The 57,671-nt window shown below is 71.1% G+C and carries 41 protein-coding genes, 2 tRNA genes and 1 pseudogene (1 of these 44 cut by a window edge); 5 read left to right on the forward strand and 39 right to left on the reverse strand.

Going from position 1 to position 57,671, the window contains the following annotated elements; translation table 11 throughout:
* From IEY86_RS01765 to IEY86_RS01790, 6 genes and pseudogenes are all read right to left on the reverse strand, one after another.
* Positions 1-252 (reverse strand): annotated as a pseudogene (locus IEY86_RS01765) (ComEC/Rec2 family competence protein); its annotated part reaches 2,034 nt to the left of the window's first position; the annotation flags it as partial.
* The gene (locus tag IEY86_RS01770) at positions 249-1,112 is read right to left on the reverse strand and encodes a ComEA family DNA-binding protein (RefSeq protein ID WP_229698075.1); all 864 of its coding nucleotides are present in this window, start codon (positions 1,110-1,112) and stop codon (positions 249-251) included. The pseudogene IEY86_RS01765 and the gene IEY86_RS01770, both read right to left, overlap by 4 nt.
* A gap of 105 nt (positions 1,113-1,217) precedes the next feature.
* Positions 1,218-2,063 (reverse strand): DegV family protein, encoded by an 846-nt coding sequence (locus tag IEY86_RS01775; RefSeq protein WP_189129628.1) that lies wholly within the window; start codon positions 2,061-2,063, stop codon positions 1,218-1,220.
* Between the two features lie 74 nt (positions 2,064-2,137).
* Positions 2,138-2,743 (reverse strand): hypothetical protein, encoded by a 606-nt coding sequence (locus tag IEY86_RS01780; protein ID WP_189129629.1) that lies wholly within the window; start codon positions 2,741-2,743, stop codon positions 2,138-2,140.
* 139 nt (positions 2,744-2,882) lie between these two features.
* On the reverse strand, positions 2,883-5,720 hold the full coding sequence (gene leuS, locus IEY86_RS01785) for a leucine--tRNA ligase (RefSeq protein WP_189129630.1): 2,838 nt from the start codon (positions 5,718-5,720) through the stop codon (positions 2,883-2,885).
* 672 nt (positions 5,721-6,392) lie between these two features.
* Positions 6,393-6,465, reverse strand: a tRNA-Ala gene (locus IEY86_RS01790).
* A gap of 165 nt (positions 6,466-6,630) precedes the next feature.
* On the opposite strand from IEY86_RS01790, the gene IEY86_RS01795 reads away from it, so the two are divergent.
* On the forward strand, positions 6,631-7,998 hold the full coding sequence (locus tag IEY86_RS01795) for a glycosyltransferase 87 family protein (protein ID WP_229698076.1): 1,368 nt from the start codon (positions 6,631-6,633) through the stop codon (positions 7,996-7,998).
* 335 nt (positions 7,999-8,333) lie between these two features.
* On the opposite strand, the gene IEY86_RS01800 is transcribed toward IEY86_RS01795, so the two are convergent.
* From IEY86_RS01800 to IEY86_RS01835, 8 genes are all read right to left on the reverse strand, one after another.
* Positions 8,334-9,770 carry an MFS transporter gene (locus IEY86_RS01800; RefSeq protein ID WP_189129632.1) on the reverse strand — a complete coding sequence of 479 codons (1,437 nt, stop codon included), beginning with the start codon at positions 9,768-9,770 and terminating at the stop codon, positions 8,334-8,336.
* 614 nt (positions 9,771-10,384) lie between these two features.
* Positions 10,385-10,457: transfer RNA gene (locus IEY86_RS01805), tRNA-Ala, on the reverse strand.
* Positions 10,458-10,616: 159 nt separating this feature from the next.
* Positions 10,617-11,270 carry a histidine phosphatase family protein gene (locus IEY86_RS01810; RefSeq protein ID WP_189129746.1) on the reverse strand — a complete coding sequence of 218 codons (654 nt, stop codon included), beginning with the start codon at positions 11,268-11,270 and terminating at the stop codon, positions 10,617-10,619.
* Positions 11,267-11,743: a ribosome silencing factor gene (gene rsfS / locus IEY86_RS01815; RefSeq protein WP_189129633.1), complete on the reverse strand. Its 477-nt coding sequence runs from the start codon at positions 11,741-11,743 to the stop codon at positions 11,267-11,269. Before rsfS ends, IEY86_RS01810 begins: the two co-directional genes overlap by 4 nt.
* A 257-nt stretch (positions 11,744-12,000) precedes the next feature.
* Entirely contained in the window at positions 12,001-13,911 is a 1,911-nt protein-coding gene (locus IEY86_RS01820; RefSeq protein WP_189129634.1) for an LCP family protein, read from the reverse strand.
* 27 nt (positions 13,912-13,938) lie between these two features.
* Positions 13,939-14,529, reverse strand: a complete 591-nt coding sequence (nadD, locus tag IEY86_RS01825) for a nicotinate-nucleotide adenylyltransferase (RefSeq protein ID WP_189129635.1) — start codon at positions 14,527-14,529, stop codon at positions 13,939-13,941.
* A gap of 19 nt (positions 14,530-14,548) precedes the next feature.
* Complete coding sequence (locus IEY86_RS01830; RefSeq protein WP_189129636.1) at positions 14,549-14,695, reverse strand: hypothetical protein; 147 nt, start codon at positions 14,693-14,695, stop codon at positions 14,549-14,551.
* A 109-nt stretch (positions 14,696-14,804) separates the two neighbouring features.
* Positions 14,805-14,957, reverse strand: coding sequence for a hypothetical protein (locus IEY86_RS01835; protein WP_189129637.1), 153 nt, complete (start codon positions 14,955-14,957; stop codon positions 14,805-14,807).
* A 149-nt stretch (positions 14,958-15,106) separates the two neighbouring features.
* On the opposite strand from IEY86_RS01835, the gene IEY86_RS01840 reads away from it, so the two are divergent.
* The gene (locus tag IEY86_RS01840) at positions 15,107-16,204 is read left to right on the forward strand and encodes a M48 family metallopeptidase (protein WP_189129638.1); all 1,098 of its coding nucleotides are present in this window, start codon (positions 15,107-15,109) and stop codon (positions 16,202-16,204) included.
* A 140-nt stretch (positions 16,205-16,344) separates the two neighbouring features.
* Here the strand turns inward: IEY86_RS01840 and IEY86_RS01845 are convergent, their stop codons facing one another.
* The 6 genes from IEY86_RS01845 to IEY86_RS01870 all read right to left on the reverse strand — a co-directional run bounded on the left by IEY86_RS01845 (position 16,345) and on the right by IEY86_RS01870 (position 22,868).
* Entirely contained in the window at positions 16,345-17,424 is a 1,080-nt protein-coding gene (locus IEY86_RS01845; RefSeq protein ID WP_189129639.1) for an SCO2583 family membrane protein, read from the reverse strand.
* Between the two features lie 116 nt (positions 17,425-17,540).
* Positions 17,541-18,074, reverse strand: coding sequence for an SCO2584 family spore wall biosynthesis protein (locus tag IEY86_RS01850; protein WP_189129640.1), 534 nt, complete (start codon positions 18,072-18,074; stop codon positions 17,541-17,543).
* 108 nt (positions 18,075-18,182) lie between these two features.
* Positions 18,183-19,454: a glutamate-5-semialdehyde dehydrogenase gene (locus IEY86_RS01855; protein ID WP_373286938.1), complete on the reverse strand. Its 1,272-nt coding sequence runs from the start codon at positions 19,452-19,454 to the stop codon at positions 18,183-18,185.
* A 121-nt stretch (positions 19,455-19,575) separates the two neighbouring features.
* Positions 19,576-20,166, reverse strand: a complete 591-nt coding sequence (locus IEY86_RS01860) for a DUF8830 family protein (RefSeq protein ID WP_189129641.1) — start codon at positions 20,164-20,166, stop codon at positions 19,576-19,578.
* Positions 20,167-20,230: 64 nt separating this feature from the next.
* Complete coding sequence (gene proB, locus IEY86_RS01865) at positions 20,231-21,358, reverse strand: glutamate 5-kinase (RefSeq protein ID WP_189129642.1); 1,128 nt, start codon at positions 21,356-21,358, stop codon at positions 20,231-20,233.
* A gap of 274 nt (positions 21,359-21,632) precedes the next feature.
* Positions 21,633-22,868: a glycosyltransferase family 2 protein gene (locus IEY86_RS01870; RefSeq protein WP_189129643.1), complete on the reverse strand. Its 1,236-nt coding sequence runs from the start codon at positions 22,866-22,868 to the stop codon at positions 21,633-21,635.
* A gap of 317 nt (positions 22,869-23,185) precedes the next feature.
* Between IEY86_RS01870 and IEY86_RS01875 the strand changes: the two genes are divergently transcribed.
* From IEY86_RS01875 to IEY86_RS01885, 3 genes are all read left to right on the forward strand, one after another.
* Complete coding sequence (locus tag IEY86_RS01875; protein WP_189129644.1) at positions 23,186-25,330, forward strand: CDP-glycerol glycerophosphotransferase family protein; 2,145 nt, start codon at positions 23,186-23,188, stop codon at positions 25,328-25,330.
* 446 nt (positions 25,331-25,776) lie between these two features.
* Positions 25,777-27,300: a bifunctional cytidylyltransferase/SDR family oxidoreductase gene (locus IEY86_RS01880; protein ID WP_229698077.1), complete on the forward strand. Its 1,524-nt coding sequence runs from the start codon at positions 25,777-25,779 to the stop codon at positions 27,298-27,300.
* Positions 27,297-29,429 carry a CDP-glycerol glycerophosphotransferase family protein gene (locus IEY86_RS01885; RefSeq protein ID WP_229698078.1) on the forward strand — a complete coding sequence of 711 codons (2,133 nt, stop codon included), beginning with the start codon at positions 27,297-27,299 and terminating at the stop codon, positions 29,427-29,429. The genes IEY86_RS01880 and IEY86_RS01885 overlap by 4 nt, the downstream gene beginning before the upstream one ends.
* A 131-nt stretch (positions 29,430-29,560) precedes the next feature.
* Here the strand turns inward: IEY86_RS01885 and IEY86_RS01890 are convergent, their stop codons facing one another.
* The 19 genes from IEY86_RS01890 to clpX all read right to left on the reverse strand — a co-directional run bounded on the left by IEY86_RS01890 (position 29,561) and on the right by clpX (position 57,532).
* Complete coding sequence (locus IEY86_RS01890) at positions 29,561-31,111, reverse strand: alkaline phosphatase D family protein (protein WP_189129645.1); 1,551 nt, start codon at positions 31,109-31,111, stop codon at positions 29,561-29,563.
* 160 nt (positions 31,112-31,271) lie between these two features.
* Positions 31,272-32,363, reverse strand: coding sequence for an acyltransferase family protein (locus IEY86_RS01895; RefSeq protein WP_189129646.1), 1,092 nt, complete (start codon positions 32,361-32,363; stop codon positions 31,272-31,274).
* 385 nt (positions 32,364-32,748) lie between these two features.
* Positions 32,749-34,191 (reverse strand): GTPase ObgE, encoded by a 1,443-nt coding sequence (gene obgE, locus IEY86_RS01900; RefSeq protein WP_189129647.1) that lies wholly within the window; start codon positions 34,189-34,191, stop codon positions 32,749-32,751.
* Positions 34,192-34,313: 122 nt separating this feature from the next.
* A complete protein-coding gene (gene rpmA, locus IEY86_RS01905; RefSeq protein ID WP_189129648.1) occupies positions 34,314-34,574 on the reverse strand; it encodes a 50S ribosomal protein L27 in 261 nt (86 codons plus the stop codon).
* Positions 34,575-34,587: 13 nt separating this feature from the next.
* Complete coding sequence (gene rplU / locus IEY86_RS01910; protein ID WP_189129649.1) at positions 34,588-34,905, reverse strand: 50S ribosomal protein L21; 318 nt, start codon at positions 34,903-34,905, stop codon at positions 34,588-34,590.
* Between the two features lie 191 nt (positions 34,906-35,096).
* Positions 35,097-39,041, reverse strand: a complete 3,945-nt coding sequence (locus tag IEY86_RS01915) for an Rne/Rng family ribonuclease (protein ID WP_189129650.1) — start codon at positions 39,039-39,041, stop codon at positions 35,097-35,099.
* 216 nt (positions 39,042-39,257) lie between these two features.
* Positions 39,258-40,094: a TIGR03936 family radical SAM-associated protein gene (locus IEY86_RS01920; RefSeq protein ID WP_189129651.1), complete on the reverse strand. Its 837-nt coding sequence runs from the start codon at positions 40,092-40,094 to the stop codon at positions 39,258-39,260.
* Positions 40,095-40,308: 214 nt separating this feature from the next.
* Positions 40,309-42,237, reverse strand: coding sequence for a TIGR03960 family B12-binding radical SAM protein (locus tag IEY86_RS01925; protein WP_189129652.1), 1,929 nt, complete (start codon positions 42,235-42,237; stop codon positions 40,309-40,311).
* 76 nt (positions 42,238-42,313) lie between these two features.
* Complete coding sequence (locus IEY86_RS01930) at positions 42,314-43,924, reverse strand: CYTH and CHAD domain-containing protein (RefSeq protein ID WP_189129653.1); 1,611 nt, start codon at positions 43,922-43,924, stop codon at positions 42,314-42,316.
* Between the two features lie 196 nt (positions 43,925-44,120).
* On the reverse strand, positions 44,121-45,266 hold the full coding sequence (gene rodA, locus IEY86_RS01935; RefSeq protein WP_189129750.1) for a rod shape-determining protein RodA: 1,146 nt from the start codon (positions 45,264-45,266) through the stop codon (positions 44,121-44,123).
* Between the two features lie 47 nt (positions 45,267-45,313).
* On the reverse strand, positions 45,314-47,533 hold the full coding sequence (gene mrdA / locus IEY86_RS01940; protein ID WP_189129654.1) for a penicillin-binding protein 2: 2,220 nt from the start codon (positions 47,531-47,533) through the stop codon (positions 45,314-45,316).
* On the reverse strand, positions 47,530-48,264 hold the full coding sequence (gene mreD, locus IEY86_RS01945; RefSeq protein WP_189129655.1) for a rod shape-determining protein MreD: 735 nt from the start codon (positions 48,262-48,264) through the stop codon (positions 47,530-47,532). The genes mrdA and mreD overlap by 4 nt, the downstream gene beginning before the upstream one ends.
* Before the next feature lie 3 nt (positions 48,265-48,267).
* The gene (gene mreC, locus IEY86_RS01950; protein WP_189129656.1) at positions 48,268-49,422 is read right to left on the reverse strand and encodes a rod shape-determining protein MreC; all 1,155 of its coding nucleotides are present in this window, start codon (positions 49,420-49,422) and stop codon (positions 48,268-48,270) included.
* 138 nt (positions 49,423-49,560) lie between these two features.
* On the reverse strand, positions 49,561-50,586 hold the full coding sequence (locus IEY86_RS01955) for a rod shape-determining protein (RefSeq protein ID WP_189129751.1): 1,026 nt from the start codon (positions 50,584-50,586) through the stop codon (positions 49,561-49,563).
* A 278-nt stretch (positions 50,587-50,864) separates the two neighbouring features.
* The gene (gene ndk, locus IEY86_RS01960) at positions 50,865-51,278 is read right to left on the reverse strand and encodes a nucleoside-diphosphate kinase (protein ID WP_189129657.1); all 414 of its coding nucleotides are present in this window, start codon (positions 51,276-51,278) and stop codon (positions 50,865-50,867) included.
* A gap of 87 nt (positions 51,279-51,365) precedes the next feature.
* Positions 51,366-51,713 (reverse strand): DUF4233 domain-containing protein, encoded by a 348-nt coding sequence (locus IEY86_RS01965; RefSeq protein WP_189129658.1) that lies wholly within the window; start codon positions 51,711-51,713, stop codon positions 51,366-51,368.
* Between the two features lie 6 nt (positions 51,714-51,719).
* Positions 51,720-53,042, reverse strand: a complete 1,323-nt coding sequence (folC, locus tag IEY86_RS01970; protein ID WP_189129752.1) for a bifunctional tetrahydrofolate synthase/dihydrofolate synthase — start codon at positions 53,040-53,042, stop codon at positions 51,720-51,722.
* 238 nt (positions 53,043-53,280) lie between these two features.
* The gene (locus tag IEY86_RS01975) at positions 53,281-55,914 is read right to left on the reverse strand and encodes a valine--tRNA ligase (protein WP_189129659.1); all 2,634 of its coding nucleotides are present in this window, start codon (positions 55,912-55,914) and stop codon (positions 53,281-53,283) included.
* A gap of 331 nt (positions 55,915-56,245) precedes the next feature.
* On the reverse strand, positions 56,246-57,532 hold the full coding sequence (gene clpX, locus IEY86_RS01980; protein WP_189129660.1) for an ATP-dependent Clp protease ATP-binding subunit ClpX: 1,287 nt from the start codon (positions 57,530-57,532) through the stop codon (positions 56,246-56,248).
* Between the last annotated feature and the right edge of the window lie 139 nt (positions 57,533-57,671).

Below are 57,671 nucleotides of genomic sequence, written 5' to 3' on the forward strand. Positions count from 1 at the left end.
CGCCGGAGCCCGGAGCGCGAGAGAGGCAGCGAGCCACGCGGCGGCCGCCGGGAGAGCCAGTCGAAGGTCGGTCGGACGACTCTCGGGGTCGGGAGCCGCGAGCCCGCGGGCAGGGGTGCCGGGGGTAGAGGTGCTGGAGGCCACGGCACCACCGCCACCCCCGGAATCGGCGGCCTCGGCGTAGGCTGCGTCGGGGCCAGTGGGGTCGCTGCCCGCAGAACCGGCACCACTCACCTCCCTGTCGTGGGTCATGGCTGCACGAGGGATCGGAGGTCGCTGAAGCGGCGGTTGCCGATGCCGGTTACTTCGCGGAGTTGGTCCACCGAGGTGAAGCCGCCGTGCTGGGTGCGGTAGTCGATGATGTGCTGGGCGAGGACGGGGCCCACTCCCGGCAGGGTTTCCAGTTGGTCCGCCGTCGCGGAGCTCAGGCTCACCGGTCCGGCGGTGGAGGCCGGGCCGGGGCTCGGCGGTGCGGCTGCCGGGGCGCCCACCACCACCTGTTCGCCGTCCACCAGGACGCGGGCCAGGTTGAGGCTGCTGGTGTCGGCTCCCGGCAGTGCTCCCCCGGCCGCACGCAGGGCGTCGCCCACTCGGGATCCGGAAGCCAGCTTCAGGACTCCCGGATCGTGGACCTTGCCCGCCACATCGACCACGACGGGCTTGTTCACCGGGGTCGCCCCCGGAGCCGGAGCCGGTCGCGGAACTCCCGCTGAAGGCCCGGACACCGCCGCCGGAACGGAGACACTCCGCGGGCGCCCGCTCCAGAGATGCTGCACGGCGAACACCACCGCCACGATCGCGACCACGGCCAGAACACCCACGGCCTTCATGTCCAGACCGAAGCGCAGCCGCGCCGCCGACGGCAGCCGTTCCAGGAGGGCCAGGCGCCATCGGGCCCGGCGGCCCAGGCCCAGGCCCGGGGCCGGGGCCGGGACTGGCGCTGGGGCTGGGAGTGGGAGTGGGGCCCGTGGCCGCCCGGGCGGAGGCGGTTCGGGCTTCCTGGCGTCCCGCGCCGCCTCCTCGATGCCGTCGTCGAAGAGTGCGCCGGCGCGCTGCCGGACGATGTCCGTGGATTCCCTGTGCCCGGGCCGGGTCGGAGTCGACATACTCATGCCCCGGACGCTAGGCGAATTCCCCTTCCGCCCTTTTCTCCGGACCGAATCCTGTGGACAGAGCGGCCGTTGTGGAAAACTCCGCCACCCGCAAGAGTGGCCGGATCACCTGGGAGAGACGACCACACCCAGAAGTCCGGGCCCCGCATGGGCCCCGATCACCGCGCCCACCTCACTCACCTGAAGGTCCACGATCCCGGGAATTCGCCCCCGCAGGTGCCCGGCCAGCGTCTCGGCCCTTTCCGCCGCGGCGAGATGATGGACCGCCACATCGACGGAGCCCGTCCCCGCCCGTTCCGCCGAGATCTCCTCGAGGCGGGCGATGGCCCTCGCCGCCGTGCGCACCTTCTCCAGGGGCTGGATCCGTCCGTCCGCGAGGTGCAGCAGGGGCTTGACCGCCAGCGCCGAGCCCAAAAGCGCCTGCGCGGCACCGATCCGCCCGCCCTTGCGCAGGTAGTCGAGCGTGTCGACGTAGAAGAAGGCGGATGTCTCCCCCGCCCGCTTCTCGGCGGCGGCCACGACCTCGTCGGCGCTGCCGCCCGACTCGGCGGTCTCCGCCGCCGCCAGGACGGCGTATCCGAGCGCCATGGCCACCATCCGTGTGTCCACCACACGCACCGGGACCGGCGCGTCCTCCGCGGCCAGGCAGGCGGAGTCGTAGGTGCCGGAGAGCTCGGCCGACAGATGGAGCGAGACGACCTCGCCGGCACCGGCCTCGGCGGCCGCCCGGTAGACGGACGCGAACTCCCCCGGATTGGGCCGGGAGGTACTCACCGGCCGACGGCGCTGCAGGGCGTAGGCGACGGAGCGCGCCGAGACCTCGTTGCCCTCCTCCAGCGCCTCGTCGCCGAGCACCACGGTCAGGGGAACCACCGTGACCCCGTGCCGGTCCAGGGCCTCCTGAGGCAGGTACGCCGTGGAATCGGTGACGATAGCGACATGGCTGGACATGACCGCGAGGTTACCGGCAGTTCGCCCACGTGGGACAGGCCCGGGCGGCGCTGGAGGACGCGTCCGGTCAGGCTCTAGCCCGCCGGGGGGAACGCCTTGGGCTCGCGCGAGGCGCCGACGGTCGGGGCCGTCCAGTGACGCAGCGCCCCCGCCTCCGTCTCGCACTGGCGGCTCAGCTCGGCCAGGTCGTCGTCGGCGAAGCGGCGCGCCCGGTCCTGAGCCGCCCAGCGCAGCGCGTCGGCGGAGTGCGTGATGCGCTCGGCGCGCTCACGCAGCTCGGGCAGGCGGGCCTGGGCCCTGGGTCTGTCCGGCTCGCGCTCGAGGAGCTTCAGCTCGCCGTCTATCGCGCGGGCGTGCTCCGCGAGGCGGGTGCACAGGGCGAGCGCCTCGGTGAGGGAGGCGTCCTCGGCCGAGGACGCCTCGAGCATGCGGCGGGTGCTGTCCACGCTGGTGTGCAGCGACAGGCGCAGCGCGGCGAGCTCGCCCGCCACACCGGGCTGGGTCAGCTTCTTCGCGGTGAGCGTGGCTCTGAGCGTGGTGTCCTCGACCATGCGGCGGGCCTGCGGGACATGCCGCTCCAGGCCGCGCTGCACGGCCCGCTTGGTCTTGACCACGGCGAGGGCTCCGAGTCCGGCCGTGGCGACGAAGAACAGCGCGACGATGACGAGGAGAATTTCCACGGGCGCGCCTCCAGCGGCGGATGTGACAGCGGATGTGACAACGACTGTAAGAGCGGGGTCCTCCCTCAACAACGCCTCGGGCGGGCCCAGGGTTCCTCGAAGAGCCCCGGCCCGCCCGAAAGCGTTACGACCAGGCGTGTTACGCCGGGACGATGTTCACCAGCTTCGGGGCCCGGACGACGACCTTGCGGATGTCCGCTCCGCCCAGCGCGCTCTGCACGGCGGCGTCGGCCAGCGCCAGCGCCTCCAGCTCGCTGTCGGAGATCGACGGGGGCACCTCCAGCCGTGCCTTGACCTTGCCCTTGATCTGGACGACGCAGGTGACCGCCTCGTCCTGGACCAGCGCGGGGTCCGCCACCGGGAACGGCTCATGGACCAGCGAGGTCTCGTGGCCCAGCTTGCGCCACAGCTCCTCGGCGATGTGCGGGGCCAGCGGGGCGACCAGCAGGACCAGCGGCTCGGCCACCGAACGCGGCACGGAACCGGCCTTCGTCAGGTGGTTGTTCAGCTCCGTCGCCTTGGCGATGGCGGTGTTGAAGCGCAGCCCCTCCATGTCGGCGCGAACACCGTCGATCGTCTTGTGCAGGGCGCGCAGTGTGGCCTCGTCCGGCTCGTCGTCGGTGACGACGACCTCGCCGGTGGACTCGTCGACGACGTTGCGCCACAGCCGCTGCAGGAAGCGGTACGAGCCGATGACGGCGCGGGTGTCCCACGGGCGGGAGACGTCCAGCGGGCCCATCGCCATCTCGTACAGGCGCAGCGTGTCCGCGCCGTACTCGGCGCAGATCTCGTCGGGTGTGACGGCGTTCTTCAGGGACTTGCCCATCTTGCCCAGCTCGCGCTTGACCTGCTCGCCCTGGTGGAAGAACTTCCCGTCGCGCTCCTCGACCTCGGCCGCCGGAACGGGGAAGCCGCGGGAGTCGCGGTAGACGTACGCCTGGATCATGCCCTGGTTGAACAGGCGGTGGAACGGCTCCTTGGAGGAGACGTGCCCCAGATCGAACAGCACCTTGTGCCAAAAGCGCGCGTACAGCAGGTGCAGCACGGCGTGCTCGGCGCCGCCCACGTACAGGTCCACACCGCCGGAGCCGCCGGGGGCCTTGGGGCCCATCCAGTACTCCTCGACCGCGGGGTCCACCACCTGCTCGGTGTTCTCCGGATCCAGGTAGCGCAGCTCGTACCAGCACGAACCGGCCCAGTTGGGCATGGTGTTCGTCTCGCGGCGGTACTTCTTCGGGCCGTCGCCCAGGTCCAGGGTGGCCTCGACCCACTCCTCGTTGCGGGACAGCGGGGTCTCGGGGCTGGTGTCCGCGTCGTCCGGGTCGAAGGTGCGCGGTGAGTAGTCCTCGATCTCGGGCAGCTCGACGGGCAGCATCGAGTCGGGCAGCGCGTGGGGCACGCCCTCCTCGTCGTAGACGATCGGGAACGGCTCGCCCCAGTACCGCTGGCGGCTGAACAGCCAGTCGCGCAGGCGGTAGTTGACCGTGCCCTCGCCGATACCGCGGGCCTCCAGCCACTCGGTGATCCGCTGCTTGGCCTCGCCGACCGCCAGGCCGTTCAGGCTGATCTCGTCATTGGCGGAGTTGATGGCCGGGCCCTGGCCGGTGAACGCCTCGCCCTCCCAGCCCTCCGGCGGCTCGACGGTGCGGACGATGGGCAGCTCGAAGGCCTCCGCGAACTCCCAGTCGCGCTCGTCCTGGCCCGGCACCGCCATGATCGCGCCGGTGCCGTAGCCCATCAGCACGTAGTCGGCGATGAAGACGGGGATCCGCTTGCCGGTGACGGGGTTGACGGCGTGGGCGCCGGTGAAGACACCGGTCTTGTCCTTGCCCTCGGTCTGCCGCTCGACGTCGGACTTGGACTGCGCCTGCTTGCGGTACGCGGCCACGGCCTCGGCCGGGGTGGCCGCGCCGCCCGTCCACACGCCGGGGACGCCCTCGGGCCAGGCGTCGGCGACGACGGTGTCGACCAGGCCGTGCTCGGGCGCCAGCACCATGTAGGTGGCGCCGAACAGGGTGTCCGGCCGGGTGGTGAAGACCGTGATCCTCTCGTCGTGGCCGTCGACGGCGAAGTCGACGCGGGCGCCCTCGGAGCGGCCGATCCAGTTGCGCTGCTGCAGCTTGATGGCCTCGGGCCAGTCCAGCAGGTCCAGATCCCCCAGCAGGCGGTCCGCGTAGGCGGTGATCCGCATCATCCACTGGCGCAGATTGGCACGGAAGACGGGGAAGTTGCCGCGCTCGGAGCGGCCGTCGGCGGTGACCTCCTCGTTGGCCAGCACGGTACCCAGGCCCGGGCACCAGTTGACCGGGGCCTGCTTGGCGTAGGCCAGGCGGAAGTCGTCCAGGACGGAGGAGCGCTCGGCCGCCGACAGCCGCGACCAGGGGCGGCCGTCCGGGGTCTCGCGGGTGCCCGCCGCGAACTGCTCGACCAGTTCGGCGATGGGACGGGCGCGGCCCGCGGACTCGTCGTACCAGGAGTTGAAGATCTGCAGGAAGATCCACTGGGTCCACTTGTAGTACCCGGGATCGATGGTGGAGACGGAGCGGCGGCTGTCGTGGCCCAGGCCCAGGCGGCGCAGCTGCTGGCGCATATTGGCGATGTTCGCCTCGGTGGTCACCCGCGGATGGGTGCCGGTCTGGACGGCGTACTGCTCGGCGGGCAGGCCGAACGCGTCGTAGCCCAGCGTGTGCAGCACGTTGTGGCCGGTCATCCGCAGGTAGCGGCTGTAGACGTCGGTGGCGATGTAGCCCAGGGGGTGCCCGACGTGCAGACCCGCACCCGAGGGGTACGGGAACATGTCCATGACGTACGCCTTGGGCCGGTCCGCGGACCCGTCCGGGTCGCCCAGCGGCCCGGTGGGGTTCGGGGCGTGGAATGTGCCCCTCTTCTCCCACTCGTCCTGCCAGCGGGACTCGATCTCGGCTGCCAGATCGGCCGTGTAGCGGTGCGGCTCAACGGCCGGGGTGGTGTCGCTCATCGTCCTCGGGGCTCCATCGACGTCATGGCGGCCGAATACCGCGTCTGCTGGTGGACCAATAAAAAATCCCCTCGCACAGGAGGGGACGCCGCGCCGACTCCGGCCCGGGGGCCGGTCCTGATCAGCGCGGCCGACTAAGCAGACGGCTCACGGCTCGCATAGGGGCCAGGGTACCGCAGCGGCTCAGCGCCCCGCACTCAGCGTCCCCACGACGGCACCCTCCGAGGGCAGCCCTCGCGGACACGGGCTCGCCCCGCCCGGCGGATGGCGGCGCGGGTGGCGAAGCCCCCGCAACGAACGGCCAGTAATAGACGACGGAGCCTTCGACTGCGCCTTCCACAGACACGAGCTGGCCCGGCCAGGCGGATGGGGATGGGGGTGGCGAAGGCCAAGCCGCGCAGAAACAACGACGGAGCCTTGGTCTGCGGCCTTCCACGGACACGGGCTCGCCCCGCCCGGCAGACGGGGGGCGCGGGTGGCGAAGCCCCCGCAACGAACGGCCAGTAATAGACGACGGAGCCTTGGTCTGCGGCCTTCCACGGACACGGGCTCGCCCGGCCAGGCGGATGGGGGTGCGGGTGGCGAAGCCCCCGCAGCGCGCGGCGAAGCCGCGCAGAAACGACGAGGGAGCCCTGTCTGCGCTTTCCGCAGACAGGGCTCCCCGCTTCCGAGTGGAGCTAAGGGGATTTGAACCCCTGACCCCTTGCATGCCATGCAAGTGCTCTACCAGCTGAGCTATAGCCCCGAGTGTTTTCCGCCAGTTCGCCCGGCGGCCCGGCCTACATTACACGGAGCGCGCAGGGTTTGACCAAACGGTTTGGGCGGCACCCGCTTTAGGACAACTGGCCGGTACTGTCGTCCGTCAACGACCGATTTGACCGCCACATCCCTCTTTATGGAGCCGCGCACCGTGACTGCGACGCAGCTGCTCGCGACCCCCCGCCCGCTCACTGTGCGGTCGTTCATAGTGCGCAGGCCGACGCTCATCGCTGCGGCTCTCTGCCTGCTGTCCCTCACGGCGTTCTGCCTTGCCCAGCACGCGGCTCATGTGTCCATGATCGACCTCATGGTGTACCGGGCCGAGGGCTGGACGGTCCGCGGCGGTCAGGACCTGTACGCGATGCGCGCCACGCACGCGGGGCTGCCGACCACCTACCCGCCTTTCGCCTCCTTGTTGTTCGTGCCCCTGACCTGGGTGGGCGTGGACGCGATGCGCACCGCGGCGATAGTGGGCAATCTCGGCCTCCTCCTGGCGCTCGCCCATCTGTCCCTGCGGCTGACCGGGCGGCCACGGCGGCTGCCCCGCACGGCCGCGGCCCTCGCCGTGACGGCGGTGGCGGTGTGGTGCGAGCCGGTGTGGACGACGCTGCGCTACGGCCAGATCAACCTCCTGGTCACGGTGCTGGTGCTGTGGGACCTCACCCGCCGCGCCGACCACCGCTGGGCGGGCGTGGGCATCGGTATCGCCGCGGGGATCAAGCTCACCCCCGCCCTCTTCGCGGTCTTCCTCGCCGTGGTGGGCGTGGCCCAGGCGTGGAGCAGGCTGCGCCGGCAGCGCGGTCGGCTGTGGAACCCCTGGCTGCGCCGGGCAGCTGTCGCCCTCGGCGCGTTCACCGGGACGGTCGCGCTCGCGGCGGGCGCGCTCCCCCGGGACTCGGTGCGCTTCTGGAGCGGCACGGTCTTCTCCACCAGCCGGGTGGGTCACACCGAGGACACCGCCAACCAGTCCCTGCGCGGCATCCTCGCCCGGCTGCTGCACACCGGGAACCCCGGTCTGTGGTGGGTGGTGGCCGCCGCCGTGGCCGTCGCCCTGGGGCTGGCCGTCGCCGCCGCGGCGGCCATCGCCGGATCGAGCCTGCCGGGCGCCCCGGCGTGGGCCGCGGTGGCCTGCGCCACGACAGCCCTCCTGGTGAGCCCGGTCTCCTGGTCGCACCACTGGGTGTGGTGCGTACCGATGGTGCTTCTGCTCGGCTCGGAGGCTGCCGGTAGGCGCAGCCCGCTGTGGTGGACCGCCACCGTAGCCACCGCTCTGCTCTTCACCAGTTATCTCTTCTGGCTGGTGCCGCACGGTCCGGGGCGCCATGAGCTCTCCCAGGACGCGGGCGAGATGATGCTGTCCTCGCTGTACCCTCTGGCCGGCACGGCGGTCCTCTGCGTCGCGGGATTCCTCGCCGCACGGGCTCTGCACACTGGGTCGCCCCAACTACCGGACCAGGTCTGGATCCCGGGCCCCGCCGGGCCGCTGTCCGACCGGCGCGTGCATGTGTATCGCCACTGAGCACCGCGGGTGATAGGCCGCCACCCGCGTGCCCGCACTCCGGATCATGTCTCGGGCACGGCGCCCGCCTCCCCTGAGGCGAGGTCCTCGCCGTCGTCCCCCTGCTGCGCCGCCGAGTCGGACTCGGGATCGGCATCCATCAACCTACGTAACGCGAGCACCTGCTCCACGATGTCGGACAACGCCCAACCCCCGTGACTCCCCCACACGCCGCCGTCCGTAGTGCGGCGACTGCTCTTAGTGACTACGACGCTCAAGAAGAGCCGGAGGTTCCGCATATCCCGTCGCTCCCGATACGCCATACGCAGTGATGAACGCACGGCGGATGGGCGCTGTCAGGGCGCCGCTCGCCCACGCAGCAGCCTCAGCCCGAAGAGCGCGCCGACCGCGCTGGTAGCGGCCAGGGCCACGGCGGTGACCGCCATGGAGTCACTGGAGCGGCTGAGGAACACGGTGCCGAAGGCGGCCACGCCCAGGACCACACCCAGTTGGGTGACGGTCGTGAGCAGGCCGGTGGCGTCGGCCGCGTCCTGGGGCCGCACCTTGGCCAGGGCGAGGGCCAGCACCGGCCCGACCGTGCCACCGAGGCCGACGCCCGCCCCGCCGAGCAGAACGGGCAGGACCGCGCCCCCGCCACCGTCGTCTCGGACGACCAGGGCCACACCGCCGAAGGAAGCCGCGGCCGCCACGAAGCCCAGGGTGCCCAGCCATGGATGGAGGCGTTCGGGGAGCCGCCGCCAGTACAGCGCCACCAGTCCGAATCCGACGGCGGTGGGGAGGAAGGTGAGGCCGGTGGCGAGCGCGCTGCGGCCGATCACCGACTCCAGATGGAGCGCCACCGCGAACAGCAGTCCGGCGTTGACGGTCATCGCCAGGAAGATGCCGAACGACGCCGCCCCCATCGTGGGCGCCCTCAGCACCCTGCCCGGGACCAGCGGCGCTCCTCCCCGCCGGGCCTCGCGACGCTCGACGGCGGCGAACACCGCGAAGGCCACGGGACTCAGGGCCAGGCACACCCATACCCACAGCGGCCATCCCTGCTCACGTCCGAGAACGAGCGGCACCACGAGGAGGGTGACCGCCGCCCCCAGCGCCAGCAGTCCGGGCAGGTCGAGGCGGTGGGACACCTCGGCACCCGAACCCCGGTCACGCGGCAGCATCCGCGCCCCCACGACGAGCAGGGCGGCCCCGAGAGGCACATTGACCAGGAACACCGGCCGCCACCCCGTGCCGAACAGGTCCGCCGTGACCAGCGCGCCTCCCGCCACTTGGCCGACCGCGGCTCCGGAGGCCATCACCGCCGAGTAGACGCTGAGGGCGCGCAGCCTTGCCTGGCCCGTGAAGGTGCGCTGGATCAGGCTCAGCACCTGCGGGATCATCCCCGCGGCGCCCACGCCCTGGACCATGCGGAAGCCGATGAGCTGATACGCGCTCCGGCCGAGACCGCAGGCGAGGGATGCGGCGGTGAAGACGGCGAGCCCGGCGAGGAAGACCCTGCGGTGGCCGAGGAGCGCGCCGAGCCGGGCACCGGTGATCAACAGGACCGCGTACGTGATGGTGTAACCGGCGACGATGAGTTGGAGCTGGGCCCCCGAGGGGTGCAGGTCCGCCCGCAGGTCGGGGACGGCGACGTTGAAGATGAAGGCGTCGAGCAGGGCCATGAACTGCCCGGCCAGCACGACGAACAGCAGCCACCCGGAGCGCGGCGGGACAACGCCCTCCGTCCCCGCCCCCGCGTCGGCGGGCGTACTCACCGCAGCGCTGTCGACCATGACGCCTTCCGGGGTACCAGCGCCATCTGGACCCCGACTGGAGCGAGCACCTGGACGCGCGGACACGGGCGCAGACGCAGGCTACACGGAGACCAGCCCACGCCCCACCCCACGGACACGAGCTCACCTCAGGCGCGGGTCCACACAGGCGACGAGCACACGCCCCACCCCACGAACACGGACTGGCCCAACCTGGCGGGCGGGGGTGCGGGTGGCGGAGCCCCCGCACCGCGCGGCGAAGCCGCGCAGAAACGACGAGGAAGCCCTGTCTGCGCCTTCCGCAGACAGGGTTCGCCTGGGCAAAGGGGGTGCGGGTGGCGGAGCCCCCGCACCGCGCGGCGAAGCCGCGCAGAAACGACGAGGAAGCCCTGTCTGCGCCTTCCGCAGACAGGGTTCGCCTGGGCAAAGGGGGTGCGGGTGGCGGAGCCCCCGCACCGCGCGGCGAAGCCGCGCAGAAACGACGAGGAAGCCCTGTCTGCGCCTTCCGCAGACAGGGTTCGCCTGGGCAAAGGGGGTGCGGGTGGCGGAGCCCCCGCACCGCGCGGCGAAGCCGCGCAGAAACGACGAGGAAGCCCTGTCTGCGCCTTCCGCAGACAGGGCTTCCCGCTTCCGAGTGGAGCTAAGGGGATTTGAACCCCTGACCCCTTGCATGCCATGCAAGTGCTCTACCAGCTGAGCTATAGCCCCGCCGTTCCGGCGCCTGCGCCGTGAACGGAAGAAAGCTTAGCGGGTCACCGGCTGAAGCACGAAATCCGTGCTCAGGACGGATTCCGGCCCTCCCGGCCGCACGCGTCGACCCCCGGTCGCTGCCTCGCCGCCGGTCGCTGCCTCGCCGCCGGTCGCCCGTCAGTCGTCGTCCCCGAGGACCGGCTCGGGCAGCGTGCCCGCGTTGTGCTCCATCAGACGCCAGCCGCGGGCGCCCTCCCCGAGCACGGACCAACAGCAGTTGGACAGACCGCCCAACGACTCCCACGTGTGCGGCGCCAGCCCCAGCAGGCGTCCGATCGTTACCCGGATGGCGCCGCCGTGGCTGGCCACGACCAGCGTGCCGCCGTCCGGCAGTGCATCGGCGGCGGCGAGTACCACGGGTGCAGCCCGGTCCGCGACCTCGGTCTCCAGCTCACCGCCGCCGCGCCGCACCGGCTCGCCGCGCTTCCAGGCGGCGTACTGCTCGCCGTACTTCTCCTGGATCTCGTCGCCGGTCAGCCCCTGCCAGACACCGGCGTAGGTCTCCCGCAGTGCCTCGTGGTGCCTGACCTCCAGGCCGGTGATCGAGACGAGCTCGTCGGCGGTGGCCGCAGCGCGCTTGAGGTCCGAGGAGACGATCGCGTCCGGGCGCAGTGCGGCGAGCAGACGGGCGGATCGGCGTGCCTGGGCGATGCCCGTCTCGGTGAGCGGGATGTCGGTGCTGCCCTGGAAGCGCCGTTCCAGGTTCCACGCCGTCTGCCCGTGCCGCCACAGGACGATCTTGCGTCCGCGGACCCTGGCCTGCCCGTTCAGCGCCGGTCTCCGTCCTGACCGTGGAAGCCGCCGATGCGGTCGGCGTCACTGAGGTCGTCATCGGCGGCTTGGGCCTCGGCGTGCTCGGCGGCCTTGCCGCGCGTCTTCACGGCGTCCTCGGGCAGGTCCAGCTCCGGGCAGTCCTTCCACAGCCGCTCCAGGGCGTAGAAGACACGCTCCTCGGAGTGCTGCACATGCACCACGACGTCGATGTAGTCGAGCAGCACCCAGCGGCCGTCCCGCTCGCCCTCGCGGCGCACCGGCTTGGCCTGGCACTCCTTGAGCAACCGCTCCTCGACCTCGTCGACGATCGATTTCACCATCCGGTCGTTGGGCGCGGAGGCCAGAACGAAGGCGTCGGTGATGGCGAGGACGTCGCTGACGTCGTAGGCGATGATGTCGTGGGCGAGCTTGTCGGCTGCCGCCTGGGCGGCGGCGTTGACGAGTTCGACTGCGTGGTCGGTTGCGGTCACAGTTGAGCTTTCGGGTTCGGGAACGGGCTACACGCTCCAGGATGTCATGTCCTGCCGATGCCCCCGTCCCACTTTTCCCGCCCGTGCCCTTTCCCCGTCCGGGCCGTTTCCCCCGTCCGGGCCGGAACTGGTTCCCCCCGCCCGGGCCGGAACAGGTTCCCCTCCGGGCCGGAACAGGCTCCCCCCTCCGGGCCGGAACAGGTTCCGCTGTCCGGGCCGGAACGGGTTCCCCCGCCCGGCCCGTCTCCGGCCCCGCCTCAGCCCTTGTAGTCCTGGCCGAGGACCACGGCGACGTCGGCGTTCTGCGAGCCGGACGCCTTCTTCACCGCCGTCTTCGGCAGCCCCAGGGTCTGGGCGACCTCCTTGGCCGTGTCCGCCTGGAGGTCGTTGGCGTAGGTCACCGCGGACTTCGCGACCGGCGTGGAGGCCTTGCCCGCCGAGGTGTAGGTGTAGCCGGCGTTGATCAGCGTCACCTGCGCATTGCCCGAGGCCGTGGAGGTGCCGGTGGCGTCCTTGACGCTCACCCGCGGAGTCGCCTTGGGGTCGGCGTTCTTCACCGTGCCGCCGAGCACATCCTTGACCAGGCCGTTGTTCGTCGCGTCGGTCAGCGTCCCGTCCGCCGCGACGGGCAGCGGCACCGTCTTGTACTGCCCCGTCTTGGCGTCCTCGGCCAGGGGCGCCAGCGACGCTCCGAGCTCGTTCTCGGGCAGTGAGGGGTCGGCGACGGAGCCCAGGTTCTTGACCGTCTCGGTGGCGGCGGACGCTTCGCTCGGCATCTGCTTCAGTACCGACTGCATCACCTGGCCGAACCGGGCTAGCTGCTTGTCCGCGGCCTCGCCGGGCGCGTGGTAGGTGGCGTAGGCGACGGCGCCGACACCGTTGAGCCGCTGCTGGGGACCCTTCTTGACCAGTGTCTTCGCCTTGTTCTTGCCCGTTCCCTTCACCTCGGAGTCGGTGTCGACGGTGATACCGCCGACCGACTCGACGAGGAGTTCGAGGAATGGGGTGTCGAGGCGCCAGGTGCCCTTGATCTCGGCGCCGAGCAGCGTGGACAGCGCGTCACGCGTGGGACCCATTCCGGCCTGGTCCACGGACTTGCCGAGCGTGGTGGAGCCCGCGTCGTCGGTGCTGACGGCGAGGGAGTTCGGCACGAGCACGGCGGTGCCCTTGCCGGTGGTCCTGTTGTCGACCAGCAGGGCCGTGGAGCTGCGGTCGGCGTCGAGTTCCTTGAGGTGCACGACTATGAGGTCGCGTTTTTGCCCTGCTCCGGCGGCGGCGGCGTTCTTGGCGCCCCCGAACGGCAGCTCGCCGCGCCACCACAGGTAGCCGACGCCGCCCGCGAGGGCGACGACCAGGACGAGGCCGAGGGAGACGACCCGGTTGCGCAGTACGCGCTTGCGCTCGTCGCGGCGCTCGCTGCGGGTCTCGGCGAACTTGAGCCAGTCGATGACCTCCTCGTCCTCCTCGTCGTCGACGAAGGAGAACTGCTCGGTCCGGTAGTCCGTCCTGGCCGAACCCTGGCCCGGGGACGCGTCGTCGTCACCGTCGGGATCCGGGGTGCGCAGCTCGGCGAGCTCGGCGTAGGGGTCCTGGACGGACTGCCTCGGCGGCGCGGCGGGGGCCGCGGCGGGGGCTTCCTGCTGTGCGTAGCCGTCCTGGGGATACGCCGGGTACGGGCCGGTCTCATAGCCGGTGTCGTAGCCGCCGTCATAACTCTCGCCGTAGCTGGTGGTCTGCTGCTGCGGGATGTACGGCTCGGCGTAGCCGGTGCTCTGCTGCTGCGCCGAGTAGGGGTCGTAGCCGTGGCCCTGCTGGTACTGGCCGCCGCCGTAGGGGTCGGTGTACTGGTCGCCGGCGCCCGGCTGCTGGTATTGCCCGTACTGGCCGGTGCCGTCGTACTGGCTGCCCTGGGTGTACTGGTCGCCCTGCGGGTACTGGCTGCTCTCGGGGTACTGGCTGCCTTGCGGGTACTGACTGCCCTGGGGGTACTGATTGCCGTACTGGTCGTACTGGTCGTGCTGAGCGTGGTTCTGGCCCTGACCGTACTGGGCGGTGTAGTCGGCCTGGTCCGCGTAGTCTCCCTGCTCGCCGCCGTACGGGGCGTCGGGGCGCGGCTCACGTCGGGGTTCTCCCGCGGCGTCGCGCCACGGGGAGTTTGCGTCGGTCACAGCGCCCCTTCGGTCGTCCGCAGCACGCTATCCGGTCTCCCGGTAGAGCGCCCTCTTGCTGATGTACTGCACAACCCCGTCGGGCACCAGGTACCAGACCGGTTCTCCCTTCGCCACGCGCTCGCGGCATCCGGTCGAGGAGATCGCCAGAGCGGGCACCTCCACGAGTGAGACACCGCCTTCCGGAAAACCCGGGTCCGACAGAGTGTGCCCCGGACGGGTGACCCCGATGAAATGCGCGAGGTCGAAGAGGTCCTTGTGGTTGCGCCAGGAGATGATCTGCGACAGCGCGTCGGCGCCGGTGATGAAGAAGAGGTCGGCGTCGCCGTGCTCGGCCCGCAGATCACGCAGCGTGTCTATGGTGTACGTCGGCCCGCCGCGGTCGATGTCGATGCGGCTGACCGAGAACTGCGGGTTGGACGCCGTGGCGATCACGGTCATGAGGTAGCGGTCCTCGGCCGGCGAGACCACGCGGTCGCTCTTCTGCCACGGCTGGCCGGTCGGCACGAAGACCACCTCGTCGAGGTGGAACAGGCTCGCGACCTCACTGGCCGCCACGAGGTGGCCGTGGTGGATGGGGTCGAACGTTCCGCCCATCACCCCGAGTCGCTTGGTCATGACGCCCAGGCTCCCGCGGTCAGCGGTCGCGGTTGAAGCGCGTGGTGATCCAGAGCAGCAGGAGCAGGGCCCCCAGGGCACCACCGCCCGTCAGGTACGGGCTGAGGCTGGCGTGGCCGTGCTCGCTCGCCTCGGCGAGCCGGGTGAGCGCGTGGTGTGCAGTCATCGTGGCGGGCCCTCGGTCTGTCAGTGGATCCGGACGTGGGTGTGGCCCATGGTACGGGCGGGACGGCAAGGAACCTCACGCAGGCTCCGCGCGTCCTTGTATCCAGTGCTCAGTCCTTGTCCTTGTAGCCGCGCAGCAGGAACCAGGCCAGGAACACCACACCGACGATCACGATCACGATGACCCATTTGAGCAGGACGCCGGGGCCGCCCCGGGAGGTGGCGGCGAGAAGTTCCGGCAGGTGGGAGGGGACGGCGGGCATGGCGGAAGCACTCCTCGACGTGGGGGCCGATCGTCATGATCGAGCGGACGAACCAGCCTAACTCCGGCCGTTCCCCGGCCGACGGCGGGCTGTCGCACAGCAGGTCGCAACGAGACGTCAGTACCGGCAAACCAGGGGGTTGACACCCGATGACCGAGTCCAATGAACACCCGCCGAGCCGCAGCAGGATCAGGTTCCCGGGAATCTCCTCCAGGGCCTACGAGCACCCGGCCGACCGGTCCGCGCTGGTCGCCCTTCGCAAGCTCACCGGCTTCGACACCGTGTTCAAGGCGCTCAGCGGCCTGCTGCCCGAGCGGTCCATGCGGCTGCTGTTCCTGTCGGACTCGGTGAGGGTCAGCGACCAGCAGTTCGCACATCTGAACGACATGCTGAGGGACGCCTGCTACATCCTGGACCTGGAGAAGGTCCCGCCGATGTACGTCACGCAGGACCCCCAGCCCAACGCCATGTGCATCGGCCTGGACGAGCCGATCATCGTGGTCACCACCGGTCTGGTCGAGCTGCTCGACGAGGAGGAGATGCGGGCGGTCGTCGGACACGAGGTCGGGCACGCGCTGTCCGGGCACGCGGTCTACCGCACGATCCTGCTCTTCCTGACCACCCTGGCGGTCCGGGTGGCCTGGATCCCGCTCGGCAGCCTCGCGATCATGGCGCTCGTCACGGCGCTGCGGGAGTGGTTCCGCAAGTCGGAGCTGTCCTGCGACCGGGCGGGGCTGCTGGTCGGCCAGGACCTGAAGGCGTCCATGCGCGGCCTGATGAAGATCGCGGGCGGCAACCACCTGCACGAGATGAACGTCGACGCGTTCCTCAAGCAGGCCGAGGAGTACGACTCGGGCGGTGACCTGCGGGACTCCGTGCTGAAGATCCTCAATGTGCTGCCGCGCAGCCACCCGTTCACCACGGTGCGCGCCGCCGAGCTGAAGAAGTGGGCCGAGAGCCGCGACTACCAGCGGATCATGGACGGCCACTACCCGCGCCGCTCGGAGGACAAGGACGCCTCCGTGTCGGAGGCGTTCCGCGACTCGGCCAACTCCTACGCGGACGGGGTCAAGGCCAGCAAGGACCCGCTGATGGGCCTGATACGGGACATCGGCTCGGGTGCGGGCGACATGGGCAGCAAACTGCGGGACAAGTTCACCGGCGCCCGGGGGGCCAACGGCACCGACCAGGCCGGTGGCGGCCCGCAGGACGGCGACGGGGGCACCGGGGGCGGCAGCACCGACTGAGGCGTCGGACGGCGGGCGGCCCGGCCGAGGCCGGACGGTTCCAGGCCGGACGGTTCCAGGCCGGACGGTTCCAGGCCGGACGGTTTCGCCCCCGGGCTGGACTTGAGGAGCCGACGAGCGGCACGTCATGGGCGCCCGGGTCAGCCCTGGGCGCCCGCCGCCAGCTGCCCGCAGGTCGCCCCGACGGGCTTGTCGTGGTCGAACGGGTCGGTCCCGCCGCTCTTGCCCGGGTCGCCGCCGCTCTTGAGGGTGCCCGGCAGCACCGGCTGGAAGTACATCGACGCGTCCACCGAGCACAGCTGCGGCCCGGCCTCGGAGGAGGACTCCAGCAGGACGGGCTGGGACTCCCGCAGCGCCGTGCGGTCGAAGCCCAGCCTGAGCTCGCGGCGGACGGTGTACAGCGCGGCCGCCTTGTCGGCCTTCCCGTCGCCCCTGGCCGACCCGACCGCGTAGACGAAGGTGTGGTCGGTGGTCACCTGGAGCGAGTCGGCGTCCGTCTCGCGCACCTGGATGGAGCCATCCACCCGGACCCCCTGGTCCGCGAGCTTCACTTTGGCCGGATCGAAGCGCACCATCCAGCCCGTGGCGGCGTGCCGCCCGTCGTCGGCGGGGCGGGTCAGGCTGCGGTCGAACTGCGCCTGCTGCTCCGGTGCCAGCATCCGGCGCACCGGCCGGGTCTGCCGGCTCATGAGCACGTCGGGGTTGATCGAGGAGGCGACGAGGTACTCCTTGGCCGCCATGGCCGCCTGGAGGACCTGGCTCACGGAGAAGTGGTCCGTGCGCCGTACGGCGGGCAGGGCGATCCCGTCGGCACCGACCCGGTACTGGGAGGCCGGCCCCTTCTTGAACAGGTCCCTGGGCGCCCCCGTGGGCGGCTCGCCGCCACGGGCGGGGGCCAGCGGGATCATGGCCATCGTCGCCTGCGTGGGGACGGCCGTGTCCGGCTGGCGGTAGGGGTGCCGTATGCCCATGTAGACGGCCGTGCCGAAGGCCAGCGCGATGAGCAGGATCAGGGCGAAGGCCTGCCGGGAGACGGAGCCGTGCAGCCTGCCGCGGGTGCGGACCGCCCGTGCGTCGCTGCGCATACGCTCCGTGGCGGAGAACTCCTGAATCCGCGCAGCCCGCACAAACGATTCGTCGAAGACGACGGATCGGTACTCGTCGTCACCTCCGGGGATACCGTCCGGCGCCCCCTCGGGAGGGTCTCCACGCCCGGTCATACCTCCAGGGTAAGTCCGCGGGCGCGCCCATGAATGCCCGGCGGCCGGACATCTTCTGACGTCATGTCATCGGGGTGAGAACCACATGGGTGCGGCGGTGCCCGGCAGGCTCCTCCTCACGGCCTCGGGGAGACCGGTTCGGCGCCAACAGGCAGTCCGGCAGGGGCCGATGGGCTGTCCATCCGGCTGTTCCCCGGCGGTGGAGCGGGCTGCTGCCTTCCCCCGGATGCCCCCCGGTAGACCGCGGCGACGGTCAGCAGGACCACGCCGACCCCCATGACGACGGCCAGTACCCACGCCACCGTGCGGTGCCAGCGCGTGTGGGCCCGACGGTAACCGTACGGCGACTCCTCGTAGCGGTCGTCGTCCTCGTCCCAGTCGGGGCCGTACTCGTCGTCCCGGTAGGCGCCCGGATAGCCCTCGTCCCCGTCCTCGGCGCCGGTCTCGTCCTCCGGCCCTCCGACCCTCGTACGGGTCTCGGCCTCCGTCCTGGCCTGGGCCGCCGCCACCATGCGCTCATGCGCCGTGGGCTCATGTATTCGGGCCGACCGGATGAAGGCCTCATCGAACACCACGGCTGCGAACTCGTCGTCCGCGCCTCCGTGGTCACTCCCGTCCGAGAACGGCGTACCCCCCACATCATCCGGCACCCTGCCAGCGTATTACCGACTGCACGAGCATGGACATAGAAGCGGTCAGATCGGGTGGCGGGCCTTGCGCCGCAACGGCTCCCGGTGCCCGCCCCACGCCCCCGGCCTCTAGCGGATGTGCCCGTCGCCGGTGACCACGTACTTCGTGGAGGTCAGCTCCGGCAGGCCCATGGGGCCGCGGGCGTGCAGTTTCTGCGTGGAGATGCCGATCTCGGCGCCGAATCCGAACTCGCTGCCGTCGGTGAAGCGCGTCGAGGCATTGACGAGCACGGTGGTGGAATCCACCAACTGGGTGAACCGGCGGGCCGCGGGCTGCGAACGGGTGATGATCGCCTCGGAGTGGCCGGAGGACCAGCGGCGGATGTGCCGCACGGCGGCGTCCAGGTCCGGGACGACCGCGGCGGCGATGTCGTAGGAGAGGTACTCGGTCTCCCAGTCCTCGTCCGTGGCGGGCACGATCGTGGCGTCGCAGACACCGGAGAAGCGCTGGACGGCCTCGTCGCCGTGCACGGTCACTCCCGCCTCGGCCAGGGCCTTCAGCGCCCGCGGCAGGAACTCCTCGGCGGTATCGGCGTGCACCAGCAGGGTCTCCGCCGCGTTGCACACGCTGGGCCGGGACGCCTTGGCGTTGATCAGGATCCGCACGGCCATGTCGAGGTCGGCGTCGGCGTCGACGTAGACATGGCAGTTGCCCACACCGGTCTCGATCACCGGCACGGTCGACTCCTCGACGACCGTGCGGATCAGCGAGGCTCCGCCGCGGGGGATGAGAACGTCCACCAGGCCTCGGGCGCGCATCAGCTCACCCACCGACTCCCGGCTCTCGCCGGGGACGAGCTGGACGACGTCCGCGGGCAGCCCGGCCTCGGCCACGGCGTCGCGCAGGACGCCGACCAGCGCGGTGTTGGAGGCGTAGGCGGAGGAGGAGCCGCGCAGGAGCACCGCGTTGCCCGACTTCAGGCACAGGGCGGCGGCGTCCACCGTCACATTCGGCCTGGCCTCGTAGATGATCCCGACGACTCCGAAGGGCACCCGGATCTGGCGCAGCTCGAGCCCGTTCGGCAGCGTCGAGCCGCGGACCAGCTCGCCCACCGGGTCGGGCAGCGCCACGACGTCCCGCACGTCCGAGGCGATGGCCTCGATCCGCTCGGTGGTGAGGGTCAGGCGGTCGACGATCGACTCGCTGGTGCCGCTCGCACGGGCCTTGGCCACGTCCTGGGCGTTCGCCTCGACGATCTCCGGGGCGCGGGCGACCAGCGCGTCGGCGACAGCGAGCAGCGCGCCGTCCCGCGCGGTGCGCGGCAGCGGCGCGAGCACGGCGGCCGCCTCCCTCGCTCGACGGGCGGTGTCGATGACAGGTGAAGTGGATTCGCTGCTCATAACGGGCAGCCTACTGAGCCGGACGGACAAGTCACTCGAGAGTTTCACCAGCCGAGATGCCGCAAGGAGGGCCCGAGAACCCCGGTGAGCGCCCGCGGCCGCCCCGCGGGAGGCTCGGCGCTCAGAAGGGGTGCACTCCGACCGGCGTGGCCGGCAGCGGCCCGTACCCCTCGGCGATGCGCTGGTGGTAGGTCTGCCGGTCGATCACCTCGAGTCCGACGATCTCCCACGGCGGCAGCTTGGCCGTCGAGCGGTGCTCGCCCCACAGCCGCAGCGCCATGGCCGCCGCGTCGTGCAGATCGCGGGCCTCCTCCCAGTAGCGGATCTCCGCGTGGTCGTCGGCGTAGCGGCTGGTGAGGAGGAACGGATGGTCGTGGGCGAGCTGTTCCAGTCCGCGCCTGACCTCGGACAGCGGCGCCTCCGCGCCGGAGACGCTGAGGGTGACGTGCCACAGCCGGGGCTGCTCGGCCTCGCGGGGGGCGTCCACCCCGTCCTCCTCGCCGGTGTCGAGGTCCGGCTCGAGGTCGGGCACGGCACGCGGCCCCGGCTGGGCGCAGGCCCCCCGGTCGTGTGACGGATGGGGCAGCCGGGAGGCAGGGGCGGCCACGGACGCGGCTTCGCCACCCGCTCTGCCGTCCGTGTGCCTCTCGACACTGGCGAGCGTTCGTTCCGCCGCTCCCCGGGGCGGCGGCCCTGGGCGCCCTCGTCTCACCGGCGGCCTCCTCATACGGTGTGGTGCGCTGACGCGGCTGCCAGGCCGTTTCCCCCGGCCGGGCTCAGGTGTGCAGGACCACCAGGTCGTCCCGGTGCACGACTTCCCGCTCGTACGCCGGGCCCAGCTCGCGAGCCAGCTCCCGCGTGGACCGGCCCAGGAGCCTGGGCAGCTCCTTCGCATCAAAGTTGACCAGCCCGCGGGCCACGGCGTGGCCGTTTTCATCAAGAAGGTCCACAGGATCACCCGCGGAGAACTCACCTTCGAGTCCGGTCACCCCGGCCGGGAGGAGGGACTTCCTCCGCTCCACGACGGCCCGGACGGCGCCCTCGTCCAGCAGCAGCGCCCCCCGCGGGGTGCTGGCGTGGGCCAGCCAGAGCAGGCGGTCGGCCGAACGCCGTCCGGTGCGGTGGAACAGGGTTCCGGTCACCCGGCCGGACAGGGCGTCCGCGGCGTAGGTGGCGGAGGTGAGGACGACGGGGATGCCGGCCGCCGCGGCGATCCTGGCGGCCTCGACCTTGGTCACCATGCCTCCGGTGCCCACCCCGCCCTTGCCGGTGCTGCCGACGGAGACGCCCCGCAGGTCCTCGGGGCCCGCGACCTCGTCGATCCTGGAGGTGCCCGGACTGCTGGGATTGCCGTCGTACAGGCCGTCCACGTCGGACAGGAGCACCAGCAGGTCGGCGCGGACGAGGTGGGCGACGAGCGCGGCCAGCCGGTCGTTGTCGCCGAACCGGATCTCGTCGGTGGCCACGGTGTCGTTCTCGTTGACGATGGGCAGCGCCCCCATCGCCAGGAGCTTGTCCAGGGTCCGGTAGGCATTGCGGTAGTGGGATCGGCGGCTGACGTCGTCGGAGGTCAGCAGCACCTGGCCGACGCGTACGCCGTAGCGGGCGAAGGAGGAGGTGTAGCGGGCCAGCAGGAGCCCCTGCCCCACGCTCGCCGCCGCCTGCTGCCGGGCCAGGTCCTTGGGCCGCCGGTCCAGCCCCAGCGGGGCGAGCCCGGCGGCGATGGCGCCGGAGGAGACCAGCACTATCTCCTTGGCCTGCCCGTCGCGGGCCTTGGCCAGGACGTCGACCAGCGCGTCGACCCGGTCGGCGTCGAGCCCGCCCGCCGCCGTGGTCAGCGAGGAGGACCCCACCTTGACCACGACCCTGCGGGCCTCCACAACGTCCTGCCTCGCCGCTGCCACCGTGCCGTCCCATCGTCGCTCCGCCGCGCGGCCGGCCGGTGTCCCGGCCGCCCGAAGGGTGGAATGCCCCTTGCGTGCAATCTACGGGAGCGCCCTAGAGCCGCGCTCCGGCGCCCGGGGTGTGGGACGAGGGAGGCCGGCTCCCGTCCGACGGGCGCGGACGGCGGGCCCGCCGCCGGCCGGAGATTGCCCGCCGACCGGCCGGATTGTGCCCGCCCGACCGGCCGGAAATCCGGGGCTCCCCGGGCGGGGCACGGGGCTGCGCGGCTCATGTTCAGGACCGGGAGGGACCGGCGGTCACCGCCCTCATCGTCCGGGCCACGGCGCGGCTCAGCCTCGGCCCCAGGAGCCTTCGGGCCCCTCTGCGGACGCGCTGCAGGGCGGTCGGTGAATCCCGGAAGACCAGCCGCTCCTTCGGGAGCCGCCCGGTCGCGTCGTAGACGGAGTCGGGGATGCCCGCGGAAGGGTCCCGGAAGTGCGGGTACGCCAGGTAGGCCCGGCGCGCCCGGTGGTCGAGGACGATCTCCGGCTCCTGCTTGGACCGGATGAATTCGAGGACGTCCTTGAGCAGGTCCAGCCGCCCGGCCGCCACCAGGTGCAGGCGCAGACGCTCCTCGACGCTCAGTCTTCGGGCCACCCCGTCGTTCCAGTGGGCGTCGAACAGCGGCTCGGCGAGTTCCATGCGGTGCCGCTGCGCCTTCTCGGGCTGCTTGAGCAGGCCCACCTTGAACTGCGGCGACAGCGTGATGGTGAAGGGCCTGACCATGAGGTCGTCGCGCTTGTCCCCGGGCGGAACGAACCTGGCTATGAGGTCCATCAGCGCGGCGGCCGAGTCGAAGCGCAGGGTGTAGCTGCCGCTCTTGGTGACCTGCCGGCCGTCGTCGCGGCCGACGAGGTGGTAGCAGTCGTAGTCGGCCACGACGGACAGGCCGTCGGCCCTCAGATACGCCTCCAGCGTGAAGACGGCGTCCTCACCGGTCTTGAGCTCCTCGGGGAAGCGCAGGCCGTGCTCCACCAGCAGGCTTCGCCGGAACAGCTTCTGGGCGCTGAGCGTGAACTTCACCTTGGACGAGAAGACGTCGGTGCGGTCGAGGTTCCTGCCCCACATGGACTTGGGCGCGCTGCGGTTGATCCCGACGACCTTGCCGAGCACGACGTCGGTGCCGTTGCGCTCGCCCATGTCGACCAGGCGATCGAGGGCCTCGTCGCCGAAGTAGTCGTCGGCGTCGAGGAAGAACACCCAGCGGCCGGTGGCCAGTTCGAGGCCGGTGTTGCGTGGGGCGCTGGGGCCGCCGGAGTTGGCCTGGTGGACCACCCGGGTGGGGATCTTCGAGTGGGCTGCGAAGCGGTCCAGTTCCTCGCCGCTTCCGTCGGTGGACCCGTCGTCCACCGCGATGAGCTCCATGCGGTCGGCGCCGATGGTCTGCGCTTCCACGGACTCCAGGCACCGTGTCAGGTAGGGCATGGCGTTATAGACCCCGACGATCACACTCACATCGGGACTGGTCATATGTTAAGTCTCCAAGTGTCATCAACTTTCCACACCTGACACGACCAAGGGGAGCGGCGGATGGTTGCCTTTGTTTTCATGGTTCTTACCTGTAATTCCGTTCTCTTACATCGCCCTTACATTCGAGCAAGGGCACATTCGGCCGCATTTCCCATCCGCTCGGGAGCGTGAAACAGGTCGCCGATCCATTGCCGCGGCACCCCTCGGCTCGTTCTCCCGATACCTGCCTCCGTCACTCGGGGAGATGTCGCGCATACGCGGGGAGCCCCGGACGGGGACGGGCACGACCCGTCGCCGAGCCGCTTGGAGTCCCGCCTGTGCCCCCTGTCGGCCCCGTTCTGCGCCGAGTGCCGCAACTGACCGCCCTGGCCCTCCTGCCCACCGCCTACGCCGCCGAACTCGTCGGCGCCCTGCTGCCGGATGTGCGCCTCCTGGTGGGCGCGACAGCCGCCGTCGTGGTCGCCGAGCTCCATCTGCTGCGTCGTCGGCGCACCCTGGCCTCGGTCCTGAGCCGGATGCGCGCCGACACCACCGTGCGGCAGCTGCTCAGGGACCTGCTGCTGATCACGGGTCTGCTCGCGCTGGGCACCCACGACACCACCGCCGTACGCCTGCCGCTGCTCTGCGGCCTGCTCGGCTTCTACTCGCTGCACTTCGTCTGCCAGGCGATGAGCATCCTGGTGCGCCGCGACCGGACGCTGCCCGTGGTGACGCGCAATATCGACACCTCCGCGCTGCGGCTGCGGCCGGCTCCCCCCGCCGTCCTGCTGCGCCGCGCGGACCACCGGCTGTCGCTGTTCGGGCTGCCGGCCACCACGGGCCTGGCGCTGACCGCCGTGACGGACCACCCGGCACTGGGCGCCGCCGGCATCGCCCTGTCCGCGGGGCTGGCCCTGACGGGCGCGCTGGTCCTGGCCGGGCACCTCCTGCCGGGCCGCCGGGCGCCGCGCGAGGAGGAGGTGCTCCAGTGGCTCGACGACTGGGTGGAGCGCTACCGCCCGACGGTGGGCATGTACTTCTCCGGCGGGACCAGCTCCGCGTACCAGGCCAATATGTGGCTCTCCACGCTGGCCCGGCTCGACGGCCGGCCGCTGCTCGTGCTGCGCGAGCGCTTCATGGTGCAGAAGATCGAGGCCACCGACGTCCCGATCGTGTGCATCCCCAAGGTCGCCCATCTCATGCGGCTGGAGCGCTCGTCGCTGAAGGTGCTGATCCATCCGGCCAACTCGGGCAAGACCTCCCAGGTCCTGCGCATCCCGTCGATCAAGCACGCCTTCACCAACCACGGCGAGAGCGACAAGCTGTCCAGCTGCAACCCCTACGCCAAGGCGTACGACGAGGTGTGGGTCGCCGGTCCCGCGGCCCGCGAGCGCTACGCCGTCGCCGACATCGGGGTGGAGGACAAGGACGTGGTGGAGGTCGGCCGGCCCCAGCTCGCCCCCATCCGCGCGGGCGGGCCGGATCCCGGGGCGGAGTTCACCACCGTGCTGTACGCGCCCACCTGGGAGGGGTGGACGGACGACCCCGGCAACACCTCGGTCGTCCTGGCCGGGGAGAACATCGTCCGCGAGCTCCTGAACGACCCCCGGGTCCGCCTGCTCTACAAGCCGCACCCGATGACGGGGACCGTCGACCCCCGGGCTCGCGCCGCCAATCTGCGGATCATGGCCATGATCGAGGCGGCCGACGCGGCACGGGCCGCCGACCCCCGGCACCACGGCGCCGTGGCCTCCGCCGCGGCGGCCGAGCGCCTGGCCCTGTGCACCACGGAGCTGGACCGCCTCGCCAGGTCCTCGCCGCGCGGCAGCGCGGACGAGGTGGAGCGCATGTCCCTGCAGGGGCGTCCCGAGCCCGGCTGGCGGGAGCGGATGGAGGCGGCGGCGCAGGAGTGGGAGGCCGCGCACTGGGACTCGGTGCCCCTGTGGTGCCACCAGGTCGTCAAGGGGCCCCGGCCGTCGCTGTACTCGTGCTTCAACCAGGCGCACCTGCTCATCAGCGACGTCTCCAGCGTGGTGTCGGACTACCTCAGCAGTGAGAAGCCCTACGCGGTGACGAACACCACGTCGATGGGCGAGGAGGAGTTCCGCGCGGCCTTCCCCACCGTGCGGGCCGCCACGATCCTCACCCCCGACGCGTCGGGGGTGCGTGAACTGCTGGCGCGGGTACGGAGTGAGGCCCCCGACACCCTCGCCGAGGCAAGGCGTGAGCTGAAGCACCATCTGCTCGGCCCCTCCGAGCCCAGTTCGCTGGTCCGCTTCAACCAGGCCGCCCTGGCCCTGGCCGCACGCGCCGACGAGCGCAGGGCGCGCCAGGAGGCCGCCGCCTCGGCCGTTCCCCAGCAGCGCGGCGGGCCCCTCGGCGTCCGCCCGTCCACCGTCCGGGAAGCGCACTCGTCGGACACCCTCGAAGTCGGCCCCGGCGGCGCCCCCGAGGGGGCGGGCCAGGGCCGCGCCCAGGGCTGAACCGACGCCGCACGAGCGCGCGCTCCGGACGGCCTCCGGGGCGCGCTTCGGCGTCCCCGGCCGCCCGGACCAGGGCGCCCGTGCCCGAAGCGGTAAAGAATGGGTAACTTTCACCGCTCGCGCGCCGACCCCCAACGCCCCGCGCGAGGGCGAGTTGTGGAAGACATGGGGTGCGACGGCGTGCACAGTGGCGGCAGCTTCGGCGGGAGGGCGCTCCACCCGACCCACAAGGCGGACAAATCGTCCATGCAACCTTGTGAGGCTTGTCACCGTCCAACCCTACGGAGGGCACGGGATGTTTAGGAGTTCGCGCCCGAGTGGATAACCTGATGTTTCCCGGGCCGTCACCGTGGACATGCAGCCGCGGCCCCCGCGCCCTCTCAGGCGCACGTTGCGCAACGTCGCTCAACAAGATCGTCGATCCGAAGGAAGTCGAGGCAGGTCCTGTGCCCGAATACAAGACCGGGGTCCGCACCGCGGCCGTAGTGCTGGCGGGAGGGACCGGCCAGCGCGTCGGCCTGGCGATACCGAAGCAGCTGCTGAAGATCGCCGGCAAGACGATCATTGAGCACACCCTCTCGGCGTTCGAGGAGAGCCCCGAGATCGACGAGATCATCGTACTGATGGCTCATGGCTACGTGCCCGAGGTGGAGCAGATCGTCGCCAAGGCCGGCCTGCGCAAGGTGACCAAGGTCCTCGAGGGCGGCGCGACCCGCAACGACACCACCACCATCGCCATCACCACCCTGGGCGAGGGCCTGGCCGAGGGAGAGGACATGAACGTCCTCTTCCACGACGCCGTCCGCCCCCTGCTGTCCGAGCGGGTCATATCGGACTGCGTCGCCGCCCTGGAGAAGTACCAGGCCGTGGACGTGGCGATCCCCTCCGCGGACACGATCATCACCACCCGCACCCACGGGGAGGACGGTGAGTTCATCACCGAGATCCCCGACCGCTCCCGGCTGCGCCGCGGGCAGACGCCCCAGGCGTTCAAGCTCTCCACCATCCGCGAGGCCTACGCCATCGCCGCCGGCGACCCGCACTTCCAGGCCACCGACGACTGCTCGGTCGTCCTCAAGTACCTGCCCGACGTGCCGATCTACGTCGTGCAGGGCGAAGAGCACAACATGAAGGTGACGCAGCCCGTCGACATCTTCATCGCGGACAAGCTCTTCCAGCTCGCCTCCCAAACCGCACCGTCGCAGCCCGACGACGCCGCGTACCGCGAGCTCCTCACCGGAAAGACGATGGTCGTCTTCGGCGGCTCCTACGGCATCGGCGCCGACGTGGCCGAGCTCGCCCGCAGCCACGGGGCCACCGTCTACGCCCTCGGCCGCAGCACCACCGGCACCCACGTCGAGGACCCGGCCCAGGTCGAGGCCGCCCTGGCCAAGGCGCACAGCGAGACCGGCCGAGTCGACTACGTCGTCAACACCGCGGGGATCCTGCGCATCGGCAAGCTCGCCGAGACCGACGACGAGGTCATCGAGGAAGCCCTCAAGGTCAACTACCTCGCCCCGGTCTACATGGCCCGCAGCGCCTACAAGTACCTGTCCAAGACCCAGGGCCAGCTGCTGCTCTACACCTCCAGCAGCTACACCCGCGGCCGCGGCGACTACAGCCTCTACTCCTCCACCAAGGCCGCGATGGTCAACCTCACGCAGGCCCTGGCCGACGAGTGGGCCGCCGACGGCATCCGGGTCAACTGCGTCAACCCCGAGCGCACCCGCACCCCGATGCGCACCAAGGCGTTCGGCAACGAGCCCGAGGGCTCGCTGCTCAGCTCCGAGGCCGTCGCCCGCACCTCACTGGACGTCCTGCTGTCCTCGCTGACCGGCCACGTCATCGACGTCCGCCGCCAGGACCCCACCCGGGGCTCGGCCTCCGCCCGCTCCTTCAGCGAGGCGCTGACCGCCGCGCTGGCCAACGACCACGCCGCCCTGGACTCCGTGGACGGGGAAGCCGAGTGATCTCCACCGCCGTCCGACTGGCCCGGGTGGGCAGCACCTCGGAGCTGGGAGCGGCCGCCCTGCTGTTCCTCGGCTTCCCCGTCATGCTGCTGGCAGCGCTGCTGCCGAACCTGTGGCTGTTCACCGCCGCCGCGGCCGCGACCTACGCGGGCGACTGGTGGCTGCACCGGCAGGGCTCGCGCATGGTGGCGCTCCTGCGCCGCGTCAGGGCGGGACTGTCGATCCGCTTCCTCGCGCGTGAGCTCCTGCTCGTGCTGCTGCTGTCGCGGATGGGCTTCTCCGGCACCGCCGCGTTCTACCTCGGGGTCTCCGGCTTCCTGGTCTTCTACGGGCTCCAGGCCCCGCACGCGGCGCTGCTGACGCTCATCCGCAACAGCCGCAGGCTGCCGGTGGTCACCCGCAACATCGACATGTCCGGGCTGCGCATCCCCGGCGCCCCCCCGCGCCTGCTCACCAGGCGCGCCGCGGAGAAGATGCTGCACCTCGACCTGGCGATGGTGGCCGGGCTGATCATCACCGCGGCCACGGAGCGCACCCTCTTCGGCCTCGTGGGCGCCGTGATCACCGTGGCGCTCGGCACCGCCTTCACCGTCGCCCTGCTGCCGTACCTGCGCTCCTCGCGCAAGCCCGCGCGCACCGAGCGGGTCCTGGAGTACATGGACGAGTGGCTGCGCGGTTACCGGCCCACGGTGGCGCTGTACTTCTCCGGCTCCCGCACCTCGGCTTACCAGGCCAACATGTGGCTGGAGACCCTGGCCGCCCTGGACGAGCGCCCGCTGGTCATCCTGCGCGAGCGCTACATCGTCCCCAAGCTCGCCCCCACCTCCGTTCCGGTGCTGTGCGTGCCGAGCGCGGTGCATCTGATGGGCATGGACCTGACCAGCCTGCGGGTGGCGCTCTACCCGGCCAACGTGGGCAAGAACATCCACATGCTGCGCGAGCCGGGCATGAAGCACGTGTTCATCGGCCACGGCGACAGCGACAAGATCGCCTCGGTCAACCCGTACAGCAAGGCGTACGACGAGGTGTGGACGGCGGGGCGCGCCGGCCGCGACCGGTACGCGCTCGCGGACGTCGGTGTCCGGGACGACGACATAGTCGAGGTGGGCCGCCCGCAGCTGGGCGCCATCGTGGCGGGGACCGGCGAGCCCGTCGGCCCGATGCCGACCGTGCTGTACGCCCCCACGTGGGAGGGCTGGACGGACGACCCGGGCAACACCTCGCTCATCCTCGCTGGGGAGAACGTCGTCAAGCAGCTCGTCGCGGCCCGTCCCGAGGTCCGGGTGCTGTACAAGCCGCACCCGTTCACCGGTTCGCGCTGCCCGAAGGCCAAGGCCGCCCACGAGCGGATCCTGTCCGTGATCGAGCAGGCCAACGCCGAGCGCTCCGCCGAGCCGCAGTGGCGTGAGCGGGCCGCCGCCGACGCCGCTGAGCGGGACACCGCCGCCGCCGAGGTCCGGCGCATCGCCGCCCGCCTCGCGGAGCTGGAGACCGCGGTCAAGGAGGACGCCGACGAGGCGGAGGGGTCGCGCGACGGCGTCATGGACCCCGCGCACGCCGCCGAGGCGGAGCGGCTGCGGGCACAGTGGAACGACGCCTACTGGAAGTCGTTCGGCTGGTGGGAGCACCGGGTGATCACCGGCTCCCGGCCGCATCTGTACGACTGCTTCAACCGCGGCGACATGATGGTCTCGGACATCTCCAGCGTGGTCTCCGACTTCATCGCGAGCGAGAAGCCGTACGCGATCACGGACACCACGGGGCTCGGCGCCGAGGAGTTCAAGCGCCAGAACTCCACGGCCAGGGCCGCGTTCATCCTCACCCCCGACGCCTCGGGTGTGCCGGAGCTGCTGGAGTCCGTGCGCGGCTCCGCGTCCGACCCGCTGGCCCATGACCGCCGCACGCTCAAGGAGTACCTGCTCGGCCCGGACGAGCCGACGTCGCTGGTGCGGTTCGGGCAGGCGATCAAGGAGCTCTCGGCGAAGGCCGAGGCACGGCTCGGCCGCCTCGAGCGGGCCGGGATCCACGACAGCGACCTGGTGGAGATCCCGCAGCCGCGGGAGGAGCCGGAAGCCGTCGAGGTGCGCGAGGACGCCGACGCCGCGGAGTCGGTCACGTCGGCGGGCTGAACCACCCGCGGGCACGACGCTTGCAGGCCCCCGGGAGCGGGTAACGCTCTCGGGGGCCTTGCTGTCCGCGTGATTCGGGCAGGACGCCGCGCGTACGCGGTGTGGTTCAGGCCGCGCGTACGCTGTGCGGTTCAGACGGTCTCGACGCCCCGTTTGCCGTTGCGGACCCGCAGCCGGGAGACGGTGCTCGCCGGCGACTGGGGCCGGCGCACGGTCTCCACGGCGCGCACCTGGGCGTCGACGCAGTGGTGGTCGATGTCGAACAGGTGGTAGCCGCGGTGGCCGTCGACGAGTTTCCAGTGCGGATTGTCGGGCCTGCGCGGGTCCCACTCGGCGTTGAACGCGGCCTCGTCCAGGTCGCCGCCGCTGGTGATCGAGGTGCCGACGAACTCCGCCCCGACCACCTGGGACGACGGGTCGGCGAAGTCGCGCTTGAGGTCGCTGATCATCGTCAGGTGCCGGTCCCCGGTCATCACGACGGGGTTGCGGACGCGGGCGAACTCCCCCATCAGTTCGTCGCGTTCGACCTGGTAGCCGTCCCAGGCGTCGTAGAACCACAGCTTGCCGGGGCCGACCTGGAGATCCGTCTCGGCCATCATGATCTGGGAGGCGATCAGATTCCAGCGCGCGTGCGAGCGGTGCAGCCCGTTGAGCAGCCAGGCCTTCTGGTCCTGCCCCAGCATCGTCATCGACGGGTCCTGCGCGCCCTCCGCGGTGGTGGCCTGGTCGCTGCGGAACTGACGGGTGTCCAGCACATGCAGCCGGGCGAGGTACCCGAAGTCGAAGCTGCGGTGCATCCTGATGTGCGGCCCGTCGGGCACCGCCGTGGCACGGACCGGCATGTGCTCGTAGTACGCCTGGTAGGCGGCGGTCAGCCGGGCGACGAAGGCGTCGTGGGACTGCTTGTCGGGGTCCTGGGGGATCTCCCCGGCGAAGTCGTTGTCCACCTCGTGGTCGTCGAAGGTCACGATCCACGGGGCCGCGGCATGCATCGCCGCGAGGTCGGGGTCGGTGCGGTACTGCGCGTAGCGGTTGCGGTACTGCACGAGGGAGTACGGCTCGCCCTTGCCCTCGTGGCGGCGCACGGCCGTGGACGAGGGGCCGCTCTCGTAGATGTAGTCGCCGACGAACAGGACCACGTCCGGGTCCTGGGCGGCCATGTCCGCGTAGGCGTTGAAGTACCCGTGCTGCCAGTTCTGGCAGGAGGCCAGCGCCACACGCAGCCGGTTGGCGAACAGGCCGGGCGCGGTGCGGGTGCGGCCGACCGGGGAGATCTGGTCCTCGACGCGGAAGCGGTACCAGTAGTCGCGGTGGGGGCGCAGGCCGCGTACATCCACATGGACGCTGTGGCCCAACTGCGGGACGGCCTGGGTCTGCCCCTGCCGGACCACGCGCTTGAACGTGTCGTCCTCGGCGATCTGCCAGCCCACGTCGACGGCGGCGTCCGGCATGCCTCCGCCGTTGAGCGGGTCCGGTGCCAGGCGGGTCCACAGCACGACGCCGTCGCGCAGCGGGTCGCCGGAGGCCACTCCGAGGGTGAACAGGCCGTCGGGCAGGGTGCCCGCCGCCGCGGCGCTTCCCGCGGTGGCGAGGCCGACGAAGGCGGCGCTGAGCGCCGCGGCTCCGGTGGCGAGGATGGTGCGTCGATTGGGTGTGTGAACCCCGGTCAGGCGTCCGGACATCTGAGGTTGCCTCCCGTCAGTTGCCATACGGCAATGGGAAGTTCTCAGATGACGAGGGTCCAGTACGTGAACAAGACACTTCAGGCGCATGACAACATTCGGACGGTCACACGCCGAGCGCCCCCGAGGTCGTCCCTCGAGGGCGCTCTCCACGGCGCGTTCAGCGCTTCTGCCGCTTCCTGACCCTGAACGCCCAGTCCATCCCGGGCTCCACGACGGGCCGGAAAAGAACCCTGAACGGCGCGGTGCCGAGCACGACCGCCACGGCGGCGGCGACCAGGGTGACGACGACCTCGCCCTTCGGGGTGTGCACGAAGCTGTTGTCGTACCAGTGCCCGTACTCGGCGCCCTTCACCAGGAAGCCGTGGAGGAGGTACACGTACAGCGTCGTCGCCCCCATCCCGGTCACCCACAGGCGCCGCCCGGGCACCCAGGAGAAGAACCCGGCCACGAGCACCAGCGAGCAGGCGAACATCGCCAGCGTCATCACCAGGGGCACCGGGGTGGAGACACCCAGTTCCTCCGCGCTCTCGCGGTGGTAGAACCAGTCCATCGCCATCCTCGGCGCCGCCCAGTAGGCGAACGCGGTGACCACGGCGAAGAACGGCACGGCGAGCAGGCGCACATTCCACGAGCGCACCATCGCGAAGTGCTTCGGCTGGAGGCACAGACCCAGCACGAAGAACGGCATGAACTGCAGGACGCGCTGGAGGTCGAGGTCGTCACCGATCTTCGAGGTCCCGGCGAGCGCGGCCACGGCGAGCGCGACCGGCACCGGCCAGCGGACGATCCGCCAGATCGGCGCGGTGAGCCTCCAGATGAACAGCGCGATGAGGAACCACGTCAGGTACCACGGGTCGATCAGGCTGACCGGATGGGTCGGGTCCCCGCCCGCGACGCGTTTGAAGAGGCTGTACGCCGTCTCGAAGACCAGGTACGGCACCACCACACCGGTCAACAGCCGCTGGAGGCGGTCCGCGCGGGAGTCAAAGGTGCGCGAGAAGTAGCCGGAGATGATGATGAACGCCGGCATGTGGAACGCGTACACGACCATGTACAGCGCGCGGGTGGTGCGGCTGCTGTCGATCAGCGGCTCCCACGAGTGCGCGATCACGACCAGGACAATCGCGAAGAACTTCGCGTTGTCGAAGAAATGCTCCCGCTGGGGTGCGGGCTTGGCCTGCCCCTCCTGGGAGTCCTTCGCGTGCGCGGCCTTCTCGGCGCCGGCGGGCCAGGTCTGAAGGGGGATCACCGGGCCACCCACCGAGGACGCACGAAAGCGGAACTGGGCCGTCTGACGTCTTGGGGTATCCGCCGTGCCTTCTTCATTCGCAGCACCGTACCCACCAATGGCGGTTCCACGCCAAACTCGCCGGTGGTGACCGTGCGGGCACGCGGCGGCTCCCCCGGCGCCGGGCGCGGGGGGCCGCTGCCCGGTCCCAGCGGCCGAAGGTCCCGCCGGATCGGGCCCCGGTGACCGGCGACCCCAGCCCGCTCGCACCGAACGCGTAGGAGCCCGTGGCCGTTGTCGCGCCCTTGACGTTGGGAAGGATCCACACCAGGCCGTCGCCCGCGTGCTCGTTCGGGCCGCCGACGGCCGGCGAGGCACGGCCGTCGCCGTTGTCGTCGATCGCCGCCTATGCGAAGGGGTCGAACTCGTGGTACTCCGAATCCACGTCGTCCCTGGCCGCCTCGCGCTCACGGCGGCGGTCAGCGGCCGGGCGCTGGCCCTGGAAGCGGTGGTCCTCACCGCGGCGGCCCAGCATCTCGGCGCCGGTGGCCATCGTGGGCTCCCAGTCGAAGACCACGGCGTCCTCGGTGCCGCCGATCACGACCTCCGCCCCCTGCTTGGCCCCGGCCTTCAGCAGCTCCTCCTCGACACCGAGGCGGGCGAGGCGGTCGGCCAGGTAGCCCACGGCCTCGTCGTTGCTGAAGTCGGTCTGCTTGACCCAGCGCTCCGGCTTCTCGCCACGCACCCGGAAGAAGCCCTCGGGCTCGGCCACGACCGTGAACCCGGCGTCGTCGACCGCCTTGGGGCGGATGACGACGCGCGTGGCCTCCTCCACGGGCTTCGCGGCCCTGGCCTCGGCCACGATGCCCGCCAGGGCGAAGGAGAGCTCCTTGAGGCCCTTGTGGGAGGCCGCGGAGACCTCGAAGACCCTCAGCCCCCGGGCCTCCAGGTCGGCGCGCACGATGTCGGCCAGGTCCTGCCCGTCCGGGACGTCCACCTTGTTGAGGGCCACCAGGCGGGGCCGGTCGTCCAGACCGCCGTACGCGGCCAGCTCCGCCTCGATCATGTCGAGGTCCGAGACCGGGTCGCGGTCCGACTCCAGCGCCGCGCAGTCCAGGACGTGCACGAGCACCGAGCACCGCTCGACATGCCGCAGGAACTCCAGGCCGAGGCCCTTGCCCTGGCTGGCCCCGGGGATGAGCCCGGGGACATCGGCGACGGTGTAGACGGTCGAGCCCGCGGTGACCACGCCGAGGTTGGGCACGAGGGTGGTGAACGGGTAGTCCGCGATCTTCGGCTTGGCCTTGCTGAGCACGGAGATCAGCGAGGACTTGCCGGCGCTCGGGTAGCCCACCAGCGCCACGTCGGCGACGGTCTTCAGCTCCAGGACGTAGGCGCCGCGGTCACCGGGCTCGCCGAGGAGCGCGAAGCCGGGGGCCTTGCGGCGGGCCGACGCCAAAGCGGCGTTGCCCAGTCCCCCGCGCCCACCCTGGGCCATCACGAAAGTCGTCCCGTGGCCGATCAGGTCCGCGATGGTCTCTCCGGTGCGGGCGTCCTTGACGACGGTGCCGTCGGGAACGGGCAGCACCAGGTCCTCGCCGTCGGCGCCGAAGCGGTTGCCGCCCATGCCCGGCTTGCCATTGGTGGCCTTGCGGTGCGGGGAGTGGTGGTAGTCGAGCAGCGTCGTCACATTGGCGTCGACGACGAGGCTCACATCGCCGCCCCGGCCGCCGTTGCCCCCGTCGGGGCCGCCGAGCGGCTTGAACTTCTCCCGGTGTACGGAGGCGCAGCCGTGGCCTCCGTTACCCGCGGCGACGTGCAGTTCGACGCGGTCCACGAAGGTCGTCATGTCCTGGCCTCCTAGTAGATGACGTTGGATCTCGTACAACGCGCCGAGGGCGGACCGGCTTCCCCGCGCACGGCGAGGAAGGCGGTCCGCCCTCGGTGTTGCTGTGTGTCGTCCGGGGCTGATTACTCAGCGGCTGCCGGAACGATGTTCACGACCTTGCGGCCGCGACGCGTGCCGAACTCGACCGCACCGGCGGCGAGGGCGAACAGCGTGTCGTCGCCGCCACGGCCGACGTTCACACCGGGGTGGAAGTGGGTGCCGCGCTGGCGGACGATGATCTCGCCGGCGTTGACGACCTGGCCGCCGAAACGCTTGACGCCGAGCCGCTGAGCGTTGGAGTCGCGCCCGTTCCGCGTGGAAGAGGCGCCCTTCTTGTGTGCCATCTCTTAACGCCCCTTACTTGGCAGCGGAGTCGATGCCGGTGACCTTGATCGCCGTGTACTGCTGGCGGTGGCCAAGGCGCTTGCGGTAACCGGTCTTGTTCTTGTACTTCAGGATGTCGATCTTGGCGCCCTTGGTCTGGTCGACGACCTCGGCGTGAACCTTCACACCGGCCAGGACCCACGGGTCACTCGTGATCGAGTCACCGTCGACGACGAGCAGCGTGGAGAGCTCCACGGTGTCACCGGGCTTCGCCTGGATCTTGTCAACCTCAAGGACATCGCCGACGGCAACCTTGTGCTGCCTGCCGCCGCTACGCACGATCGCGTACACCGCGAACTCACTCTCTGCTCGGTCGGGGCCCCTGACGCCAGCCGGCCCGATCGGACGTCGGGCGGCCTCTCCCGGCGTAGCGGGAGGGGTTTGCTCAGGAGCTGGCGCGAAACACGCCGAGGGTCAAGATTACGGAGTGCCCGTCCCGGGGTCAAACCGGCCCCTGGCCGGGCACTCCATACCACTCGCCACTACGCGGACTGGACGTCCGCCTCGCTCGGAACCGCGGTGGCCGACACCCCGGGCGGGGGTGTCTGCGGGGCCGCGGCGGTCTTCTTGGCGGCGGCCTTCTTGGTGGCCGGCTTCTTCGCCGCCGCCTTGGCCGCCGTCTTCTTGGCGGTGGTCTTCTTCGCCGCCGCCTTGGCCGGAGCCTTCTTGGCGGCGGTCTTGCGGGTGGCGCGCTTCCTGGGCTGCTCCGGCTCGGGCTCCGCCAGGTCCCCGGCGGGCTCCGGGGCCTCCTGCTCCGAGGTCACCGCGGGAGCGGCGGCCTCATCGGCCGCGGCCTCGGTGGGGGCCTCGGTAGGGGCATCCGTGGGGGCCTCGGCGCTCGGCTCGGTGTCCACGGCGGCCGCGGCCCCGGTGTCCACGGAGACGCGGGAGGCCGCGGCCTCAGCGGGCGCTTCCGGGGCTTCCGGGGCTTCCGGGGCTTCCGGGGCTTCCGGGGCTTCCGGGGCTTCCCGCGAATCCTCGGAGGCCGGAGCCTTCACGACCACCACGGCCGCGTCCTGCGCCGACGGCGGGGGACCCGCCGGAGCCATCGCCTTGCGGGAGGCACGGCGACGGGTCCGGGCCGGCCTGGCCTCCGGCTCGGCGGGCTCCGCCGCCACGGGCTCCGCCTCCACGACCGGCTCGGCCGCCGCCCGCTCGGCCCGCGGCTCGTCCACCACGGCCGAGGCGGCGACCGTCTCCGGCTCCTGCTCGACCCGCTCGAAGTCGACATCCACCGCTTCGGTGTCCTCGACCTCGGCCGGCTCGGGCAGCTCGTGGACGTGCTCACGGCCCGGGGCGCCCTTGCCCTTGCGGCGACGCTTGCCGCCACCGCCTCCGCCGGACGTGGTGGCCTGGTCCATGTGCACGATCACACCGCGACCGTTGCAGTGGACACAGGTCTCGGAGAAGGACTCCAGCAGCCCCTGGCCGACCCGCTTGCGGGTCATCTGCACCAGGCCCAGCGAGGTGACCTCCGCCACCTGGTGCTTGGTCCGGTCCCGGCCCAGGCACTCCAGCAGCCTGCGCAGCACCAGATCCCGGTTGGACTCCAGCACCATGTCGATGAAGTCGATCACGATGATGCCGCCGAGGTCTCGCAGCCGCAGCTGGCGGACGATCTCCTCGGCCGCCTCCAGGTTGTTCCTGGTGACGGTCTCCTCGAGGTTGCCGCCCTGACCGGTGAACTTACCGGTGTTGACGTCGACCACGACCATCGCCTCGGTCCGGTCAATGACCAGCGAGCCACCGGAGGGCAGCCAGACCTTGCGGTCCAGGGCCTTCAGCAGCTGCTCGTCGATCCGGTACGTGGCGAACACGTCGACCTCGCTGGTCCACCGCTGGAGGCGGTCGGCCAGGTCGGGGGCGACATGCGTGACGTAGTCGTGGATCGTCTCCCAGGCGTCGTCACCCGAGACGATGACCTTGGTGAAGTCCTCGTTGAAGATGTCGCGGACCACGCGCACGGTCATGTCCGGCTCGCCGTAGAGCAGGCTCGGGGCGTTCCCGGACGAGGCCTTCTTCTGGATCTCCTCCCACTGCGCCTGCAGACGGGCGACGTCGCGGTAGAGCTCCTCCTCGCTCGCGCCCTCGGCGGCGGTGCGGACGATGACGCCCGCGTCCTCGGGGACGATCTTCTTCAGGATCTGCTTCAGCCGGGCCCGTTCGGTGTCCGGGAGCTTGCGGCTGATGCCGGTCATCGAGCCCTCGGGCACATAGACCAGGTAGCGGCCCGGGAGGGAGACCTGGCTGGTCAGCCGGGCGCCCTTGTGGCCGATCGGGTCCTTGGTGACCTGGACGAGCACGGGCTGGCCGGACTTGAGCGCGGTCTCGATACGGCGGGGCCCGCCGTGCAGGCCGAGCGCGTCGAAGTTGACCTCGCCCGCGTACAGCACCGCGTTGCGGCCCTTGCCGATGTCGACGAAGGCGGCCTCCATCGACGGCAGCACATTCTGCACCTTGCCCAGGTACACATTGCCGACGTACGAGGTGGACTGTTCCTTGTTGACGAAGTGCTCGACCAGCACGTTGTCCTCGAGGACGCCGATCTGCGTGCGGTCGCCCTGCTGGCGCACGACCATGACGCGCTCGACGGCCTCGCGGCGCGCGAGGAACTCCGCCTCGGTGATGATCGGCACCCGGCGGCGGCCCTGCTCGCGCCCCTCGCGGCGGCGCTGCTTCTTCGCCTCCAGACGGGTGGAGCCCTTGATGGACTGCACCTCGTCCGGGTCGGTCTCCGACTTGCGGCGCGGCTCGCGGACCTTCACGACCGTGCGCTCGGGGTCGTCGGCTCCGGCCTCGGTCTCGCCGGCGCCCTCACCGCTGCGGCGACGGCGGCGACGGCGGCGACGGCTGCTGGAGGAGGAGGCGACACCCTCGCCGGACTCGGCGTGGTCCTCGTCCTCCTCCTCCTCGGAGGAGGCGCGCTCGGACCCGGTGTCCGAGAAACCCTGCTCGTCGTGCTGCTCGTGCGAGTCGTCGGCACCGTCCCCGGCGTCACCGCGCCGGCGGCGACGGCCACCACGGCGACGGCGGCGCGAGGGGCGCTCGTCGTGCTCGTCGTGGTCCTCGCCGTCCGCTGCCTCGGGGGACTCGGCGGGTTCGGCGGACTCGGGGGACTCCGCCTCCGGCTCGGTGTCCGTGGAGGCGGCGGGCGCCTCGGCGGGCTCGCCGCGGCGGCGGCGACGGCGACGCGAGGGGGCCTCGGGCTGCTGGGCGGTCTCCTCCCGCTCCTCCTCTTCCTCTTCCTCGGCCTCCTGGACCGGGGTGGGCGCGGTGAAGACCGGGGCCTCGAAGACGGGCGCCTGGAAGACGGCGGTCGGCGGGCGCACAGCACGGCGGCGGGTGCGCTCCGGCTTCGGCTCGGGCTCGGCGGCAGTCTCGGGCTGCCCTTCGGTCTGTGCGCCCTCTGTGGAAGCGCCCTCGGAAGGAGTGACCCCGGTGGAAGTGACCCCAGCGGAAGTCCCTGCTGCCTCCTCGGTCTCTTCTTCCTCCTCCTCGGCCTCGTCGGCGCTCTGCGCGACCACGGGCTCGACCGGCTCGGCGGCCACCGGCGCACCGGCGGCGGCCTGGGCACGGCGACGGGTACGGCGCGGCCGCTCGGCCGGAGCCTGCTCGGCGGGGGCTTCGGCGGCAGGCGCCTGCTCGGCCCCGGCGGACTCGGTGGACTCGGCGGACTCCGCGGCGGCGGGCTCACCGGCCGGAGCCTGAGCCCGGCGACGGGTGCGCTTGGGCCGCTCGGCAGGGGCCGGGGCCTCCTCGGCGGCGGCTTCCTGGAGCGCCTTGGCCGGAGCGTCCTCGGACACGGCGGCCTCGGACACCCCTGCCCGGGACCCCCCTGCCTCGGCGGGAGCGGGGACACCCGCGGGTGCCTGGGCACGGCGGCGGGTCCGCCTGGGGGCGGGCTCGGCAGTCTCGGGCTGGGCAGCCGTGGCGGGCTCGGCGGGCGCTTCCTGCGCCTGCGCGGCCTCGGCGGTGGCGGAGTCCAGCAGCGGCTGGGCGGACTCGGCCTGGGCCAGAGTCTCCGCGGTGGTGGGCGCGGGGGCGCCGGCCGGAGCCTGGGCCCGGCGGCGGGTGCGCTTGGGCTTCTCGGCCGCGACGGCCGCCTCGGAGCCCGTGGTCTCGGAGCCCGCAGTCTCGGACGCCGCAGGGGCAGCCTCGGGCTCCGCCTCGGCGCGCTTGCGGGTACGGCGGGTGCGCTGCGGCTTCTCCTGTGCCGCGGCCCCGTCGTCGGCGCGGGCGTCGTCCGCCGCAGGCGGTATCGGCTGACCGGCTCCGGCCGCCGTGGGAGCGGCCGGAGGTCCGGCCGGGCGCGATGCCGCACGCCGACGGCGCCGGGGAGCGGCGGTTTCGTTGGGTTCGGTTCCGGCGCTGTCGCCGGAGGGCTCGCCGAACGACGAAGTCTCGTTCGGCTCGGTGTTCTCGAGCATGCGGGCGGTTCTCCCGTCACGCTCCCGGGCGCCGCGCCATGGTCCGGCCGTGGCCCGCTCTGGGCGGTGCCGCGTTCCGGGGGCGCGGGCGCCGCACGGGAGCTGTCGTCTCGCTCGTCGGCGCCGGCTCTGCGGTACCGACGAAAGTCTTGTGTGTCGGTGCGTCGCCGGTCCCGGGTGGCTCCCAGCACTTCGGCGGCGCGTCGACGACTGTCCTTACGCGGTGCCTGCCTGCGTTCCCCCGCGAGCGGGAGGCACCCCTGCCGCGGCGGAGAGCCCGGCGGTCGTGGATGGGACGGCCGTGGCGGCGTCGCGGTCGGGTCCGAACGGGTCGGTCACCGTGCCGGTCACCTCGTCCAGCGGCCCCTGCGCCAGCCTGGTCACCGCTGCGGGGACCGGCGGCGCCAGGTCGGCCGCCGCACGGAGGCCGGACAGAACGTCGTCAGGTCGCACGGCAGGTGTCAGATGCCGAACAACCAGCCGCAGTATCGCACAGGCACCGGCCCCGGACCTATCGGGGGTGCCTTCGGCACCGCCCGTCACAGCGTCCGCGACCTGCCCGTCCACCGTTTCCAGGGCCACGACGGCGCCGCGCGCGTCGAAGGCCCGCTCTCCGTTCTTGGTCATGCGCCGGACCTCGACGTGCTCCTGCGCGAGGAACTTCTCCACCGCGACGTCGGCCTCCTCGCGGGGCACGCCGTCGAGGCGCACCTGCCACACGGAAGCCTGGAGCTGGTCGGCGAAGCCGGAGGTGTGGACCTCGACCGCCTCGAGGACGTCGAGCCCCGGGGGAAGGGACTCGTCGAGCAGGGCCCGGAGCGTCAGCGGGTCGCGGTGAGCGGTGAGCGCGATCTCCAGGTACTCGGCCTCGCTGCCCACGCCGGTGGGTGCGGCATTGGCGTAGGAGACCTTGGGGTGCGGGGTGAAACCCGCGGAGTACGCCATCGGGACCTCGGCCCTGCGCAGCGCGCGCTCGAAGGCTCGCTGGAAGTCACGGTGGCTGGTGAACCGAAGGCGGCCCCGCTTGGTGTAGCGCAGTCGGATGCGCTGCACCGCGGGTGCGGGCGGCGGCCCTTCGGGCTGTCGGCGTCCCAGTGTGGTTCAGTCCTTCGAGAGTCTGTAGGTCCTGACCCACCCAGGGTACGCGGCCCGAAGCCCCCCGCGCTCCGGTGCGTCACCCCCCGAGACCCGCCCGAGCCGGGAACCGGGCCGCCCCGAAGGACGGCCCGGCGGCGAGGGACGGCGCGGTTCCCGGCTCAAGCCGTCCTCACCCGTTGACCACGGTGAGCGGCAGCAGCTTCTTGCCTGTCGGGCCGACCTGGATCTCGGTCTGCATGGCGGGGCAGACGCCGCAGTCGAAGCACGGGGTCCAGCGGCAGTCCTCGACCTCGACCTCTTCGAGGGAGTCCTGCCAGTCCTCCCACAGCCAGTCCTTGTCGAGGCCCGAGTCGAGGTGGTCCCAGGGCAGGACCTCCTCGTAGGTGCGCTCGCGAGTGGTGTACCAGTCCACGTCCACGATCTCGTCGGCCAGGGCCTTGTCCGCGCAGCGCATCCAGCGCTCGAAGGAGAAGTGCTCGCGCCAGCCGTCGAAGCGGCCGCCGTCCTCGTAGACCGCGCGGACGACCTGGCCCAGGCGGCGGTCTCCGCGCGAGAGCAGGCCCTCGACGATGCCTGGCTTGCCGTCGTGGTAGCGGAAGCCGATGGAGCGGCCGTACTTCTTGTCCTCGCGGATGGCGTCCCGCAGCTTCTCCAGACGGGCGTCGGTCTCCTCGGCGCCGAGCTGCGGCGCCCACTGGAACGGGGTGTGCGGCTTGGGCACGAAGCCGCCGATGGAGACGGTGCAGCGGATGTCCGAGCGTCCGGAGACCTCGCGGCCCTTCTGGATGACGCGTTTGGCCATCTCGGCGATCTGCAGCACGTCCTCGTCGGTCTCGGTGGGCAGGCCGCACATGAAGTACAGCTTCACCTGCCGCCAGCCGTTGCCGTACGCGGTGGCCACGGTGCGGATGAGGTCCTCTTCCGAGACCATCTTGTTGATGACCTTGCGGATGCGCTCGGAGCCGCCCTCGGGGGCGAAGGTCAGGCCGGAGCGGCGCCCGTTGCGGGTCAGCTCGTTGGCCAGGTCGATGTTGAACGCGTCCACGCGCGTCGAGGGCAGGGACAGGCCGATCTTGTCCTCCTCGTAGCGGTCCGCGAGCCCCTTGGCGATGTCGCCGATCTCGGAGTGGTCGGCGGAGGACAGCGAGAGCAGGCCGACCTCCTCGAAGCCGGTGGCGTTGAGGCCCTTCTCCACCATGTCGCCGATGCCGGTGATGGAGCGCTCGCGCACGGGGCGGGTGATCATGCCCGCCTGGCAGAAGCGGCAGCCGCGGGTGCAGCCGCGGAAGATCTCGACCGACATCCGCTCGTGCACGGTCTCGGCGAGCGGGACGAGCGGCTGCTTGGGGTACGGCCACTCGTCGAGGTCCATGACGGTGTGCTTCGAGACCCGCCACGGCACACCGGGGGTGTTGGGGACGACCCGGCTGATCCGGCCGTCGGGCAGGTACTCGACGTCGTAGAACCTCGGCACGTAGACGCCACCGGTGCGGGCGAGGCGCAGCAGCGCCTCCTCGCGGCCGCCGGGCCGCCCCTCGGCCTTCCAGGCGCGGACGACGTCGGTGATCTCGAGGACGGCCTGCTCGCCGTCGCCGACGACGACGCAGTCGAGGAAGTCGGCGATGGGCTCGGGGTTGAACGCGGCGTGGCCGCCCGCGACGACGATGGGGTCGTCGAGGCCGCGGTCCCGGGCCTCGAGGGGGATGCCGGACAGGTCGAGCGCGGTGAGCAGGTTGGTGTAGCCGAGTTCGGTGGAGAAGCTGACGCCGAACACGTCGAACGCCTTGACCGGGCGGTGGGCGTCCACGGTGAACTGCGGTACGCCGTGCTCGCGCATGAGCGCTTCGAGGTCCGGCCAGACGCTGTACGTGCGCTCGGCGAGGACGCCCTCGCGCTCGTTGAGCACCTCGTAGAGGATCATGACGCCCTGGTTCGGCAGCCCCACCTCGTAGGCGTCCGGGTACATCAGGGCCCAGCGCACGTCCGCGCTGTCCCAGTCCTTGACTGTGGAATTGAGCTCGCCGCCGACGTACTGGATCGGCTTCTGGACGTGCGGAAGCAGGGCTTCCAGGCGCGGGAAGACCGATTCGACAGGCATGATCATGGTCTCTCGTCGTGTCGGTGCAAGGGGATGACCCTTCAGGGTAACGCGGTTGACGGCCCCCGGTGTCCGCTCAATCGATCTTGAAGTCGCGGTGCTCCTCCCGCGCCGCCTGCTCCCAGACCCCCTCGAACCGTGCTGCCGCCGCCTTGGCGCGCCGCGTCTCGCGCTCGTGCAGCAGTCCGTAGGTGAAGGTGTTCTCTCCGCTGAGGTGGGCCTGGACGGCCAGTTCGCGCAGGGCGGCGCGCGTGACGGCGCAGTCGTTGTACTCCCCCAGCACCTCCTGGACCTCCTTCATGCGCTGGGCGAACGCCTTCGCCTGCGTGCCGAGCACGGGGCGGGCGGCCTCGGCGGCGTAGCGGGCGCGTTTGGCTGCCTTGCGCACCTCGTGGCGTTCCTCGTCGGTGTTGGCGGCGGCCACGCGCTTGGCGAGGCGCCGGTAGTCGCGCAGGACTCCACGGCGCAGTCCTTCCGCGGCGGGGGCGGCGGCCGCGGGCAGGAGCGGCGGTTCGGCGAGGAGGGTGTCGAGGGCGGAGAGCAGTTCGAGGTAGCGGGCGCTGTTCAACGCGGTGATGGCGCGCCTTCTGGTGCTGGAGCGGCGGGTGGTGGCCCAGGTGCGCAGGCGTCCGCGCACCGGTCCCAGCACCTCGTGGCGCGGCAGGGGATCGATGAGTTCGTACAGCCGCAGGGTGAGGACTTCGCGGTCGCGGTCCGCACCGAGTTCCGTGCCGAGCCGGCGCAGTCCTTCGGTGACATGCCGGGTGGCCTCGGGGTCGAGGACGAAGCGGAAGGTGCTCAGCGCGCTGCGCAGGCGGCGGGCGGCGACGCGCATGCGGTGCACGGAGTCGGGCAGGTCGCGGCGTACGGCCGGGTCGAGGGCGACGAGTTCGCTCACCTGCTCGCGCAGGTAGGCCATGACGGCGTCGCCGACGGTGGCCGCGCGCTCGACGGGGGCCGTGGAGGGCTTGGGGACGCGTTTGCCGAGTGCTCTGCCGAGCTTGGACTTCGCGCGGCTGCGGCGGGCGCCCGCGGCGGCGAGGTGCTCCTCCATGGCGTCGAGGAAGGCCGCGGTGCCCGCCTCCGCGAGTTCGACCTCGATCTCCGCCCAGGCGCGGGACTTCCCCGAGGGCAGGGAGTCGGCGGTCACCTGGTCGTAGGAGACCTCGGCGAGGCGCCGCCCGTGCTTGTCCAGCAGGTGCCGTACGTCGCGTTGGGAGCGCAGCCGGGCGACGGGGACGAGCGGGGCGCCCCGGGTCCGTGAGCGCACCAGTCGGACGAGTTGCGGCGGCACGGTGGCGCCCGGACCGCCCTCGGACACGTCAGCGCCCCCGGACCCGTCAGCGCCCGCTGCCCCGTCGACGCGCCCGGTGCCCTCCGAGCCCACGCCCGCGCAGGCGCCCGCACCCGCCCCTGCCCGCAGCGGCACCCGGATCTCGTCGCGGGCGTCGGTCCCGGCGGGCAGTTTCAGGTGCCAGCCCGCGTCCTCGCCGCCGGTGCGGCGTCTGAGGGTGACTCCGGCGGCGGCCAGCCGCAGGTCGGCGGTGTCGTAGTAGACGGCGTCGAGGGCGACCGAGCCGCGGTCCTCGACACAGGCGACGCGGCGCAGTCCGGTCAGGTCCGGAAGCCCGGGGCTGCCCGGTGCCTCGTACTTGCGCTCGATCTCCCGTACTTCGACCGTGGTCACGCACGCCTCCTGGAGCCCCGCGGTTCTTGCGTGGAACCTAACCGCGCGCCGCCCGCCTGCAAAGACCGCTGCCGCAAACGACCGCGCGCGGCGGCCCGCCGCACCGGCTCCCGGAAACGGGCTCCCGGAATCGGCTCCCAGGAGGACCGGCTCATGCCGACGGCCCCGGCGGTGGCCCCACCGCCGGGGCCGCGGCTCAGGCGGAGACCGGTTTCTTGACCTGGATGGACTGCAGCAGCCCCACCGCTATCCACACGGCGAACATCGACGAGCCGCCGTAGGAGACGAAGGGCAGCGGAAGACCGGCCACGGGCATGATGCCGAGCGTCATCCCGATGTTCTCGAACGCCTGGAAGGCGAACCAGGCCACGATGCCGGCGGCCACTATCGTGCTGTACAGGTCGCCCGCGTTCCGCGCGATGCGGCACGCCCTCCACAGGACCACGCCGATCAGGAGGATGAGCGCGCCCGCCCCCACGAAGCCGAGTTCCTCACCGGCGACGGTGAAGACGAAGTCGGTCTGCTGCTCCGGCACGAACTGGCCCGAGGTCTGGCTGCCGTGGAAGAGCCCCTTGCCGAGCAGCCCCCCGGAACCGATCGCGATCCGGGCCTGGTTGGTGTTGTAGCCGACGCCGGACGGGTCGAGGGCGGGATTGGCGAACGCGGCGAAGCGGTCGATCTGGTACTGGTCGAGGACGCCGAGCTTCCAGATGAGCGTGGCGCCGAGACCTCCCGCGGCGATGAGTCCGACGACCCAGCGGTTGGAGGCGCCCGAGGCCAGCAGGATACCGAGGACGATCACCACCATCACCATGACCGACCCCATGTCGGGCATCAGCATGATGACGGCCATGGGCACGGCGGACAGCGCCAGCGCCTGCATCACCGTGCGGTGGTCCGGGTGCTTGCGGTCCCCCGCGTCCACCTTGGTGGCCAGCAGCACGGCCATCCCCAGGATGATCGTGATCTTGGCGAACTCCGAGGGCTGGAGCGAGAATCCGCCGCCGATGACGATCCAGGCGTGAGCGCCGTTGATGGTGCTGCCGAGCGGGGTGAGCACGGCCAGCAGGAGGACGACCGAGGTGATGTAGAGCACCGGGACCGCTCCGCGCAGGCGGCGGTGCCCCACCGCCACGACGGCCACGGCGAGGGCGAAGCCGATGCCCACGTTGAGGACGTTGCGCAGCAGGAAGTAGTACCTGTCGCCGTGGTTGAGCTCGGTGCGGCCGCGGGTGGCGGAGTAGACGAGCAGGGTGCCGACGGCGGACAGCACGAGGGCGGAGCCGAGCAGTATCCAGTCCAGCCGCCACAGCAGCGAGTCCCGGGCGAAGACCTTCCCCATCGTGCCGCGTTCCGGTGTGTAGCGGCGGACCGAGTAGCTGTGACTGCTCACGACAGCCTCCGCGGTTTCCTCGTGTCGCCCCGGTACTCGGGGTTTCGCGGCGACAGGGCGAACGGGCTCAGCGGGCCGGAGGCGTTCGCGGAGGTGTCCGGCGGCTCGACGTTGTTGAGCTTGTCCGGCGCCGGGATCTGCTTGATGGTGCCGTCGTGGTTCACGGTCGGCAGCTTGGTCTGCGGCTTGGGCAGCCAGGCCTTCTTCGGGTCGATCTGCCCGCCCTCGGACACGCCGTAGAGCGCGTTGTAGATCTTGCGCACGGCGGGCGCGGAGGCACCGGAGCCGGTACCGCCCTGCGAGATCGTCATGACGATCGCGTAGTCCTTGGTGTAGCTGGCGAACCAGGACGTGGTCTGCTTGCCGTAGACCTCGGCGGTACCGGTCTTGGCGTGCATGGTGATGTCGTTCTGCGGCCAGCCCTGGAAGCGCCAGGCGGCGGTACCCCGGGTGGCGACGCCCGCGAACGCCTCGTCCATGTAGTCGCGGGTCTCCTTGCTGATCGGCAGCTTGCCGACGACCTTGGGCTTGATCTCCTTGACGTGCCCGTCGGGGCTGATGACGGCCTTGCCGAGCTCGGGCTGGTACATGGTGCCGCCGTTGCTGACGGCCGCGTAGATCCGGGCCATCTGGATCGGCGTCACCAGGGTGTCGCCCTGGCCGATGGAGTAGTTGACGCTGTCACCGGCGCGCATCTTGAAGCCCTCGGCGCAGTTCTCGCGGGCGACCTTGGTGGCGTAGTCGTTGTCCTTGGACTTCGCCTGGTCGCACCACGCCTCCTTGTTGGCCTCGTAGTAGTCCTTCTTCCACTTCCGGTCCGGGATGCGGCCGGTGACCTCGGAGGGAAGGTCGACGCCGGTCCTGGCGCCGAGGCCGAACTGGTGGGCGGTCCTGTAGAACCAGTCCTTGGGGTGCTTGGGGTTGTTGCCGCCGTCCTTCTGCCACTGCTCGTAGGCGAGCCGGTAGAAGACGGTGTCGCAGGACACCTCGAGGGCGCGGCCGAGGGAGATGCCGCCGAAGCTCTCGGACTCGAAGTTCTTGAAGACCTGGCCGCCGATGTTGAACGAGGAGCTGCACTCGTAGCCCCCGTCGGCCGGGTAACCGGCGTTTATGGCGGCGGCGGTGGAGACGACCTTGAAGATGGAGCCGGGGGCGGCCTGGCCCTGGATGGCGCGGTTCAGCAGCGGGAAGTTGGACTTCTGGCTGGTGAGCCACTTGTAGGTCTTCGGCTTGATGCCGCCGACCCAGGCGTTGGGGTTGTACGTGGGGTTGCTGGCCATGGCGATCACGCGGCCGGTCCTGGCCTCCATCACCACCACGGCGCCGGAGTCGGCCTTGTAGGGGACGCCCGTGTTGCGGTCGATCTGCTTGCGGGCCTCCTTCATCGCGGCGTCCAGCTCGCGCTCGGCCAGTCCCTGCACACGGGCGTCGATGCTGGTGACGAGGGAGGAACCGGGCCTGGCGGGGGTGTTGCCGGCGCTGCCGATCACCCGTCCGAGGTTGTCCACCTGGTGCCGGTTGACGCCGGCGGTGCCGCGCAACTGCGCGTCGTAGGTGCGCTCGAGGCCCGATCGGCCGATCTGGTCGGAGCGCTGGAGCGGGCTGCCGGACTTCTCGCGCTCGGCGATCTCCTCGTCGCTGACGGGCGAGAGGTAGCCGAGCACCTGCGCCGCCCCGGCGCCCTTGGGGGCGGCGTAGCGGCGCACGGCGGTGGGCTCGGCGGTGATCCCGGGGAAGTCGTCGCGGCGCTCGACGATGGCCAGCGCCTGCTTGGTCGTGGCCTCGGCCGTTATGGGAATGGGCTGGTACGGGGAACCGTTCCAGCACGGCTGCGGGGTCTTGGAGTCGCAGAGGCGGACCTTGTCCTGGACCTCCTGCGGCTTCATGTCGAGCACGTCGGCCAGCCGGGCCAGGACGGACTTGCCGTCGTCCTTCTGCCGCAGCAGCTCGGTGCGGTCCGCGCTGACCACGAGGCGGTTCTCGTTGTCGGCCAGCGGGATGCCGTTGGCGTCGAGGATGGAGCCGCGCACGGCCGGGGTGATGACCTCCTGCACCTGGTTGCGGGAGGCCTTCTCGGTGTACTCCTGGCCGTTGCGGATCTGCAGGTACCACAGGCGCCCGCCGAGCGTGGCCAGCAGTGAGACGACAAGGATCTGCAGGGCGATCAGCCGGATCGCCACCCGCGGAGTGCGGCCGGTCTCCGGGATGTTGGTCATGGACGCTTCCCCAGCTTGCCGAATCCATTGCGGTTGAGGGACCGGCCGAAGCCCGAGCGCTGGCCGCCGATCCTGGTGCGGCCGGGCCGCAGCAGGCCGGAGCGCACCCGCCCGGTCCCGTTGAGCTTGCCCGTGGCGCTGAACCGGCTGCCCCGGCCGTTGGCGGCGGACAGCCAGCCCTGGGCGGCGGCGGCCGACGCGCTGCCCTCCCCGGGGGTGCCCAGTGGGTCGGGATCGAGCTTCCTGGCCAGGGCCATGACCCAGGGCACGGTGAAGGGGGCGAGCAGCAGGTCGTAGAGCAGCGCGGACAGGACGAGGCTGCTGAAGCCGACGTTGCGGGCGGCGGTGTCACCCACGAGGGAGCCGACGCCCGCGTACAGGACGGTGCTGGCCACGGCGGCGCACGCCACGACGAACATGGGCTTGGTGGCCGAGCGCAGCGGACCGGTCTCGGGCCGGACGAGACCGGCGAGGTAGCCGATCAGGCACAGCACGAGGGCGTAGCGGCCCGCCGCGTGGTCGGCGGGGGGCGCGAGGTCGGTCAGCAGCCCCGCGCCGAATCCCACGAGGCTGCCGCCCATGGGTCCGTAGGTGATGGCCAGGCCCACGACGACCAGCAGGGTCAGGTCGGGGACGGCGCCGGGCAGGTGGAGCCTGGCGAGGATGCTGACCTGGAGGACCAGTGCCACGGCGAGGAGGAGGCAGGAGAGCAGCAGTCGGTTGAGGCGCATGGGTCAGCCCCTCCTGAGGCCTGAGATGGCGGTGCCGGTGCCACCGGTGGGGGTGGCGGGAGGCGTTGACCCGGGGGGCGGTGGCCCGTTGTCGGGTTCCGGCTGCCGGTCCTGGCCCGTCGGGTCGGTCCCGGCGGGATCCTGCCCGCCGCCGCGGTCCTGCGCGGTGCCGCCGGGGGTCGGCTGGACGGCCTGCCCGGCCTCGTTCTGCTGGGTGCTCCGGCCGGTCCGGGTGTCCTGCCCGCCGCTCTTGTCCGGGTCCGGGCTCGCCTTGGGTTCCTTCTTCGGCGTGGGCCTGGGCACGGGCGGCAGCACACTGTCGCGCGGGTCCTTGCGCGGGCCCTGGACCACGACGCCCACGAGGTCGAGACGGGTGAACGAGACATACGGCTGGACCTGCACGGTCCGGGTGAGGTTGCCGCCCGCGCGCTCGACGCGGACGACCTTGCCGACGGGCACACCGGGGACGAACGGCTTGCCCGCCTGCGAGCCGAAGGTGACCATGCGGTCGCCGGTCTTGACCTGGGCCTTGCCGTTGAGGAGCTGCACCCGCAGCGGCCGGTCGCCCTGGCCGGTGGCGAAGCCGAGCTCCATGGAGTTCTCGAGGCGCGTGCCGACGGTGAAGTCGGGGTCGTTGGCCAGCAGCACCGTGGCGGTGGAGGGGCCGACGGTGGTGACCCGGCCGACGAGGCCGTCGCCGTTGAGTACGGTCATGTCGCGCGTGAGGCCGTCCATGCTCCCGGCGTCGATGGTGACGGTCCAGGAGAAGCCCTGGGCGGCTCCTATGGCGATGATCTGGGCCGCCTTGACGGTGTAGCGGCCGGCGCCCGCGGTCTTGAGCAGCTTGTCGAGCTCGGCGACGCGGCTGCGGTTGACGGCGCTGCTGCCGAGCTTCTCCTTGAGCTGGGCGTTCTCCCGCTCGAGTTCGGCCACGCGCCCGGCGCGGCCACCGGAGTCGCGCACGGCCGAGATGGCGTCGCCCACCGGGCGGGTGAAGGCGGAGACCTTGTCCTCAGCAGGGCCGAAGACCTTGGCGGCGGCGGTGCGCGCCCCGTCGATCGGAGACTCCTCACCGCCCCTGATGTCCACGGTGATGAGCGCGAAAGCGATCGCGACCAGCAGCACCAACAGCAGCCGGCTCTCTCGGGTGTCCCTCACGGTGCGCGGCTGTGCCTTCCTCGAAGGACCGGTCCGGTGCGCCTCGCGGTGGACGGACCGGTCAGGAGATGTCGTACCGGATCAGCAGAGGGGCCGCACGCCTCCCGCGGCGGGATCCCACCGCGGGAGACGCCGGACTCATCTGCGAGGTTGCGCGTCCAGCACCTGCTGGAGCGCCTCGAACTCCTCGACGCACTTGCCCGCGCCCAGCGCGACGGAGTCCAGCGGGTCCTCGGCGATGTGGATCGGCATACCGGTCTCGCGGCGCAGCCGCTCGTCGAGGCCGCGCAGGAGGCCGCCGCCGCCGGTGAGGACGATACCGCGGTCCATGATGTCGCCCGACAGTTCGGGCGGGCACTTGTCGAGCGTCGTCTTGACCGCGTCAACGATCGCGTTGACGGGCTCCTCGATGGCCTTGCGCACCTCACCGGCCGAGATGACCACGGTCTTGGGCAGTCCGCTGACGAGGTCGCGGCCGCGGATCTCGGTGTGCTCGTCCTTCTCCATCTCGGAGGCGTGCGCCGAGCCGATCGTCATCTTGATGTGCTCGGCGGTGCGCTCACCGAGGAGGAGGGAGTACTCCTTCTTGATGTGCTGGATGATCGCGTTGTCCAGCTCGTCCCCCGCGACGCGGATCGACTGGGCGGTGACGATCCCTCCGAGGGAGATGACGGCGACCTCGGTGGTGCCTCCGCCGATGTCCACCACCATGTTGCCGGTGGCCTCGTGCACCGGGAGCCCGGCGCCGATGGCCGCGGCCATGGGCTCCTCGATGATGTGGACGGTGCGGGCGCCGGCCTGCGAGGACGCCTCGATCACGGCACGGCGCTCGACCCCGGTGATACCCGAGGGGACGCACACCACGACTCGGGGGCGGGCCAGGTAGCGGCGGCGGTGGATCTTGAGGATGAAGTACCGCAGCATCCGCTCGGTGATCTCGAAGTCGGCGATGACGCCGTCCTTGAGCGGGCGGATCGCCACGATGTTGCCCGGCGTGCGGCCGATCATCTTCTTGGCCTCGGCCCCGACCGCGAGGATGCCGCCGGTGTTGGTGTTGATTGCGACGACTGACGGCTCGTTCAGAACGATGCCGCGACCTCTCACGTACACCAGCGTGTTGGCGGTCCCGAGGTCGACAGCCATGTCCCGGCCGATGAACGACATGTTGTTCGCCATGGGTATACGGAAGCCTTCCCGAGCTGGAGCGATGAGGGCGGCAGAGAGTGCGAGGGGCGGGAGATTGTTCGGTCGAGGACCGGACTTTCCATGGTAGTCACGCTTGCCCCGGCGGGCATTGTGGGTGCCGCGGAAATTGTCTGCTTAAGGACTGATCGTCCCCTGTATTGGTGACGCCGTGTCGGGGTTATTGGTTCCGCTGGAGCAATCCGCGGACCCCCATTCGGCGGATCCCCCGGTCGTCGGCGCGGCCCCCCGACGGTGGTTCAGGCGAGCCCGGGGAAGAAGATCTTCACTTCGCGCTCGGCCGACTCCTCGGAGTCCGAGGCATGGATCAGGTTCTCACGGACGACAGTACCGAAGTCACCGCGGATACTGCCCGGTGCCGCGGCGATCGGGTCGGTCGGGCCGGCCAGCGCGCGCACACCCTCGATGACGCGCTCGCCCTCGGCGATCAGCGCCACGACCGGCCCGGATGCCATGAACTCGACGAGCGGCTCGTAGAAGGGCTTTCCGACGTGCTCGGCGTAGTGCTGCTCGAGCACCGCGCGGTCCAGGGTGCGCAGTTCCAGGGCGGTGATCCGCCAGTCGGCCTTCCGCTCGATACGGCCGACGATCTCGCCGACCAGGCCCCGGCGGACACCGTCGGGCTTGATCAGGACAAGGGTGCGCTGGCTCACGGTACGGCTCCTATGAGGGTGTGATGCGGACGTGGGGGTGGGGGAGGTGAAGACATTACCCGGAGGGTGAAAACATCTTCGCGGCAGCTACGCGGTTTCCGCCGACTGCGTCGCGGCGCGTTCCGCCTTCAGGGCATCGATCCTGCGTCCGTAGTGCACCGCTGCCCACCACAGAACGGCGAAAACCACACCGAGTGCGAACATCGGGGGTACCACGAAGCCACTGGCGATGAGGGCGCCCTGAAGGACCCAGCCGATCCACACGCCGCCGGGCCGGGTAATCAGCCCGCAAAGCGTCACGCACAGAACCATCGCAATACCGCTCACCGACCAGACGGTGCCCGTCGAGATGTCGGACAGCCGCATGGCGACAAGCCCCGCGAAACCGATCACCATCGCTTCCGCGATGAGCGTGGAAGAACACAGGGTCCGCATTGCGAGTCACTCCTTGCCCAGCAGGAGCCGGGCCTCTCCGACGGTGATGACCGATCCGGTGACGAGCACACCGGCCCCCGCGAACTCGCCCTCCTCCTCGGCCAGCTCGACCGCCGCCGACAGGGCGTCGTCCAGCCGGGGCTCGACCTGCACCCGCTCCGCGCCGAAGACCTCGACGGCCAGCGCCGCCAGATCGTCGGCGGGCATGGCGCGCGGGGTCGAGTTCTGGGTGACGACGACCTCGGCGAGAACCGGCTCGAACGCCTCCAGGACGGCCTTGACGTCCTTGTCAGCGCTCGTCCCGACAACACCGACCAGACGGGTGAAGCCGAACGCCTCCGACACACCTGCCGCCGACGCCGCCGCGCCCGCCGGATTGTGGGCGGCGTCGAGCACGACGGTGGGGCTGCGCCGCACGACCTCGAGCCGCCCCGGGGAGGTCGCCTCGGCGAAGGCCCGGCGGACGGTGCCGATGTCAAGCTGGTCGGTCTGGTTGGAGCCGACGCCGAAGAACGCCTCGACGGCCGCCAGCGCCACCGCCGCGTTGTGCGCCTGGTGCGCTCCGTGCAGCGGGAGGAAAAGGTCCGGGTACTCGCCACCGAGCCCGCGCAGCGTCACCAGCTGGCCGCCGACGGCGACCTCGCGCTGCATCACACCGAACTCCATGCCCTCGCGGGCGACCGTGGCGTCCACGTCCACGGCGTACTTGAGCAGGACATGCGCGGCGTCGACCGGCTGCTGGGCGATGACGGCGGCCGAGTCCTTCTTGATGATCCCGGCCTTCTCCACCGCGATGTCGCCGGGCGTGCCGCCCAGCCGTTCGGTGTGGTCCAGCGAGATCGGCGCCACCACGGCCACGGCTGCGTCGATGACGTTCGTGGCGTCCCAGCCGCCGCCCATGCCCACCTCGACCACGGCGACATCCACGGGGGCGTCCGCGAAGGCCGCGTAGCCCATCCCCGTCATCACCTCGAAGAAGGACATGGGATGCGGCTGCGAGGCGTCCACCATGGCCACGTAGGGGGCGATGTCGCGGTATGTGGCGATGAAGCGCTCCGGCGAGATCGACTCACCGTCCAGGCTGATGCGCTCGGTGATCGACTGCACGTGCGGGCTGGTGTAGCGGCCGGTGCGCAGGTCGAAGGCGCGCAGCAGGGACTCGACGATCCTCGCCGTGCTGGTCTTGCCGTTGGTGCCGGTGATGTGGATGCTCTGGTAGGCCCGCTGGGGCTCGCCCAGGATGTCCATGAGCGCCCGGATCCGGTCGAGCGACGGCTCCAGCCTCGTCTCCGGCCAGCGGGCGTTCAGCTCCGCCTCGACCTGGCGCAGCTCCGCGCGGATGTCCTGCTCTCCACCCTTGCCGGCGCTGCGCTGATCGGCGGAATTGTTGTCGGCTCGCTCATCGGCCCGCCGGGAACGTTCGCTCACGGGACAAGTCTACGGAGCCCCGCGGGCACGGACGCGCACGCCCCCGCGTCGAGCGCGCCGACGGCGGGGCTCCCCCGGCCGGGGACGGCGGAGGGGGCGCCGAAGCGCCCCCTCCCGAGCCCGTGAGGGCCGTTCGCGCTCAGCTGTCCGGCAGCGAGTCCAGCTGGGCCGTCAGCCGGACGATGTCCTGCTCCGCGGCGGCGAGGCGGGCGCGGATCTTCTCCACGACCGGCTCCGGGGCCTTGGCCAGGAACGCCTCGTTGCCCAGCTTGGCCGTGGTCTGGCTCTTCTCCTTCTCGGCCGCGGCCAGGTCCTTGGCCAGGCGCTTGCGCTCGGCCTCGACATCGATCGCGCCCGACAGGTCGAGGGAGACCGTCGCGCCGGCGACCGGCAGGCTCGCGGTGGCCTGGAAGCCCTCCTCGGCGGGCTGCAGGCGCAGCAGCTGGCGGATGGCGTCCTCGTGGGCGACCAGCGCGGTGCCCTCGAGCCCGAGGCGTGCCGGGACCTTCTGGCCGGGCTTGAGGCCCTGCTCGGCACGGAAGCGGCGGACCTCGGTGACGACCTGCTGGACGGTGGCGATCTCCTCGCGGGCCTGCTTGTCGCGGAAGCCGCTGTCGTCCGGCCACTCGGCGACGACGAGCGACTCGCTGCCCGTCAGAGCCGTCCACAGCGCCTCGGTGACGAACGGGACCACCGGGTGCAGCAGGCGCAGTGTGACATCCAGGACCTCGCCGAGGACGCGGCGCGAGGCGTCGGCCTGCGGTCCGCCCTTGGCCAGGGTGGTCTTGGACAGCTCGACGTACCAGTCGAAGACCTCGTCCCACGCGAAGTGGAACAGCGCGTCGGAGAGCTTGGCGAACTGGAAGTCCTCGTAGAGCGCGTCCACCTCGGCGACTGTCTCGTTGAGCCGGGAGAGGATCCACCGGTCGGCCGCGGTGAGCTCCCCGGCCTGCGGGACCGGGCCCTCGACGGTGGCGCCGTTCATGAGCGCGAACCGCGTGGCGTTCCAGATCTTGTTGCAGAAGTTGCGCGAGGCCTGGACCCAGTCCTCACCGATGGGCACGTCGACACCGGGGTTGGCGCCCCGGGCGAGGGTGAACCGGACGGCGTCGGAGCCGTACTTGTCCATCCAGTCCAGGGGGTCGACCGCGTTGCCGAACGACTTCGACATCTTCTTGCCGAACTGGTCGCGGACCATGCCGTGCAGGGCGATGGTCCGGAACGGCGGGGTGCCGTCCATCGCGTAGAGGCCGAACATCATCATCCTGGCGACCCAGAAGAAGAGGATGTCGTAGCCGGTGACCAGGACGGACGTCGGGTAGAACTTCTCCAGGCCCGCGGTCTGCTCCGGCCAGCCGAGCGTGGAGAACGGCCACAGGCCGGAGGAGAACCAGGTGTCGAGGACGTCGGTGTCCTGGTGCCAGCCCTCGCCCGTCGGCGGCTCCTCGTCCGGTCCGACGCAGACGACCTCGCCGGCCGGGCCGTACCAGACCGGGATGCGGTGGCCCCACCACAGCTGGCGCGAGATGCACCAGTCGTGGAGGTTGTCGACCCAGCCGAAGTAGCGGGACTCCATCTCCTTGGGGTGGATCCGGACCCGGCCGTCGCGGACGGCGTCGCCCGCGGCCTGGGCCAGCGGGCCGACCTTGACCCACCACTGCATGGAAAGCCGGGGCTCGATGGTCGTCTTGCAGCGCGAGCAGTGGCCGACCGAGTGCGTGTACGGGCGCTTCTCGGCGACGATCCTGCCCTCGGCGCGTAGCGCGGCGACGATGGCCGAGCGGGCCTCGAAGCGGTCCAGGCCCTGGAAGGGGCCATGGGCGGTGATGACACCGCGCTCGTCGAGGACGGCCAACGCCGGGAGGTCGTGGCGGCGGCCGATCTCGAAGTCGTTCGGGTCGTGGGCCGGGGTGACCTTGACCGCGCCGGTGCCGAACTCCGGGTCGACGTGCTCGTCCGCGACGACCGGGATACGGCGGCCGGTCAGCGGCAGCTCGATCTCGGTGCCGACCAGGTGCCGGTACCGGCCGTCGTCCGGGTGGACGGCGACGGCGGTGTCACCGAGCATCGTCTCCGCGCGGGTGGTGGCGACGACGATGCTCTCCTCACCCTCGCCGTAGCGGACGGAGACCAGTTCGCCCTCGTCGTCCTGGTACTCCACCTCGATGTCGGAGATGGCGGTCAGGCAGCGCGGGCACCAGTTGATGATGCGCTCGGCGCGGTAGATCAGCTCGTCGTCGTAGAGCTTCTTGAAGATGGTCTGGACGGCCTCGGACAGGCCCTCGTCCATGGTGAATCGCTCACGCGACCAGTCGACGCCGTCGCCGAGGCGGCGCATCTGGCCGAGGATCCGGCCCCCGGACTCCTCCTTCCACTGCCAGACGCGCTCGACGAAGGCATCCCTGCCGAGGTCGTGGCGGGACTTGCCCTCCTTGGCCAGCTCGCGCTCGACGACGTTCTGCGTGGCGATACCGGCGTGGTCCATGCCGGGCTGCCACAGCGTCTCGTAGCCCTGCATCCGCTTGCGGCGGGTGAGGGAGTCGATGATCGTGTGCTCGAAGGCGTGACCGAGGTGGAGGCTGCCCGTGACGTTCGGCGGGGGGATGACGATGCAGAACGGCGGCTTGTCGCTCTTCTCGTCCGCCTCGAAGTAACCGGCCTCTACCCAGCGCTCGTACAGCGTCCCCTCTACCTCAGCAGGCGTGTACTGGGTGGACAGGTGCTCGGACGCGCTGGAGGCCCCGCCGTCGGGGCGCTGGTTAGTGTCGGTCACGGCGCCAGTCTACGGAAACCGGCCCCCTGCTCACGAACCGGTAATAGCGGCGGCCGCCGGGGCGCCGCGGGGGGCGTGCGTACGTCCGTGGCCGCGCCCGACCGGGTAGCGGCCGGTCCCTCTGTGTAGTCACGGGCTCCCGGGGGCACGCAGGGGCACCGGAAGCGCGCGGAAGGCGAGCACGCTCAAATCAGAGAACGCTGAACGCAGAGAACGCAGAAATCAGCGAACGCAGAGAACGCTGAAGTCGGAGAACGGGGCCCGCACCGGTGGTCCGGTACGGGCCCTGCCGCGGTCGTGTGCGGCCCTGCCGCAGCGAACTCCCGGCCGCTCAGGCGCTCTTCTCGTGCCGCTCGCCCTTGTTGATGCTGCGGGGCTCGCGCGGGACCAGGGTGGGATTGACGTTGGAGAGGACGACGTCCTCGGTGACGACGACGCGGGCCACGTCCTTGCGGGAGGGCACCTCGTACATCACCGACATCAGCACCTCCTCCATGATCGCGCGAAGACCTCGGGCGCCGGTGCCGCGCAGGATCGCCTGGTCGGCGATGGCCTCCAGCGCCGTGCGGTCGAACTCGAGCTGCACTCCGTCGAGTTCGAAGAGGCGCTGGTACTGCTTCACCAGCGCGTTGCGAGGCTCGACGAGGATCTGGAGGAGCGCCTCGCGGTCGAGGTTGTGCACGCTCGTGATGACCGGAAGACGGCCGATGAACTCCGGGATCATCCCGAACTTCACCAGGTCCTCCGGCATGACCTCGGAGAACATGTCGGCGGCGTCGATCTCGTGCTTCGACAGGATCGTGGCGCCGAAGCCGATGCCCTTCTTGCCCGCGCGCGCCTCGATGATCTTCTCCAGACCGGCGAAGGCACCGCCCACGATGAACAGCACGTTCGTCGTGTCGATCTGGATGAACTCCTGGTGCGGGTGCTTGCGACCGCCCTGCGGGGGAACGGAGGCGGTCGTGCCCTCGAGGATCTTCAGCAGCGCCTGCTGCACGCCCTCGCCGGAGACGTCACGCGTGATCGACGGGTTCTCGCTCTTGCGGGCGACCTTGTCGATCTCGTCGATGTAGATGATGCCCGTCTCGGCCTTCTTGACGTCGTAGTCGGCCGCCTGGATGAGCTTGAGCAGGATGTTCTCGACGTCCTCGCCGACGTACCCGGCCTCGGTGAGGGCGGTGGCGTCCGCGATGGCGAACGGGACGTTGAGCATCCGGGCCAGGGTCTGGGCCAGCAGCGTCTTGCCGGAGCCGGTGGGGCCGAGCAGGAGGATGTTGGACTTGGCGAGCTCGATGCCGTCGTCGCGGTTGCCGGCGTTCTCGCCCGCCTGGACCCGCTTGTAGTGGTTGTACACCGCTACGGACAGGGCCTTCTTCGCGGACTCCTGCCCCACCACGTAGCCCTCGAGGAACTCGTAGATCTCCCGGGGCTTGGGCAGGTCCTCCCAGCGCACCTCGGAGGTCTCGGCGAGCTCCTCCTCGATGATCTCGTTGCACAGGTCGATGCACTCGTCGCAGATGTACACCCCAGGACCTGCAATGAGCTTCTTGACTTGCTTCTGGCTCTTACCGCAGAACGAGCACTTGAGCAGATCGCCGCCATCACCGATGCGTGCCACGGGGTGCTTCTCCTTCGCGTCGGTCCCTGGTTTCCGCGAGACCTGGTGCTTGATATCCGACCGTACCCTGACTGGCCCGGTGAATGGCCCCCCTTGGGCCGACTTCCTCTGTGCCGGCTCCATCGGCCCAAGGGTGACG

The organism is Wenjunlia tyrosinilytica, assembly GCF_014646055.1.
Lineage (GTDB): Bacteria > Actinomycetota > Actinomycetes > Streptomycetales > Streptomycetaceae > Wenjunlia > Wenjunlia tyrosinilytica.

What these genes read in the sequence shown, in the direction of transcription:
- IEY86_RS01770 (WP_229698075.1), bottom strand. Translation starts at nt 1,112, where the DNA reads ATGAGTATGTCGACTCCGACCCGGCCCGGGCACAGGGAATCCACGGAC.
- IEY86_RS01775 (WP_189129628.1), bottom strand. Translation starts at nt 2,063, where the DNA reads ATGTCCAGCCATGTCGCTATCGTCACCGATTCCACGGCGTACCTGCCT.
- leuS (WP_189129630.1), bottom strand. Translation starts at nt 5,720, where the DNA reads ATGAGCGACACCACCCCGGCCGTTGAGCCGCACCGCTACACGGCCGAT.
- IEY86_RS01800 (WP_189129632.1), bottom strand. Translation starts at nt 9,770, where the DNA reads ATGGTCGACAGCGCTGCGGTGAGTACGCCCGCCGACGCGGGGGCGGGG.
- nadD (WP_189129635.1), bottom strand. Translation starts at nt 14,529, where the DNA reads ATGACCAAGCGACTCGGGGTGATGGGCGGAACGTTCGACCCCATCCAC.
- IEY86_RS01830 (WP_189129636.1), bottom strand. Translation starts at nt 14,695, where the DNA reads ATGACTGCACACCACGCGCTCACCCGGCTCGCCGAGGCGAGCGAGCAC.
- IEY86_RS01835 (WP_189129637.1), bottom strand. Translation starts at nt 14,957, where the DNA reads ATGCCCGCCGTCCCCTCCCACCTGCCGGAACTTCTCGCCGCCACCTCC.
- IEY86_RS01840 (WP_189129638.1), top strand. Translation starts at nt 15,107, where the DNA reads ATGACCGAGTCCAATGAACACCCGCCGAGCCGCAGCAGGATCAGGTTC.
- IEY86_RS01845 (WP_189129639.1), bottom strand. Translation starts at nt 17,424, where the DNA reads ATGACCGGGCGTGGAGACCCTCCCGAGGGGGCGCCGGACGGTATCCCC.
- IEY86_RS01855 (WP_373286938.1), bottom strand. Translation starts at nt 19,454, where the DNA reads ATGAGCAGCGAATCCACTTCACCTGTCATCGACACCGCCCGTCGAGCG.
- IEY86_RS01870 (WP_189129643.1), bottom strand. Translation starts at nt 22,868, where the DNA reads ATGACCAGTCCCGATGTGAGTGTGATCGTCGGGGTCTATAACGCCATG.
- IEY86_RS01890 (WP_189129645.1), bottom strand. Translation starts at nt 31,111, where the DNA reads ATGTCCGGACGCCTGACCGGGGTTCACACACCCAATCGACGCACCATC.
- obgE (WP_189129647.1), bottom strand. Translation starts at nt 34,191, where the DNA reads ATGACGACCTTCGTGGACCGCGTCGAACTGCACGTCGCCGCGGGTAAC.
- rpmA (WP_189129648.1), bottom strand. Translation starts at nt 34,574, where the DNA reads ATGGCACACAAGAAGGGCGCCTCTTCCACGCGGAACGGGCGCGACTCC.
- IEY86_RS01915 (WP_189129650.1), bottom strand. Translation starts at nt 39,041, where the DNA reads ATGCTCGAGAACACCGAGCCGAACGAGACTTCGTCGTTCGGCGAGCCC.
- IEY86_RS01925 (WP_189129652.1), bottom strand. Translation starts at nt 42,237, where the DNA reads ATGCCTGTCGAATCGGTCTTCCCGCGCCTGGAAGCCCTGCTTCCGCAC.
- rodA (WP_189129750.1), bottom strand. Translation starts at nt 45,266, where the DNA reads ATGGGGAAGGTCTTCGCCCGGGACTCGCTGCTGTGGCGGCTGGACTGG.
- mrdA (WP_189129654.1), bottom strand. Translation starts at nt 47,533, where the DNA reads ATGACCAACATCCCGGAGACCGGCCGCACTCCGCGGGTGGCGATCCGG.
- mreD (WP_189129655.1), bottom strand. Translation starts at nt 48,264, where the DNA reads ATGCGCCTCAACCGACTGCTGCTCTCCTGCCTCCTCCTCGCCGTGGCA.
- IEY86_RS01955 (WP_189129751.1), bottom strand. Translation starts at nt 50,586, where the DNA reads ATGTCGTTCATCGGCCGGGACATGGCTGTCGACCTCGGGACCGCCAAC.
- IEY86_RS01965 (WP_189129658.1), bottom strand. Translation starts at nt 51,713, where the DNA reads ATGCGGACCCTGTGTTCTTCCACGCTCATCGCGGAAGCGATGGTGATC.